Genomic DNA, 57,671 nt, shown 5'->3' on the forward strand with positions numbered 1-57,671 from the left:
TTCTCTAGATCTTTGCTCTTTGTCGATCCAACAACTATTGGCACAACAAAGAATATCTTCTGTTAAGTAAATATGATCTATTCGCCAACCCTTGTCTCTTTCCCAGGCTGAATGGCGATAATCCCACCAAGACCAATTTTTATCACCTGGTTCAAAAATTCTAAAAACATCTTCTAATTTCTCTCCTAAAGCATCTCTAAGTAATTTTCTTTCTTTTGAAGAAGCCATAATTGATTCTTTATAGTTGTTTGGTGTATGTATATCTCTATCTTCAGGGGCAATATTAAAGTCTCCTAATAAACATATAGGTGGATGATTTGAATTGATTTCTCTTAGATAAAACTGTAGACATTCTAGCCATTTTTCTTTATAAAAAAACTTATCTGAATTTATAGATGATCCATTTGGAACATAAACATTTATAATTCTAATGTCATTAATTTCAGCACTTATAATTCTTTTTTGCTCATTTAATATAGCTAAATCTTTATGGTCCTTGATTACTTCATTAAAACCAATCTTGATATTATTAATTGGGAATCGACTTATTATTGCTACTCCATTGTAAGACTTTTGCCCAGAGATTGAAACCTCATAACCAAGGTTTGAAAAAATTTCAATTGGAAAAAACTTATCTTCTGTTTTTGTCTCTTGTAAGCAAAGAATGTCAATCTTGTTAGTGACGAGCCATTCTTTGACATGATCTATTCTTGAACGAATAGAATTGACATTCCAGGTTGCAACAAGCAAGACTTAAAAATTTATTACTTAAGTTATTATTATGTAAATTCAGACGAAAGTTTAGTTTTGAGCCAAACTGCACGTTTTATTAATGGTCAATTACTGTTGGCTTTCACTTGTTTAGCACCAATTTTAGTTACGGCAGGGCAAGTTTTTTCTTCTACTTCAAGAACAATAAGAATTTCAGAACTAAAAAATTATTCAATTGATGAGAAAAAAGACATTTACAGTACTTTTGATACAGAAGATCAAATTGATCAAGGTTTACCAATAGATCCATTCGATTTGATGAACCGTCTTAAGCAAGCAGGAGCGATGGATAATGCTACAACACCATCAGATGCACTCGATGAAGCTATCAATGCATTGGATCAGTCAGAGTTTGAAAATGTCCCAAATGAATAAATCACAATACTATTTTAAGATTTTGGTAAATTTAAGATTGGTCACTCATGGCCTATTTATTAAATAGATGCAGAACCATCCAATCCCCTCGGTAACTGATCCATTGCAATACCGGGCAATTGGATTAGTTAGAGGCATTTACAAACCCCAAGATGATGACATCTTTACTCGTGGAGCTCTAATTGATTCTAAAGGTAATGAAATAGATTCAGTTGTGCTTGGTAGAGTCATAACTTTGATTCGTAACTACGTTTCTCTAGAAAAACCTCACCTCTGGGTCGTATATCCAAGATGTAGGAATAATCAAAATCTTCATTTACAAATCACAGGGATTTGGGAACCTAGTACCTTGAAAAAAGATGATGTGGAGAGCAAAGGATTGAATGAAGCTTCAAGTCTCAATGTTGATTCTGATGATCTATTGGAAGGTGATGATTATTTTTCAATAAGAGGAGAATTGATTTTTACTAAGCCAGAAGAAAAGGAGGTAGTGATAAAAATTCGTCAAAAGCCAAGAAATCAGCAAAAGAAAGCTTTACCTTTTAAAGTAAATCTTAAAGGTGAAGTTCCTATTAATTACTTAAAACATTTTATTAGTCTTGATGTTCGTCGTGTTGACTATCAACTTTTGGTTGAGGATTTTAAAATAATAGGCCCTCTTTCTCAACAACAAATAAAAAATAAAAGTAGAAAAATCTTAAGAAATAAAAATTAGCCTTATTAAAAAAAACTTATATCAATGTATTCTAGTTATAAAACTGATTGTAAATTTACTTATAAATGAAATCTATTTTTATTGATTGTAGCCTTGGTATATCTGGAGATATGCTCGCATCAGCATTATTTGATTTAGGTGTTCCAAAATATATTTTCTTGGATAATTTAGTAAGTTTAAATATAGATAAAAATTATAACTTCAAATTCAATGTGGGAGATAGTGAAGGTATCAAAGGAATTGTCTGTACAAAAACTGAAATTCAATTTAAGGAATTATATAAAAGTCTTAATGATATAAAAAACTTGCTTCTCGGCTCAAACCTTAATGATTATGTGAAGAAAAAGTCTATTAGGGTTTTTGAAATTCTTGCAGAAGCAGAAGCAATTGTTCATGGGAATCAAATTTCAGACGTTCATTTTCATGAAGTAGGTTCAATTGATTCCATACTTGATGTTGTTAATGTTTGCTCTGCTATAGATTTTTTAAAGCCACACAAGATTTATTTTTCAAATCCACCTTCCGGGAAAGGAATCGTATCGACTTCACATGGCCCTCTGCCTGTCCCAGTACCTACAGTTCTAGAGATAGCAAGGCAAAAAAAAATCCCATTAACGTTGCTTGATGATATATATTTTGGTGAAATAACGACCCCAACTGGAATCGCATTGATAGCAACTTTTATAGATAATTTTGATAAACCGGATAAAATAAAAATTGAAAAAATTGGTGTAGGATTAGGAACTAAAAATATTTGTCGACCTAATTTTTTACGAGTTCTGCTAATAGATGATTATTATATTGAAAATAAAAAACCTTCATATGAAACTATAATTTCTCAGGAGGCCTGGATTGATGATTCCACACCTGAAGATGTTGCGGTTTTAATCGAAAGGTTAAGGTCTGCAGGTGCTATAGATGTTATTTGTTATTCGGTCGACATGAAAAAAAATAGAAAAGGTATATGTATACAAGCTATTGTCTACCCTAAGTATAAAAATTTACTTAGGGAAGTTTGGTTTAATTATAGTACTACAATTGGAATAAGAGAAAATAACATTAGCCGCTGGATACTTCCAAGAAGAACAGTGAGTCATGAAACTACTTTTGGGACAGTTAATATTAAACAAGTGATAAGACCGAATGGACAGATTTCAATAAAAATAGAACATAAAGACTTGACTCGAATAACATTAAATACAGGAATTCCAATAGAAGAGATACGTCAGAAATTAATCATAGAATTATCAGGATTTTATGAATTAGATGAGTGGTCTTTTTGACACTTAATGTTAATATGATTCAAATTATAAGAAATAATATTGTTTTAGTAATGATCTCTAAAATCAATATTAAACTTTTGATAACATTAATTTGTTTTGCATTTCTTGGTACTTCAATATATGGAAATCTTGAGTCTTTATCTAATCAGACAATTGGTAGGCAACAGATCTTATGGTTATTAGGAGCTGTTTTAATTAGTTTTTTAAGTATAATTATTAACGCATATGCATGGAAACTTCTAATAAATAACATTGGTTGTAATACTAATAAGTTGAATATAATAAAAATATTTTTGGCTTCAAATATATATAAATATTTACCTGGAGGGATATGGCATTTTGTATCTAGATTTAATACTTTGCGATTGGAATTATCAACTGAAAAATCAATAGAATCTATTTTATTGGAACCATTGTTAATGCTGGTTGCAGGTCTAATTTTTATACCTTTTGCGAGTTATAATATATTAATCTTTATATTTTGCTGGTCATCTACTTTATTCTTTTTGCCAGTATTTAGACAATTTTTAATTAAAAAATTGTCTGCAATGAAGGCAAATTTTTTAATTAAGATTGATCAACCTAAAGATAGAGAATTAGCTAAAAATAATCAGAATATTTCAATAAGGATGTTTTATCCCTATAAACCATTATTTGTAGAAATTATATTTGTTTTATCTCGCTTTCTGGGTTTTTTATGTTGTATGAATGCATTTTCTATTGGGTCATTAATTTCTCAGGGTCAATTAATATCTACCTTTTCTTTAGCATGGATAATTGGCCTTATAGTACCTGCAGCACCAGGGGGTTTAGGTGTCTTTGAATCTGTGATTCTATATAGCCTTGGTTCCCATTTACCAGAAGCACCTCTCTTGGCTTCATTGCTTTTCTATCGTCTTGTTTCAACAATCTCTGATATCTTAGCAGCTTTAATTTATCCAGTAAAAAAATTATTTAAAGTTTAAATTCTATGTTAATTACTTCTGTTATTTAAGCTTGGTATTAAGGCCATAGAGGCTATTAACCCCAGACAAATTATTATCAATGAAGGTAAGATAGATTCTGCTACTCTTTCATCTCCTGCATATTGGAATATTCGTACTGAAAGTGTATCAAAATCAAATGGTCTTAATATAAAAGTTAGTGGTAATTCCTTTATTGTGTCAACAAAAACCAGAAGTGCACCTACCAACATAGGCCCTCTAAGAAGTGGTAGATGTATTTTGAAAAGGACCTCTGACCAGCTCTTCCCAAGATTTATGGCTGCATTATCTATATTTGGTGAAACCCTCTCAAGGCCAGCATCAAGTGCACCTTTTGAAACAGCTAGGAATCGAATGGTATACCCCCAGATTAGTAAGCTTAATATGTTTATTTGCCAGATACTTCCTTTAAAGGAAAGAAGAGCAAGGGCTAAAACAGATCCAGGAATTGCATAGCCAATACTGGATAAGAAGGTAAATATATTGAGCCATTGATGATTTTGCCATCTCTTGGAAATTGATAAAACCAATGATATAAATATCGTTATTAATGAAACAACTAAAGCTAAGCCAAAGCTTCTAATAGTTAATCCAATTAAATCTGTATTGAAGCCTTGATTCATCTGATCAATATTTATTATTGCCCAAGTAATTGGAATACCCAATGTAAGAATTGGAGGAGTAATGGTTATAACTTGAGCAAAGAATAGATTAATACCTTTTAACTCCCATTTTGGTGAGCCTCCACTACTTATCCCGTCTGTCCATCGTTTACTTCTTTCTCTTGATTTGCGTTCAATTGCAACTAATAAAAAAACTAAAATCAGAGCAAATAAGGCAAGAGCAATGGCACCTGAAGGCTCCCCCTCCTCTACCCAACTCTCAAGTATTCCAGCAGAAATACTTGGAATATTTAAAAGTTGAACGGCACCTAATTCATTTATGATTTCCATTGCCATTAAAGCTAACCCAGCAGTAATTGAGGGAATTGCTATTGGCAGAGAAATTCTAAAAAAACTTTTCCAAGGACCTATCCCAAGAGTTCTGCATGCCTCAATTTGCTTTCTACCACCTTTCTCAAAACTTTCTGAACTTAGTAGAAATACATATGGATAGGTTGTGAATGCCATTATTACTACACCCCACAACATACCGGTTATTCTGATGGAATTTATGCTACCGAGGTCAATGAATGTAGCTGCTAAAAGATACGCTGGAGTTGCGAAAGGAATTAGTTGGCAAACCCTAAGAACTTTTCTCCCTTTGAAATGGCAATTGGCTAAAATCCAACCATTAGCTACTCCTAAAAATCCTCCTAAAGTTAGAGAAAGAATTAATAATAATACTGTTCCTTTTATTTCATTAATATTGTTTATCGTCAAATAGATAGACCCTTTTTGAATACCGTATAAACCCTCTCTTACGAGTGTAAATAACGGCCATAAAATAAAAAATGTTAATAAAATTACTAAGAACTTTAATATGTGCCGACTATTATTCAATCTGATTAGATGATAGGAAAATTTAATATTTTTCTCTTCTTTGTAGGCTTTTTTAGTGGGTTTGATGTTCTTCAATTTATTCTTAAAAGTTTGTATTTTATGATTATTTGTCAATACATTCATTTAATTGAGAGAGTATTTTCTCTTTATCTAATTCTTTCCCAATAAAGACAAGTTGATTATTTTTAACTTCTCCCCATTCACTATCTTCAATAGAAATTCTTTTACCAGCAAGGTGAAAGACATGTCTTCTTTCACTTTCCTTGAACCAAAGGATACCCTTTGCTCTGAAAACATTACTTTTTAATTGATTATCTAAAAAATGTTGGAATTTCCTAAGAGAGAAAGCTTCTTTAGTATGAAAAGAAACAGAAAGAAAATCTTCAATTTTATTATCTTCTTCTGAGTGAATATGTTCATGTTCATGTTCATGTTCATTTTTATGTTCATTAGAGTGATAATGAGCTGATTCTTTTTGATTTATCAGATCAATTTCAAATAGACCTACGCTTAATAATAAATTAAGAGGAATATTCCCTTTAATACTTTTTAAAACTCTCACATCATTTTTTATTTCTTTTAACTTTTCTATGGTTTCTTCTATGTTTTTATTAGTAACTAAATCACATTTATTTAGAAGTATTATATCACTATAGATTACTTGAGCCCTTCCTATTGAACTTTCTAAGGCAACATCATTAAAATTCTCAGCATCAATTAAAGTTATAATAGAGTCTAATCTTATTTGATCTCTTAACTCACTTCCAAGTAATGTCATTACGACTGGAAGAGGATCAGCTAATCCTGTAGTTTCAATAATAATATAGTCTAACTTCTTGTTGACAGTAATTAATTTTTCTATTGCTTCTACTAACTCACCATTTATAGAACAACAAATACATCCATTACTTAGCTCTATCATTTCTTCTTTAGTCTTAATTATTAACTCATTATCAATTCCTATTTCACCAAATTCGTTAACCAATACAGCTGTCTTTATACCTTTCTGATTAGTAAGGATATGATTTAATAAAGTTGTTTTTCCTGATCCTAAAAATCCTGATATAATTGTAATAGGAATATTAGTTTTGGAAACTATATTTTCTTTAATATTAGATTCATTTGTGTTCATTTTAATGGAAGTAAGTAATGATACATTAGGTATTGATTAATTTATCAATAGACTCAGCAAGCTTGATGTCGTTAGTAGTAATTCCACCTTTGTCATGAGTAGTTAGATTGATCTTAACTTTATTATATGTATTCTGCCAATCAGGATGATGACCCATTTTTTCTGATAAAAGAGCAACCTTACTCATAAAGCCAAAAGCATCAATGAAATTATCAAATTTAAATTCTCTCTTTATCGTTTTATTATCTATTAACCAAGAAGGATTCTTTTCTATAAAATAATCTAGTTGATGTTGTTCTAATAAGGAAGTCATGAGTTTTTTATATTTAATTTTAATTTAAATCAAAATCACCAATTGCATGCAATTGTAATGACCTTGATTTATTTGACGTCCTATGTTCCCATATGTAAATTCCTTGCCATAAGCCTATTTTTAATGCACCATCAGAAACACTGAAGCTTAAATTATTTGAAGTAAGCATTGTTCTTATATGAGCAGGCATATCGTCTAAACCTTCTTGTGAATGAAGATATTCTATTTTTCCACTACTTCTGTCAATAGGATATAATCCCTTCTCTGGGACAATAGCTTTCATGTATGCTGATAGGTCTTTTAGAACATTAATATCCGCATTTTCATTTATAATTAAACTACAGCTTGTATGCTTTAGAAAAATAAGAAGTATTCCTTTTTGAAACTTTTTATATTGGATCCAATCATTAATGTCTTTTGTAATATCAGTAAAACCTTCACCCCTCGTCTCAAAATTTAAAGTAGATAAAATCTGTTCCATTGCTAATAAACTGTTTGACCTGACTACACTAAATACTAACAGGCTTGTTCCTTTTCTATTAAGTTAAACTATTTTGAATCCGATCATATAAAAAAAGATATAATTTTTTTTTTTTTTAAATAATGAATAATTTAATTAAGAACTTATAATTTAAATTATTTTAAATTGATCAAATATGAATCTATTTTCATCAATTTGATATTAGAATTAAACAAATATCAAATGGAATACGTTGTCAAAGTCTGCTTGGCAGCTTTTGGGTGATTACCTAAAAGATACGCAGTTGTTGGGATCTATACAAAGCACTCTCTACTGGGATCAAAATACATCTATGCCTATTGCTGGTTCTACTTGGAGAGGTGAGCAATTAAGTCTTTTAGCTAAGCAACTTCATGCAAGACAAAGTTCTGAACAGTTCGAAATTTTAATAAAAGAAGCAAAATCTGAACTTCAAAATTTAAAAGAGAAAGACGATTTTGGATCAGAACTTATGACAGATAGGTTTAAGAATATTGAGTTGCTTGAGCAAGATTTCAATAGACAAAAAAGATTGGATCCTAAATTGGTTGTTGAGCTTGCAACAGCAAAGTCTGAAGGTTATATGTGTTGGCAGGAAGCTAGGAAAAATAATGACTTCAAAAGTTTTACTCCAGCTCTCAAGAAATTAATTTCACTACGAACAGAACAATCCAATCAGCTCTGTGAACAAAGAAGTTGCTGGGAGACACTTGCTCAGCCTTTTGAACCGAACTTAACGATTAATCGTGTAAGCGAACTATTTGAACCTTTAAAAAAAAGATTGCCAGAATTGATTCGGAAGGCTGCGACAATAACTAATAAAAAGAGTAAAAAATGGGATTTAGCAAATAACGATCAAGAAAAGCTCTGTCAAATACTTTTAAATGATTGGTCTAGGGATCCTTCTAATACAGCTATAGCTAAGTCCCCTCATCCATTTTCAATAACTTTAGGTCCGGATGATTATCGAATTACGACTCGAATAGTTAAAGGTCAGCCACTTTCTTGCTTATTAGCTACTGCCCATGAGTGGGGACATTCTCTGTATGAACAAGGCTTGCCTTCTGAAAGTCACCAATGGTTTGCATGGCCATTAGGTCAAGCAACTTCTATGGCTGTTCATGAGAGTCAATCTCTATTTTGGGAAAATAGAATTGCTAGGAGCTTTTCATTTGCAAAGTCTTTTTGGCATCATTTTGAGAATGCAGGTGCTCCAATTCATTCTGGAAATGATTTATGGATCAATCTAAATCCATTTACTCCCGGGTTGAATCGAGTAGAGGCTGATGAACTTAGTTATGGCTTGCACATAATGATTAGGACTGACTTGGAAATTGATCTTCTAGAGAGAGGGCTTTCTGTAGAAGATCTGCCTAATGAATGGAATAAAAGGTATTTGGACCTTCTAGGTGTTTCGCCAGAAAATGATACTGAAGGATGTTTGCAAGATGTTCACTGGAGTGAGGGGATGTTTGGTTATTTCCCTTCTTATTTGCTTGGTCATCTTATTAGCGCTCAGTTAACAAAAACTCTTGAAGAAGATTTAGGAAAAATTGAAAATATTATTGAAGCGAATGAAATCAGTAAAATATTGGGGTGGCTTCGCAAAAATGTTCATCATCATGGGAGAAGTTTGGATTCAGAGGAACTTGTAAAGAAGGTCTCTGGAGCAACATTATCACCAAATTATTTTCTTGAATACTTAGACAATAAACTTGAAAAGCTTTCTCGAATCTCTAATTAAAATATACATTTATTAGGATAAAAACTACGTAAAGCATATTTTTTGTTGAAATTTTTCTAAATTATTTACAAGAACTTCATTTGCATTTACTGCGTTGATTTACCATGTAAGAACATAAAAAAATACTATGGCTAACCTTGATCAAGCACCTAGCAGAACAATGCCTAATCTGCTTCATGTCTTACCTGCGTTTGCCAATGAATCTGAACATAGAGTCAACACAATCGTTGAGTTGAATTCAAACACAATAAATAAATACGAGCTTATTACTGAAACAGGGCATCTAAAGCTTGATCGAGTTGGATATTCGTCCCTCGCCTACCCTTTCGCTTATGGATGTCTTCCACGTACATGGGATGAAGACGGCGATCCGTTAGATATCGAAATTGTGAATGTTACAGAGCCGTTAGTACCCGGTTCAATTATTGAAGCAAGGATTATAGGAATAATGACCTTTGATGATGGAGGTGAAGTTGACGACAAAGTTATTGGCGTAATAGCCGATGATAAGAGGATGGATCACATAAAAAGCTTTGAACAATTAGGAAAGCATTGGATTAAGGAAACAACTTATTATTGGGAGCATTATAAAGATCTTAAAAAACCAGGAACTTGTACTGTAAATGGCTTCTTTGGTGTTGAAAAAGCAGTTGAGATTATCAAATCCTGCGAGAAGCGTTACTTATCTGAAATAGATCCTAATTTAATTAATTAAACTGTTTGAATGATTTAGGCCCTCGCAGACTTGAAAATCTCTTCTAATATTTCTCCTGCACCACGGCCTTTTAATTCATTGGCTAAGTCTATTCCTATTTCCTCTGCAGAGCTTACCGATCCTTTTTTTGTATCTCTAATTAATCTTTTACCATCTAAACTTGCGACCATTCCTTCAAGAATTAATTCATCGTTGTTAATTTCAGTTCTAACGCCTATTGGAACTTGACATCCTCCTTCAAGCTCTCTGAGGAAAGACCTTTCTGCTAAACATCTTTTAGATGTTGACTCGTGTTCAAGTGTTTTTAAAATATCTAGTACCTCTTGTTGACCACTTACACATTCAATACCAAGAGCTCCCTGTCCCACAGCATGGAGTGAAATATCTGTTGGAATCAACTGATGTATTCGATTAGCAAAACCAAGCCTTTGCAATCCAGCAGCAGCCAAGATAAGACAGTCATATTCTCCTGAGTCAAGCTTTTCTAATCGTGTAATCACATTTCCTCGTACATCTTTGAAAACAAGATGTGGATAATGGTATCGCAATTGAGCAAGCCTTCTTAAGGAACTAGTCCCCACTACAGAACCTTCTGGCAGAGTCTCTAGTTTGTGAATTTGATTTTTCTCATTAACGACTAACGCGTCTGAAGGATCCTCTCTTTCTGTTATGCAGCCAAGAATTAATCCCTCTGGAAGATTAGTAGGTAAATCTTTTAGTGAGTGGACCGCAATTTCGGCATGACCAACAAGCATTTGAGCTTCAAGTTCTTTAGTGAAAAGACCTTTATCTCCTATTTTTGCTAATGCCACATCAAGTATTTTGTCACCCTGAGTAGCCATTGCTTCGATAGTGATAGCAAGATCAGGATGGGCTTTTTGTAGTTCATCTCGTACCCAGTTCGTTTGAACCATGGCCAGCTGGCTTCGGCGAGAGGCGATGCGCAGTTGGTCTAGTGTCATTAGCAAATATTTTCTATTTCTTTACCTTAAGCAGTCAACCTTACCAAATTAAAATTCTTGGAAAATAATTTAATAAGGTTGATGTGAAATGAAATCTATGATCTAAACAATTATTTGTATTTGTTGCTTGAAAAAATAAAGGTAATGGTTTAATTTTTTTAATTTAACTTGATATATTCTTTAAGAACCCCGTTTCTATTTGGATGACGGAGTTTTCTGAGAGCCTTGGCCTCTATTTGTCTAATCCTCTCTCTAGTTACATCAAAAATCTGTCCAATTTCTTCAAGGGTTTTCATCCTTCCATCGTCTAAGCCATAACGAAGTCTTAGAACATCCCTTTCTCTGGGACTTAATGTAGCAAGAACACCCTCCAAATCCTCTCTTAAAAGGGTTTTTGCTACATCTTGTTCAGGATTTTCTATATCTGCTTCAATAAAGTCACCAAGTCTAGAATCTTCTTCTTTACCAATAGGAGTCTCAAGAGAAATGGGGAGCTGAGCGCTTTTGGCGATGAATCTGAGTTTCTCAATCGTCATTTCCATGCTTTCGGCGATTTCTTCCTCTGTTGGTTTCCTTCCAAATTCTTGACTTAACACTTTAGTGGTTTTCTTGATCCGTGAAATTGTTTCGTACAAATGTACAGGCAAACGAATTGTTCTGCTTTGATCTGCAATTGCTCTAGTAATAGCCTGCCTGATCCACCAGGTAGCATAAGTTGAGAATTTATAGCCTTTCTCATGATCAAATTTTTCAGCTGCACGAATGAGACCAAGACTTCCTTCTTGAATAAGATCTTGAAAAGACAAACCTCTATTCATATATTTCTTGGCTATTGAAACTACTAATCTTAGATTCGATTGCACCATTTTTTCTTTCGCTCGTCTACCAAGCATCAATCGCCTGCGAAAGCGAGTTAATGGCATCTCTGCAAGAACTGCCCATTCTTTCACTGATGGGAAATGGCCATTCTCACTTTCAAATTGGGCAGCTTCCTCCTCTAATTGAAGAAGATCAGCTATCTTTCTGGCCAATTCAATTTCTTCGTCTGGCCTGAGAAGTCTTATTCGACCAATTTCTTGTAGATACACTCTGATCGAGTCTTCTGTGTAAACACCTTTTGGTCCTATTTTTATACTTGCTAAAGCTTTAGCTGCTGCTTCTTGAGCACTCGATAACACTGAAGCATTATCGTCATCATCATCTAATTCGATATCTGCATCAGTTACTTTAGTTGCTTCAGCAATTAATCTATCCGCCTCCAGATCTAAATCAATTTTCAGATCATTTGAAGATTCTTGAGGAAGAGTTAGGGTTTCTTTAGTCACGTTTACTTTGGCGGCTGTTTTTTTAATTTTTTTGGAATTGTTTTTATTTTCTTGATTAAGAGAAATATTTTTAGATGTCATTTTTTCCTTTAACATGATTTTCTCGATGGTTTTGTGGTCTTTTGCAGAGCTCAGGTTATTACCCGAAAAAAAAATGGTCGGAATCTCCTAGAGATGATATTTCAGGAAAAACTATTTAATTTGTAAAATTCAACAAAAACACTCTAATTTGAGAATGTCCTTAATCGTGATAAATCTTGCGAAAAATCACATGACATCAATACGGACTTGAAATTATGATGAATGTTTTGTTGAGTAATGGAGATTTGTAAGCAAGGATGTCAGGGGATTTCTCAGACCGGCTTATTTCAGAATCGGATTTTTCCTGTTCTTGATAAAGCTTCTAGTCTTCCCTCTGGGTGGAATTTTGCAATTTCCACAACAGCTTTAAAGCTGTTCACAATCCAATGGTAGAAAAAATTTCTTAAGTCGGCAAGTATTAAAAATGATATGAATCTCTTTGTCTTTGATATTTGGTTACATGTTGGTCGTGAAGGACGATGTTTTTCTTATAAAGATGGAAAAAATTTAGATATTGATTTAGGCGATGTGGTGACAGTGCGTTTAAAAGGTCAACTTATGCAGGGCTTGGTCGTTAAGAAGATGAAAAAAGACATTACTTGTTTAAAGGGAAATTTAAATAATATTTCATTTAATGATGTAGAAACATTGGTTCAAAAAGCAGCTATAAAAAAAGAATGGAGAGAGTGGTTAGAAGAAATCGCCCATGAATTATATGTAAGTGATTTTCAGATGCTTAAGACCGCTTTACCTTCTAGTTGGTTGGGAAGGTCGAAGCTTTCGAATAGGTCAAAAAAACTTTGGTGGGTAAAATTATCCAGTAATAATCATGAGGAAAAGATATCAAATCGACAGATTGAGTTGAAGAAAAATCTTCTCTTAAATGGAGGGGGAAAATGGCAAAAAGATTTGGAAGCTGAAGGATTTTCTTCGGGATTGATTAGAAACTTTGTCTTATCTGGTTGGGGAGAAAGAGAAAAACGTTTTTTTCTTTCTAAAACTCTTGGTGATGAAGAACCTAATAAGAAAAAATTTTTAAAAATTGAGGATCCTCAATCTTTAACGTTAGAGCAAAAATTAGCAAAAGAAAAATATGATTCTCTTTCAAACGGGTCAGCTCTCTTACTTTGGGGTGTTACTGGATCGGGTAAGACTGAGGTATACCTTCAAATAGCAGCACTCGAGTTATCGTCAGGTAGACATTGCCTTATACTTACTCCCGAAATTGGATTGGTACCACAATTAGTTGATCGCTTTCGAAAGAGATTTGGATTAAATGTTTTTGAATATCATAGTAATTGTTCTAATAAAGAAAAAATTGAGACATGGAAGAGATCTTTAGAAACTACAATACCTAGCGTTTTCATTGGGACTCGCTCAGCTATTTTTCTACCATTATCCAACTTAGGATTGATAGTTCTTGATGAAGAACATGATAGCTCTTATAAACAAGAATCCCCAATGCCTTGCTATCATGCAAGAGATTTGGCAATTCATAGAGCAAAAAAAATCGGAGCTAAAGTAATACTTGGAACAGCAACTCCATCTTTAACTATTTGGAAAAATATAAAACCCAATGGCAACATAGCTGTTGCGAAATTAAATCAACGCATTTTGAATCGTAAATCACCAACGGTTAATGTTGTAGACATGCGTGAAGAATTAGCTATTGGAAATCGCAGCTTAATTAGTAGATATCTAAAAAAACAACTTTTGAATATAAAAGAGAGCGGAAATCAAACGATCATTTTAGTCCCTAGACGTGGGTATAGTAGTTTTCTAAGTTGCCGTAGTTGTGGAGAGGTCGTTCAGTGCCCACATTGTGACGTTGCACTTACTGTACATCGTTCCAAAGAGGGGAATCAATGGCTACGTTGTCATTGGTGTGACTTTCGTTCGAGAATTAGTGATAAATGTGGAGAATGTGGTTCAAATGCTTTTAAACCTTTCGGGACTGGAACACAAAGAGTTATGGATCATTTAGAAAGAGAACTTGAGGGTATAAGTTTATTAAGGTTTGATAGAGATACAACTAGAGGTCGTGATGGCCATAGATTGTTGCTTAAAAGATTTGCTGATGGTGATGCCGATATTTTAGTAGGTACTCAGATGCTCTCTAAGGGTATGGACTTACCAAAAGTAACTCTTGCTGTCGTCCTAGCAGCAGATGGTTTATTGCATCGTCCTGATTTAATGGCTACTGAAGAAACTCTTCAACTTTTTATGCAATTGGCTGGTCGTGCTGGACGTGGTGAGCAACCTGGGAAGGTTGTAGTGCAAACTTATTGTCCTGATCATCCTGTTATTCTTCATTTAATTGACGGGAGGTACGAAGAGTTTTTGAAAAAAGAGGAAAAGACCAGAAAAGAAGCTTCGATGGTTCCGTATAGTCGAGCATGCTTATTAAGGTTCTCAGGAGAATCTTCAGAGAGTACATCAAAAGCAGCATTTCATGTCTCATCAAAAATCAGGAATATTTGCAGTGCAAAAGATTGGAAATTGGTTGGTCCAGCACCTTCATTAGTTGAGAGGGTGGCAGGTAAAAGCCGTTGGCAACTTCTTGTATATGGACCCGAGTTAAGCCAAATTCCAATTCCTTATGGACCTGAATTATGGAAAGAATTACCAAAAGGAGTAAGCCTTTCTATTGATCCTGACCCTCTACAACTATGAGTAGCTTTACCCTCATTAAGGTGGTAACTCAGGGAAACCGAATCCCATTTGGAGGCGAAATCTTTGAAGGGATAAGCTCAGCAAAGTTAAAGCTATTATCAAGATAATCCCAACTGAAATTTGGTTCCATTTCCAATTCGAAATTTCCAGTTGGTTAATCTGTCCTATTTTAAGAGGGAAATAAGTTAAACCTTTTTTAAAACTAGGTTCGAGAGGTTTAGCTTTGAAATTATTTTTATTGCCAACTTCATGAATGACTATGTTGATTTTTAATCCAGGAATTTTTGGAATTCCTTTCAAATCAAAATAAATTTTAAAATTTTGACTTGTACCAATTATCCAGTTTTTGTTGTTTGTAATTATTTCAGGTTTATTTATAGTGAAACCACTTGTCTTTGAAGCTACTGAAGCTATTTGCTGAAGTAATTTATTTGCTTCTTCAAAACGAATAGTTGGTGATTCAAAATGCTGCTTATCCTCATAAGTTTGGGGTCTTAAGATGCTATTCTCTTTACTAAGGTTATCTTCAAATTCCCTTTGCCATGGTATTGATTCACCAGAATTACTCTCTATATCAAGTGAAATCTTTAGTCGATCTGGACCTGTAAGACTCAAGTTTGTTGATATATCAACGCAACCACTCAAGAGGAAGGTTAATAAGAAAATAATTAATAAAGTTATTATTGAAAATCCAAAGTCTAGATTTTTTGTTGGACCTGTTGGAGGATGATTAATTCTCTCCTCCTCCTTCTTCTTCGTTTTTCTAAATGATGATTTTAGAGATGGCTCCATTTCTATCTTTGGGATCTCAACAGACCAGCTTGACGGTCTTGGTAAATGTGGGGAATCAAGTATTGATAAGAGCTGTTTGGCTTGTTGACGGACGCTCTCTTTTTTATTATGTATTAATGCTTGACAAATATTGATCGCTTGTTGCTCATCACCTTTCCCTATGTAGGCAGTAACTATAAGTAGTCTAAGTTGTCCTCCTGTTTCTGTCTCTGATTGGAAAGCTGTAAGTAAAGGATCAACTATTTTTATGCAAAAATTGTAATCACCTTTATTAAGGGCCGCTTCAGCCGCTTTTATAGCTGAAGCTACATTTGACATTTAACCTCTACCAATAACCATTGTTCCAATCCCTGCATCAGTGAAAACTTCTAATAGAAGGGCGTGAGGAGTCCTTCCATCAATGATGTGGGCAGCCTTTACACCCTGAGCAAGCGAACGAATACAACATTCAACTTTTGGTCTCATACCTGCTTTAACTATACCTTTATCAATTAATTCTCTGGCTTCCGATAAACCAATCTTTTCTATTAAGGAAGAAGGATCACCCTCATTTCTTAAAATACCAGGAGTATCTGTCAAAAGAATTAATTTTTCGGCACTTAGTGCTGCCGCCAGTTCCCCAGCAACAGTATCAGCATTGATATTGTGTGATCTGCCATCAGAGGAGTTGGCTACACTGGAAATGACTGGGATGTAACCGTCCTCGAGAAGAGGGCTTAATATCTTTGTATTTACTTTTGCAACTTCTCCCACAAGACCATGACTTCCATCTCCAAGCGTTCTTGCCTCAATCAGTCCGCCATCTATTCCACATAGTCCAACAGCTAAGCTTCCATGATTGTTGATTCCACTTACTATCTGTTTATTTACTCTTCCAGTAAGGACCATCTCTACGACATCCATGGTATTGGTATCGGTAATACGTAAACCATCTAGGAAAACTGGTTTTATTCCTAATTTTTCCAACCATTGGTTTATTTCCGGCCCCCCACCATGAACGACTACTATTTGTACGCCAACAGAGGAAAGAAGAGCTAGATCTCTTAATACTGCATTCTGAAGTGTTTTGTCGACCATGGCTGAGCCACCATATTTGATTACGATCCTTTTATTTGCAAAACGCTGAATGTAAGGAAGTGCCTCACTTAAGACAGAAACTCTTATTGAATCTTTGTTCGTAAAGGGTTGATTAGAATTCTTACTGGAGTCAGCTTGTTGGTCTTCTTTATTCATTTTCTTTTGAATTTTCTTCTTGTTTTTGCGGAAGTAGGATTAAATCTAATTCACCAGATGTGGGACAAAATAATTCAGCACATAAACCTTTAGCAAAGAATCTTCCTAAACGTTCTTTTTGTGCATTCCATCTTTCTAAAGATACAGCAGCCATTTCAAATCTCATTCGTATTCCATAATTACCACTTTTAACCAATTCTTCTACTTCTATAAGTTGGGGAGGACTATCTATGTCCCATAGCTTTAATACTCTTAGAGATGATTCAAGCTGGCAAGATTGACCATAGCGCCATCTCGTTACATCTTTAACTAGATTGCCTAGTTCTTCAGGAGCTTTAGCTCTCTCTGAGGCAAACTTATTTGCAGGCACTACTCTTAGGGCAGGCGGAACTTCAGTGGTTTTTAGTGATATACCTATCAGGAAAATAGGTACTCCATAGAAGAAAGTTGGAACACTGAGGTTTGTTGCATCAGTGAAATAAGCTGTTAGTCCTATCAGAGAAAGGGATGCTCCTCCGATGGTGATCAGGCTTGCAGGGGATAGAAGTTTATTCATGAATGTAATTTTGGCTAAAATCTTGGGTAGATGGGTTTTTAGGAGACAGTCTCATGGCCTCGCACCAAAAACAATTTTCTGAGTTAAGTGAACTTGTTGAAAAATTAAACAAGGATAGATCTTGGATTCTTGAACAATTAGATAGAGGTTGCTGGCCTGAATTTAGACCTGACTTGGCTGCATTGGAGAGAGAATTAGGTCAACTTTTAACTAGGGCTACAGAATACATTGAAGAAAATCATTGATTTTTTAGAATGGAATGTCATCTGTATCAGGTACTAATGGAGAGCTGTCCCATTTGACACTTTCGTTATTTAATGAGTTTGCGGAATCGCTTTTTAGATTTGATTGAGTTTTAGAAGGTATTGATGAAACAGCTGTGTTAGAAGATAAGGGGTGAATTCTCGAAAGAGTAAATTCAGCTTTCTTTTCTTTAGTGCCATCCTGACGAGGAACAGTATTCATTCTCAACCGACCTTCTATTACTAATTTAGAGTTGACTTGAACTGTGTTTTGAAGCTCTTCTGCTAATTTTCCCCAACCAACCACCTTGATTGCGCAGGGAGGGTCATCAGCACGGAGACTGTCAAATTCAACTTCTATTTCAGCTAGTGGAGTTTTGTTGTCTTGGGTAAAACGAACTGTTGGGGCTTTCTTTACCAAAACCTCAAGCATGCAATGGTTCATTTTTTTCTTTAGTTATTGTGGTTTATCTTGATTGATATAATGGAAAAATGCCAGCCACATCTTTGGTTGTTAACAGGAACAGGCGAAGGGCATGTTTTTGCTAGGTCTCTATTGAAGGAAGGCTGGAAAATTACTGTTAGTGTTGTTTCGGATAGAGCCTCAATTCCATATGAAAAATTAAATTTAGAGAAAATATTAATTGGTGCCTTGATTACTGAGGAAGATATTAGGGCTATAATTTTAAATGCAAGAATTCAGCAAAATGGATTTCATTGTGTTGTTGATCTGACTCATCCATTCGCTACAAAAATTACACGGTCAATCTCAAAAGTTTGCAATGAACTAGGTCAACAATTCATCAGGTATGAAAGACCTATAGATAATATATCAAATGCATTTTTAATAGAAAAATTTAGTGACTTAGGAAATTATGATCTAAAAAATAAATCTATTTTGCTAGCTGTAGGAGTAAGACATCTCCAGAAAGCCTTAACTTTTTTGAGGAATTCAGGAGCAAATGTTTATGCAAGAGTTTTAGCTAACCCTGAAAGTTTAAGAGAAACTTTGTCAACGTCAATAAAAAAAACAAATTTTGCAGTTTTAAACCCTTCAGCCTCCTATAGTGGACTAATTGAGGAAGCACTTGTTAGAAAATGGAATATTACTGGTGTCATTTGTAGGCAATCAGGAGGAAGAAATGAAAATATGTGGCATAAGATTTGTTTAAGTATGGGAATTAATCTTTGGTTGATAGAAAGACCTTCTGAATTAAAACACATTAATTCAGTAGATAGTTATGAAAAATTAATTAAAAAATTAAAATCTATTAGTATGCGATAAATATTATTTAAAGACCATGGCTTTATCTGATTTTAATCAAGAAATTTATTTAGTTATAACTACTGAATCTGATAAAAAAAATGCATCTAAATTAGCTAATTTACTCTTGAAAGAGAAATTAATACCATGTGTAACTCTTCAAGATATCGAGTCAAATTTTTGGTGGGAAGGAAATATAAATCAATCGAAAGAAGTACAATTAATGATCAAGTGTAAGAAGGAAAATGTAAATAAGGTTTGTAATAAGATTAGTGATTGGCATAGCTACGAAGTACCAGAAATAATTTATTTTCGTGTTTCAGCCAATAAAAATTACCATCATTGGGTAAATTCTATTTGAGTTTTCAATGTTTAGGGTTTTAAATTTGAATTGATCAAATTTAAAAGGTCAGTATTGGATCGAGATCCTAATTGTGTAACGATCTGTCCTGCACAAATAGATCCAATTTTTGCGGATAATTCTGGCGTTAGACCATCTGCAAGTCCTTTCAAAAAACCTCCAGCATAAAGATCTCCTGCGCCTGTGGTATCAATAGCCTTACCAAGCATGAAAGGATCTATTTTAATTTCTTTGCCGTTTGAAATTAGAATTGAGCCTTTTTCCCCTATCGTGATTGCCGCAAGATCACATTTCTTTTTTAATTTTTTAAGTGCAGTATTAAGAGAAGAGGTTTTATATAAAGTTGTTATTTCATCTTCATTGGCAAATAATATATCTATATGTTCTTCAACTAGTTTTATAAAACTTTGGCGATGTCTACTTACACAAAATGAGTCAGAAAGGGATAAAGCAACTTTTCGCCCTGCATTTTTAGCTATTTCTGCCGCTTTAAGAAATGCATTTTTAGCAGCTGGGTTGTCCCATAAGTATCCCTCTAAATAAAGTATTTTTGCTTCCCTGACCGCTGAGAGATCGATATCCTTAGGTTCTAAGAGAACTGAAGCGCCCAGATAAGTGCACATAGTTCTTTGCGCATCTGGGGTGACAAAAATTAGACATCTGGCAGTCGATGGACCATCGGATGATGGTGGGGTCTTAAAAATAGTCCCAGTATTTGAGATTTCTTCTGTAAAGATTTCACCTAACTTGTCATTTTTTACCCTTCCAATAAATGCTGCCTTCCCTCCTAACTGGGCTACACACGCTAATGAATTTGCAACTGAACCTCCTGACCTCTGAATTCTGTTAGTAGTCATTTCATAAAGATCTTTAGCTTTTTTTTCATCAATCAAGGTCATTGAACCTTTGTTGAAAGATAGTCTTTCTAGGAGAGAATCATCTGTTGTTGTTAGTACGTCTACAATTGCATTTCCAATGCCTACTATATCTAGGGAAGGGTCGGTTGTTTTGTTAGTCATTAATTTAATTTAGAAATTATAAAAGCATAATTATTTACTTTCTAGAAATTCAGGAGGGCTCTTTTCGGCCCATGAATAGGATCCTCAATAACAATTGTTTGATCTCGATTGGCTCCTAAGGAAACTATTGCTATGGGAACTTCCATAAGTTCAGCTAGGAATCTCAAGTAACTCATGGCTGCAGGTGGAAGATCTTCTAGTCGACGACAATTTTCTGTAGAGCATTTCCAGCCAGGGAGCTTTTTGAAAATTGGTGTACATTTTTCAAAATCTTCAACGCTACTTGGGAAATAATCAATTCTTTTGCCATTTAATTCATAAGCTACACATATATCAATTTCTTCAAGTTCATCTAAAACGTCTAATTTAGTAATAGCAAGGCAATCCAATCCATTTACCTCAACTGCGTATTTTCCAATCACTCCATCAAACCAACCACATCTCCTCCTTCGTCCAGTAGTTGTTCCAAATTCACCCCCTCTATCACAAAGTTGATCATTAATACTCCCTTGCAACTCAGTCGGGAAGGGGCCTTCTCCAACTCTAGTCGTATAGGCTTTTGCAACCCCGATAACTCTGTCAATGAGGGTGGGACCTACTCCTGCTCCAATGCATGCCCCGCCTGATACTGGATTAGAGGAGGTTACATAAGGGTAGGTGCCGTGATCAAGATCTAACAGGGTTCCTTGAGCACCCTCGAACAAGATATTCTTCTTCTTTTTTGCTGCTTGATGAACAGTTCTATTGCAGTCAACAATGTGTTTTTTAAGCTGGTTTCCGTAATCAAGATATTCTTCAATTATTTCATCAATAATTAAAGGTTCAATACCATATATTTTTTGTAGGAGTCCGTTCTTTTCTGCTAATGGAACCTTTAGTCTCTCTTCAAGCTTTTCTCTGCTCAATAGATCAATAATTCTAATTCCATTCCTTTGAGATTTGTCAGCATAAGTTGGACCTATGCCCCTACCAGTAGTACCAATCTTTTGGAGCCCTCTTTTTTGCTCCATCGCCATATCTAGAAGCCGATGATAAGGCATAGTTACATGAGCAGTTGAAGCTAGTTTTAGGCCTGCGATATCTATATCGTTGTCTTTGAGCATTTTTATTTCTTTAATCATCACTTTTGGATCAACAACTGTTCCTGATCCAATAAGACAAATCGTATCTGGATACAAAATCCCAGAGGGAATTAAATGCAATTTGAGAACTTTGTCCTCGACAACAATTGTATGACCAGCATTTACACCACCTTGGTAGCGAACAACTACATCAGCGGAGCGACTGAGCAAATCGGTGATTTTGCCCTTTCCTTCATCACCCCACTGTGCCCCTATAACTACGACGTTTGCCAAGGAAGAAAATTCGGCTCGAAACCGATTTACTTTAGAAGAAACAAGATTTGCAGATAGTGATACCCTGAGTCAAAGAAATGAATTAAAGATTATCTTTAATTGTCTCTAACTGCCAATTTCTCTGCCTTAGATAGTTCTTTGTTTAATCTCTCCTTAAGCTTTTCAGGAACAGGTCTGTTTGCAAAAGTTTTATAATGACCTGATAAAGCATTTAATGCAGTTTGCATTGTAGTAAAGGTAGTAGAAGTATTTACTTGAGATCGATTTCTATATCTTGAGATGTAATCGCTTATGAGAAAAACAGCTTCTTTTTCTGCATCTGATAGCCCTTTATCTTCTTTGGGTAAAGTTATGGTTTCTTTCAAAGTTGAAGAGACCGAAATAGTGTCTTTTGCAAAATCCCCAGTCATTAATGTTTTAGCTGCATTCGCTTCTGAAGCAAATTGAAAGAATGTGAGGCAGAAGCCAAGGCATATCGCCAAAGCTGCCCTCACCAACCTAATGGAGAGGTGATGAAAGGCAGAAATCATTTTTTTTTTTTGCAATTACATCAGACTCTAGAGTCCTTTGGGCTCGATTTATAGTTTTTCAGTATTAAATTCTTCTGAAAGTTTTTTAAAAACTGATGCGAGGTCTAATGACTCTGTAGCTTTTGTCTTTCTATTATGTAATTCAACCAGTCCAGAATTGGCTTCTCTACCAGCAACAATTCTCCAGGGAATGCCAATAAGGTCCGCATCTTTAAACTTTATTCCAGCTCTCTCATCCCTATCGTCAAGAAGTGCATCAATTCCATTTTCTATTAACTTTTGATAGATTTCTTCCGCTAAGTTTCTTTGCTCAGTATTTTTTATATTGGCAATAATAATTATTACTTCAAATGGGGCAATTGATGCTGGCCAAATAATACCTAAATCATCGTGATTTTGTTCTACTGCCGCTTGAGCCAACCTGGAAATACCAATTCCATAACATCCCATCCAGAAGGGATCTTCTAATCCTTTTTCGTTAGTGAAAGTAGCATTTAATGAATTTGAATACTTTGTTCCTAATTGGAATATATGCCCTATTTCTATACCTCTGCATTCTTTAAGCTTTTGTTTCCTATCGTGGATACATCTATCTCCAGGCTTGGCTTTTCTAATGTCACATATAAGTTGATCAGTATTAAGTAATTTCCAATTGTAAGACACTTTATGTTCATCCTTGATATTATTTCCACAAATAAAACCTTTAAGATCTTTTACAGAATTGTCAGAAATTCTTATAAATTTCTTTTCCCATGTGTTTGCTTTCGAGAGTAAATTATCGCCAAGGTCAGGACCTATAAAACCAAATGGTATATCAGCAATACCTTGCTTCTTTATATCTTCATTAGAAATCGCTCTAATATCTAATACATTTTGTTTTAATCTATGAGATATTGTATTTGAAAGCTTAATCTCATTTACCTCTTGATCCCCCCTAATACTAATTAAAATTGGGTATTTTTTATTATCATCACACGTTGCTAGATAAGCTAAAACTTTTATGATTTGGGTCGAATGGAAATTATTATGTTTGCATAATTCCTCTATGGTTTTTTGATTATAGGTTTTGATTATCGAAGGTTTATCGTTCTTTAATAACTTTCCATCTTCAATAATTGAAACTGCTTTTTCTTGATTAGCACCATATTTACCATCAGAACTTATTAGTATTAGGTCTTCTCCAGATTCTGCAGTAACCATAAATTCTTGAGATGCTGCACCTCCAATTGCTCCACTATCTGCATCGACACAAACGAAATCTAGGCCGCACTTGTTAAATATATTTTGATAAGCATCTCTCATTTCTGAATAAGTTGATTTAAGGTCACTTTCATTTGCATGAAATGAGTAACCATCCTTCATAATGAATTCTCTGCTTCTCATCAATCCAAATCTTGGTCTGATTTCATCTCTGAATTTTGTTTGAATTTGGAATATATTTATTGGTAATTGTTTGTAAGAGTGAACTGTTTGCGAAATTATTTGAGTAATCACTTCTTCATGAGTTGGACCTAGCCCTAGCTCTTTACCTTGTCTATCTTTTAGACTAAACATAATACCTTCTCCTTCTGTGTAAGATTTCCATCTTCCACTTTTTTCCCATATTTCTGAAGGTTGCAGTTGAGGGAGAAGTGTTTGAAGACAACCTTTATTTGTTAACTCTTTTTCAACAATTAGGGTTATTTTTTTTAAAACTTTCCAAAGCAATGGCATGTAAGCATAAATACCTCCAGTTAGGCGTCTAATAAAACCTCCTCTTAAAAGTAACTGATGTGAAATTATATCTGCTTCCGCGGGAACGTCTCTTAGAGTGACCAGCATTAGGCGGGAGACGCGCATGATCCTAAGATTTAAACCTCTCTGACATTAGTACTTTTAGTGTTGGCCCAAAAAAGATCTACAAGGAATGTGCGGGAATCATGTTGTTTTTTTAAAGTGTTCATTTGTACATGGTGTTAATTTGATAGATCTGCTAATTTCTGTCACATGTTTTTTAAAAGCTTTCTTTAGCAATGTTAAACGGGTCAGTAAATTCAGGAACAAATGAAAAATCAGAGGTGACTATTGAGAAAGTATTGAATTCAGCTTCCAACTTAAGTGATGCATTATTAACTATTGATGACGTACAGAAAACTTTGAATAGATCTAGAGCTTCTGTTTATAGATATACAAATACTGATACTAGGAATCTTAATCCACCATTTAATCCTAGAAAATTAAATACTGAATTTAGAAGTGATCAGAAAGATCAATTGCTTTTTCATCCCAATGAAGTCGCAAGATTTGCAAAAGATATTCTTAGAATCAAGGAAGTCACAGTTGAAATACTTAATTCTCCATCATCAGAAACTCAAAATATTCTTACCGCAATACTTGAGGAGTTGAGAATTATTAGAAATAAACTTGATGGTAAATCTGATTCGAATCAGAATAGTATTTCTAATCATTTGCAAGACACTGATAGAAAGGCTGCTTAATTATTCTTTAATATAGGATAATATCTATATAGTTTTAATTGAATTAAGTTTTTTAATTGATTTACACAAATTCAATTCACGGTTTATCTATTCCAGAATTTAAATGAATATAGAATCTAAATTAATTAAGAAGCAATCTTCTGAGATTGATCCTGCTTTTTTTAACAAAGAAACTGATCAACAATCTTCTGATGATGAAGATCCTTACAGTTTTAATAGTACTTCCACTTCTTTAATTGGTTTAGCAATAGTATTTGTAATGCTTGGTATACCTTTATTAGCTGTCATTAGTGAAAAGCCAGAAACAACAAAAAGCTTCATACCGACTTCAATAAATCAAAATGGACCTGAGTGATCTCCCTCCTTCACCATCGCCTGGATTAGTAAATCTAGTTGTAGAGATTCCAGCTGGAAGTAGAAATAAATACGAATATTTTAGCTCTGCAGGCATTATGGCTCTTGATAGGGTTTTGCATTCTTCAGTCAGATATCCATTTGATTATGGATTTATTCCAAACACTCTGGCTGAGGATGGAGCGCCGCTTGATGCAATGGTTGTTATGGAAGAACCTACTTTTGCAGGTTGCTTGATTCAGGCAAGACCTATTGGAGTGCTTGATATGCATGACTCAGGTGCATACGATGGCAAACTTTTATGTATACCTACCGCTGATCCAAGACAAAGAGAAATTAATACTATTAAGCAAATAGCACAGAATCAACTGGAGGATGTAGCTGAGTTTTTTAGAACTTACAAGAGCTTGGAGGGGAGGGTGATCGTAATAGATGGATGGAGAGACTATGATGCTGTTGATGAATTATTGAATAGCTGCATAGATGCTTATCAATCTGATATGAGAGGGAAATAATTAATTTAGTTGGATTCCTTTAGGTAAAATGATTGCTGCTAATCTTTAAAAACGTGAAATTATTTAGTTATTCTTCATGTTCAACTTGTCGCAGAGCGATTAAGTGGCTTAAAAACAATGATATTACCTTTGAATTAATTGATATTTTAAATTCCCCTCCGTCTAAGGAAATGCTTATCTCAGCTAGTGAGTTATATGGTGATAGAAAATATCTTTTAAATACCAGTGGAGTCGTATATCGTTCTATCGGTTCAAATGTTGTAAAAGAAATGACTGATAGTGAGTTATTTGAGAAACTTGTTCGGGAACCCAGATTAATAAAGAGACCTTTTCTATATAAGCCGAATAAATTCTTTTTAATTGGGTTTAAAGAGGAAAAGTGGGCAGAAAAATTACTTTGAAATTCACATGAGGACTAATATCGACATAAAATAAGTAGTCCATACAAATAAAGTAAACTATATATTTATTATCAAGAAAACAGTGAAGAGAAATTTTCTAGATTCGATCAAACAACTTAAAAATTATTGGTGGTACTCTTTTTTTGATACGTGGGGACCTATTTCTCTAACTGTTTTGCTGTATTTAGGTGTACGTCATTTTATAGCAGAAGCTAGATATATCCCTTCTGGTTCGATGCTACCAGGATTGAAAGTTAATGATCGACTGATTGTTGAAAAACTTTCTTTGCGCAAAAGAGCTCCTTTTCGTGGGGAAATTGTAGTTTTCAATTCACCATATTCATTTGATAGGAAATTGATCGCTAATAGGCAAAAAAAACTTCCGTCTAATTTTCAATGTTCATTAATAACTTTTCCATTAATTTCTTGGATCCCTACTTTGTCTGATAGGGCTTGTGATGCTTATATCAAACGTGTAATAGCTGTAGGAGGCGATCGTCTCTTGGTTAATGCTAATGGAGCGATTAATTTAAATGGCAAATCGATAAACGAACCATATGTTCAATACTTTTGCCCCAATAAACCAGAATTTAATCTATGCCGACCGATTTCTAGAACTGTTCCTAAAGGGTATGTATTCGTTTTGGGTGATAACCGAGCTAACAGCTGGGATAGTCGTTTTTGGCCAGAAGGAGGGCTCTTACCCGAGAAAGAAATAATTGGCAAAGCAACCTGGCGATTTTGGCCTATTAGTCGTTTTGGTAAGCCTGACTGATAAGTCCACAATCTATCACTTTTCCATAAATTTTATTGTCTTTGATTGGTTGATTAGTTGAGGTAGTAAAATTATTTTCTTCATTAGATTGGACCCATTCTTTTTCAGGATCAAACAGTAACCATCGGTTACTGTTTAAACTTAATTTCTCTTCAGCTTGGTTTAATAGTTTAGATGGACCAAAACTAATTTTTTCCCACAATTTCTCTACTCCCCATCCTGATCTTCTCACTAATTGATCCCAGAGCAAAGGTAAAACTAGGCTATAACAACTAATTCCTTTTTTCCTTTTATTAGCAGGTAGTTTGGTCTCTGAGTCATCTAAAGGACTGGAGTGAACAGATATTGCTGTTAAAACATCTTCCTCTAACCCTTTTATAAGAGAGGCTCTATCTCTCGGGGATCCTAATGAGGGTGTTACGCTCCATCCAATATCAAAAGGAGTAAGACTTGAGTTGTCATTTACTAAATGCCACCATAAAACAGTTGCCATTGGCTGAGAGTATGCATTCTTTAGTATTTCAACACCCTCAGATGTTGAAATATTCATCAACCTTAGAGCTACTTCAGGGTACTGCTTTTGAAGCTCAAGTAATTGGATGAGAGGAAGGATTTCACTTTCAATAGGATCAGGAGGCCAGCCTGCTCTAAGAGTCTCTACACTTTGTCTAGACATCCCATCTGCTTGAAGTATTTTATCTCTTGGTGCGATTAATATAGGGGAATTTTTCATCTCTCCAAGTGAAAAACCTTGCTTTAGAAGCTCTAGAGGTGGTATAAAATCGTCATCACATAAGCCAATAGCTCCATTTTGTAGTAGATGGGCATGCCTTGAAAGGGAAGCTCCCTTCCCGCTCAAACTGAAACCTCCCCATAAATGTATTAAAACCTCACTCTTGATAGTCTTTATAGAAATAATAGGCTCAATTTGATCTCTCCATAATTCACCTCTTGGCAGTATGCCTACTTGGCCATATCCAGCAAATGTTGCTTTTTTAATAAGTGTATAAATATTCTCTTCTTTACAACTAAAGGGAGATTCCAAAAAAGAATGAGGATCAACAAGACACGGTGCTAAAAGCATATTTTTAGCATTTTGGGACTTAATTCTTAAAAGTTCTGCATTTTGAATTGCCTTTTTACCAAATGCTTTTATTACACCATCTTTGATTAAAACAGTCTTTTTCTTTAAGGTAGATCCAGCGCCTTCAAGGATTTGAATATTCTCAAACAAATAACTACTAGTCATTAAATTAAAGAGCTCCAGTAGCTGTAGAGTCGATGATTCCTCCCAAATGAGAGGTGATATTTAGACAAGTTATTTGATCTGGTTGCTCATCGTTTTCTGAGAGATCAATAACTGTAATTCCACCATTCCCTTGCTTTATCATCCAAATTTTTGATGGCATTAACCCTAAAAGATGACAAAGAATTGTTTTGTTAACTGCGTCATGAGCAACAACCAATGCAGTTTCATTGTTTTTAAGATCTTTACAAATCTCTTTCCAACCGGTAATAGATCTGGTGGAGACTTCGTTTATATTTTCTCCCTCTGGCATTTGAACTTTTTCAGGGAAAATCTTCCATGTTTTAAGAAGATCTGGCCAGTCGGCCTCAATTTCAGACTCCAGCTTTCCTTCCCATTTACCGTGACCAATCTCTTTAAGGTTATCTTTTAGAGTAATTTCTATTCCGGAATGTTCGTGTAGAATTATCTGAGCTGTTTCTTTTGGTCTTGAGAGAGAACTGCTAAAAGCTTTTTGTATAAAAACATTTTTTAAAAATTCACTTGCAGCTTTGGCTTGGGCTTTACCATTTTCATTAAGGGGAATATCAATTTGCCCTTGGAACCTCCCCTGCTTATTCCAATTTGTTTCACCATGCCTGACTAAAATAAGTCTTTTTTTACTACTTTTTTTTGGAAGACCATGTTCTAAATGAGAGATATTATTAAGACATTGGATTTGAACTTGTCTATCTTCCCAATTATTAAAAACAATATTTAAAATTGAGATTGAAGTATTGTCTAGCCTAAATCTCCTAAAGCCTTTTGATGGCTCATTAATTAATTTTAATATTAAGCATCTAAGAATTGCATTATGAGCAACTATTAAAATAGTTTTATTAGAATCTGAATTGGCCTTGAACAAAGATTTTAAAAAATTTTCAGCTTGGAATAAGAGTTCTTTAATTGGTTGAAATTTAGTACCGTCTTCTTTTTTGAAGGATAGTTCTTTTGGATCCTTTTCCCAAATAGCAAGGTCATCTGGATAAAGACTTTTTATCTCATTTTTTGTTAAACCACTCCAAGGCCCGAGGTCAACTTCAAGGAGCTCATTCGTGTAGGTTGCTTGAAGTATACTTTTATGTTGATTGATTATAATTTTTGTCGTTTCTGAGGCTCTTTGCAAAGGGGAGCTATAAATTTCATCTATTGGAACAGTAGAGAGTATTTCTCCTGCAGCTTCAGCTTGGGATTGCCCTTCTGTAGTTAATATTGAAAGGTCGTTTCTTCCCTGAATACGACCCTCCTTATTAAAACTACTCAATCCATGACGGACAAAAATTAGACGCAATGTCATTAAATAAAATGTCTTCTAGATAATTATGGTATTAGCCATGGGGGCAATCTAATGTTCTTTAAGTAAAGATAGAAGTCTTTCTCCATGTCAGTCTTCACAAGTTGATTTTATGAGACAAGCCAAAACCGGATGGAAATGGGCTGTGGCTCTATTTTCATTGATTGTAACTTTTTTAATTTGGCGACAAGGTTTGCAAGAAAGCTTTGATCGCCCCTCAGTTGCTCCAAAAATTTCATTGATGCAAACTGAGATGGCAGTGTCAGCTTCATCATCCTTACCTGAAAGAATACAAGATGTGTTTTTAGGTTCAGAACCTCAAAAAAAGCTTTATCAAACTCTTAATAAGATTTCTTTAGAAGAAATTGAGGATAGAGAAAGACTATTATTAGCGGTTCTTGAAGAGTCTGAGAATGAACAGAAGATAATATTGAAGAAAGATTTTCAGGATAAAAACTTTGAAAAGATTAGAAGCTATATATTAGATAGACAAAAAGGTAAGAAATTAAATAAATTTCCTGAATTTAATGAGATTAAATTAGACCCTTTACTTTATCAAGTTTCATGCTCTAGGCTTGGATTTAATGATCAAAAGTGTATTGATCAAAAATATAATTCAATTGTAGCTGCAAGACTTTTAACTTCTCAATTATTACCATTTTTTGCTTCATTGATAGGTTGTATATTGTTGATTAAGTATGCTTTGATTTTTTTAAGAAAGAAATATAATAAATGGCCAGAAATTATTGCTCCTCCTTTATCAATAATAGATATGATTCTTCTGGTTTCGGGTGGTTTTGTTATTATTGGTGAAGTTGTTTTTCCTGCTCTAATAATACCAATAACTGATTTATTATTTGATAATTTATCCTCTCCACTAAAAGAGTCTTTAAGAGTGTTTATCGGCTACTGCTCAATGACCATAGGACCTCTATTGATTGTTCGATATCAATTAAGTGGTCTTGTCCCTTTAGAGGTTGAGGGAGGATGGTTGCAATGGAAAATCAAACCAATTAAAGAAGGAATTTTCAAATCAATAAGTGGTTGGTTAATGATTATGCCTTTAGTGTTGCTTGTTGGGTGGCTAATGAATGAGATTATCGGCGATCAAGGTGGTAGTAATCCTTTGTTGGAACTTGTTTTAAGTAGCGATGAATTTATTCCATTGTTTTTGCTTTTGATTACAACTGTTTTTTTGGCTCCAGTTTTTGAGGAGTTGGTTTTCAGAGGCATTCTTCTGCCTGTATTGGTATCCAAAGTTGGCAGAATCTCTGGAGTCTTATTAAGTGCTTTGATCTTTGCTTTAGCTCATTTAAGTGTAGGAGAATTACCTCCCTTATTCGTTTTAGGTATCGGTCTTGGTTTAATGAGATTGAGTTCAGGCAGGTTATTCCCTTGTGCTTTAATGCATTCTCTTTGGAACGGTGTCACTTTTATTAGCTTATTATTAGTAGCTTGATATTAAATAAATAAAATATCAGCATTCCATCTCTTGCAGTTGCTTGATCAAGGTGTTTGACTGGAATTGCTTTCAGATTTTGATTTGGTTAGTCGTACTCTATATAAAAAAAAAGTAGGACAATTTCAAAAAAAGAAGTTGTCAAATGGGGTACTAAATACTGTTTTTTCATCTAAACAGTTTCAAAGAAAATTTCCAATTCAGGCGGCTCTTCATATCATTTTAAATGGTGCATTATTAGGCATACTCACAACAGTGGCGATAATGTCATCTGTAGCTCTACACTCACAATATTTATGGACTAAGTCTTTTACTAAACTGGAGACAACGAGAGACTTAAATAGAAGGATATTGGAATCAACTTCAATACTTGAAAGTTATCTCTTGAAAAATCAAAAGTTGTATAAAGAATTTGTTCCGACAAAAGCGGAAGATCTGGTATATGTGGACAGACCAAACCAAGAAGAAAATAGTCGGTTAGTTAATAAGACACTTAAACGTAAATTCTTGGAAAGAATATCTTCTTTTCCCATTAAGTCAGGTTATTAATATTTTTTATGAGAAGTATTAATTCTAGAAAGACGAGAAAGTCATTTAAGTTGAAAACTCTTTCGCCTTTAGCGCAGTCAAGATTTAGAATTGTTTTCCTTCTATTATGCTTTGGACTTGGAGGCCTTTTTTTTAGAATAGGTTGGTTGCAATTATTTCAGGCTAATCAATTAAGATCTCTAGCTCGTCAAGTTCAAACAGAACAAAAGACCCCTCTTGGAACACGTAGATCTATCTTGGATAGAAATGGAAAGCTTGTCGCAATAGATGAGAAACGTTTTAAGGTTTGGGCACATCCCAGATATTTTAATTTCCCTGGTGATTCATTGGGGACAGTGCGTAAACCAGTCGAGGTAGCAAAACTTCTTTCCAAACCATTATCTAAAAGTGTTGACGAAATTTTAGACACATTAGGAAATTTTTCTTCAGGGGTAAAACTGGCAGAGGGATTAAGACCTGAGAAGGCTAATAAAATTAAGCAACTTGGAATAAGTGGTATTGATTTGGAGGTGTATCCTCAAAGGCTTTATCCTTATGGATCCCTTTTCGCTAATGTAGTTGGTTTTTTGGATCTGGATAGAAGGCCTCAGGCTGGATTAGAATTAAGTTTAGATAGAGATCTCAAACGTCTTGAGAAAGCCAGCTTAATCAGAAGAGGAGCAGATGGAACACCTTTACCTGTAGGTGTTCAACGTGGTGTCTTTGATGAAGATCAACTAAGTCTTCAACTAACTTTAGATGTAAGGCTTCAAGAAGTAGCCGTTAAAGAAATAAGTAACCAAGTAAAGAAGTGGAATGCAAAAAAAGGTGTGGTAATCGTAATGGATATAGATACAGGAGAACTTCTGGCATTGGCTTCTACACCAACTTATGACCCTAATAAATATTGGGATTATTCTCCATCTCTCTTTAAAGAGTGGTCAGTGCAAGAATTATTTGAACCTGGTTCTACCTTTAAGCCAATTAACTTGGCATTGGCATTGGAGGAAGGGGTTATAACCCCTAATGGAGAAGTGAATGATGATGGTTTAGTGACAGTAGGAGGATGGCCTCTCTCGAATTGGGATCGAAAGCCTAACGGGATATTGACTTTCCCTGAGGTATTACAAGTCTCAAGCAATGTAGGAATGGTTAAAATTATGAATAAATTGAATGCGAGTAATTATTGGCAATGGTTAAGGCGCTTAGGCATAGATGAAATCCCAGAAACTGATCTGCCAGGAGCAGTTTCTGGGCAAATAAAATCAAAGCAGACTTTTGTAAATCAACCGATAGAACCTGCGGTAGCCTCTTTTGGTCAAGGCTTTTCTATTACTCCGCTTAAACTAGCTCAATTGCATGCTTTGATTGCAAATGGTGGCAGACTTGTGACCCCTCACATCACAAAAGGCCTGAAAGGTGATTATGAGTCGTATTTCAATACTCCTTCAGAATCTAAGCAAGTTTTATCTCCTGAGGTTACAAATACTGTTCTTGGATGGATGGAAACAGTTGTGTCCTTTTACGATGAAAGTGGTATTGAGGTAAATGTTCCTGGCTATCGAATTGGCGGGAAAACAGGGACGGCACAAAAATCGCAAGATGGCTTTAACTATAATTCTAAAATTTGCAGTTTTGTTGCAAGTCTTCCTATCGATGATCCCCGCTATGTCGTTTTAGCAGTTATTGATGAGCCTCAAAGACCAAATGCCTATGGATCAACTGTAGCTCTCCCTGTGGCAAAAAAAATTATTGAGACTTTGCTTGTGATAGAAAAAATCCCTCCAAGTATTTCTAAAAAAGAACATTTAGCTATCAAAAGCTAAGAGATGGCTAAATTTTCCCGAAAGTACTGATGAAAGGGTGAAATATATAAAAAATATAGCTAGTCTATTACATATGAAAGAAGTTTTTAATTATGGAATCCCTTCTTAATCAGTTATCTACAATGACTGTGGTAGTTGCTGATACTGGTGATCTTGAAGCGATCAAAAAATTTCATCCCAGAGACGCTACAACAAATCCTTCTTTAATTCTGGCGGCCGCACAAATACCTGCTTATCAAAGTTTGATTGACCAAGCACTTACTACTTCAAGAGAAATGTTAGGAGCCAGTGCCTCCAATACTAATGTTGTAAAGGAAGCTATGGATGAACTTTGTGTTGTCTTCGGTAAAGAGATTTTGAAATTAATTCCAGGCCGTGTTTCAACAGAGGTTGACGCAAGACTAAGTTTTGATACTGATGCCACTGTTGCAAAAGCAAGGAAAATAATTGCTAAATATAATCAGGATGGAATTTCTAATGATCGGGTTTTAATAAAAATCGCTTCTACTTGGGAGGGGATAAAAGCCGCTGAGGTATTAGAAAAAGAGAATATTCATTGCAACCTAACTTTATTGTTTAATTTTTATCAAGCAGTTGCTTGTGCTGAGGCAGGTGTAACGCTTATTTCACCTTTTGTTGGAAGGATTTTAGATTGGTATAAATCTGCTACAGGAAGAGATTCTTATCCAGCGACTGAAGATCCTGGGGTCGTTTCTGTTACTAAAATATTTAATTACTTCAAGTCAAATGGTTATAAAACAGAGGTCATGGGAGCAAGTTTTAGAAATATAGATGAAATAACCGAGCTTGCAGGATGTGATTTATTAACGATTTCTCCTAAATTACTTCAGCAACTTAATGAAACATATTCGGACTTGCCAATAAAGTTAAATGCACAAAAACCTTTAGTTATTGAAGAGACAATTCATTTAGATCAGACATCTTTTGAACTAATGATGGCTGGAGATAAAATGGCTACGGAAAAACTTGATGAAGGAATTAGCGGTTTTAGTAAAGCAATTGATAAATTAGAAAATCAACTGAACGAAAGACTAGAGTTGATTGAAGGAGGTCTTGCCCTAACTCTTTGAGCTTGAATTTTGAAAGAGTAATCTCTTGATTACTCTTTTTGCGATGTCTTCATAACTCATCTCACCTGAGAGGATTTGTGCAATTCTTTTCGGGGCAGTAGGTCTTTTTACGCCTAATTGGTATCCAACTTTAGGGAAACGATAAAAAACTTGAGAAATTCTTTTACCCCAAGCCATCGAATTCCCCCAATTTCTTTGTATTGTTTTTGTATATGCATCTAAACAATTGACTTCTCCATCCAGCCAATAACTAAGGTTTTTTGCAGCTTCAAATCCACTCATTAAAGCGGGCCTTAATCCTTCTGCTAAAAAGGGATCAGATAATGAGGCGGCATCTCCAACTAAAAGAATTCCTTCTCTGTTTAATTTACAGTGGCCATTCCATACTTTTAATTTTTTTTCATGACCAATTACTTCAGAAGGATCAAAACCTAAATCAGGAAGAAAGGATTTAAGTATTTCATTAACTGGCATTGAATTTTTATTATCTAGAAAAGTTCCTATCCCAATATTTACTTCATTGTTTAATGGAAAGGCCCATGCAAAACCATTCTTTACCAAGCCAAATTCGAATCTAGCCGTTTCACTCCTTAAACTTCCCTTCCTTTTAATTCTTCCTGAGAAAGTCGATGCAAATTTTTGTTGATTTGGTCCTAAACCAAAAAATTTAGGCCATGGTGATTGAGATCCATCAGCAATAACAACTGCTTTTGCTTCTACTTGTCTCCCATCAAGAGCGGTAATTTGCCATATATTAGATCTTTTTTTTACATCGACTACATTAAAAGTAGTCAATAAATTACAACCAGAATTTAGTGCTTGATCTAATAGGAATGAATCAAGCTTTTCACGTTTGACTATCCAAAAAGGAGAAGACCCAGAAAGCTCAGCGACCACTTTGTCGGTATTGCACCAACTAAACTCTACAGATGTTATTACTTCATCAACTATTGGTAGAAGTTCAAAAGGAAACCAATTTTGCACTGCAGCAGACATCCCACCACCGCAGATTCTTTCTTGAGAGGGAATGTTTTTTTCAAGAATACATACATTTTTACTTTTACTAGCCAGATGAAATGCGGTAGTAGTTCCTGATGCTCCTCCTCCAATTATGGCAACATCTAAAATGGTCAAACTTTTAAAATTTCAGCTTCTTTTTCTGATAGTTTTTTTTCAATATCTTTAATAAAATTATCCGTCTCTTTCTGAATTGTTTCCTGTTCATCTCTGCTTTGATCTTCGGAGAGATCACCATCCTTTTCGGATTTTTTGACTCTCTCTATTGCATCACGGCGTATATTTCTTAGGGCAACTTTTCCTTCTTCTGCATATTTAGATGCAAGTTTGCAAAATTCTTTTCTACGCTCTTCAGTTAAAGGTGGAACATTGATACGAATTATTTTGCCATCATTGTTTGGAGTAAAACCTAGATCACTTGTTGCAATCGCTTTTTCGATGGAAGCTAATGAGCTCAGGTCAAAGGGTTGAATTGCTATCGTTTGAGAGTCAGGAGTTGTGATGGTTGCAAGTGACTTTAGTGGAGTTTCAGACCCGTAGTATTCAACTGATATTCTGTCTAATAAAGAGGTGTTTGCTCTTCCGGTCCTGATGGTATTGAAATTCCTTTGAGCTGCTTCTACAGATTTGCTCATTGTGGTTTTTAGTTCTTGATTTGACATTTAGATAGAGTTATTACGAATTGATTTTTTAAAAGGTTCAAAAAATTTAGTGTTAACTAGAATTAGATATTCTAGATCCAATTGGTTCTCCAGAAATAGCCTTTGATATATTCCCAGGCTGGAAAATATTGAAAACTACTATTGGTATTTTATTATCTTTGCAAAGAGCAATAGCAGTGCTATCCATTACTCCAATTTCGTTGGCTAATACATCTTGAAAGGTAAGATTTTCATATTTGACAGCATTAGAGAATTTTTTTGGATCTCGATCATAAACTCCATCAACTTTTGTAGCTTTGAAAACAACTTCTGCGTTAATTTCAGCGGCCCTAAGAGCCGCAGTGGTATCAGTTGTAAAAAATGGATTGCCGCATCCACCTCCAAAAACTACTACCCTCCCTTTCTCAAGATGTCTTATTGCTCTTCTTCTTATGTATGGTTCTGCAATCTGTTGCATATCAATGGCAGATTGAACTCTTGTGGGTACTCCAGCTCTTTCTAATCCATCTTGAAGTGTGATTGCATTCATTACGGTTGCAAGCATTCCGACATAGTCAGCTGTAGCTCTATCCATTCCAGCGGCGGATCCTTTTAGACCTCTAAAAATATTTCCACCGCCAACAACAATTGCTATTTGCGTGCCATTTTCAACCACTTTTGAAACATCATTGGCAATAGATTGGACAATTTCAGGATCAATTCCATAAGGTTTTTCTCCCATAAGAGCTTCACCACTGAGTTTTATAAGTGCTCTAGAGTATTTCATTAAAAATTCATAACAAATTGACAGTAGCAAGTCCTGGGAGAACGTCTTTATATCTGTATTGGATCCCTTGAGATGGAAATATTTTCAAGGTTATAGATTAATATTCAATCCCTTCTTGTGCTTTTACTCCCTGCTCTCTAAAGGGATGGTGGATTAATTTCATTTCTGTCACAAGATCAGCTGAATCGATTAATTTTTCTGAAGCTCCTCTTCCGGTCAAGACTACATGTGTAAGCTCTGGGCGCAAATTTATGCCCTTTATAATTTCATCTTCATCTATATATCCAAGTTTTATTGCAACAATGATCTCGTCTAAAATTATAAGTTTATAATTTGGGTCTTTAATATAAGAGACCGCCTTTTTCCAGCTTGACTTAACTAAATTTATATCTTTATTTCTATCTTGTGTTTCCCATGTAAACCCTTCACCACATGCATGAAACTCCAATTTTTCCCCAAATATTTTCAAAGCTAATGACTCACCTGGTTCCCAACCACCTTTTATAAATTGTATTATTGCAACTTTGTGGTTATGACCAATAGTTCTTAATCCCATCCCAAGAGCTGCTGTGGTTTTACCTTTGCCTTGTCCAGTATTAATTATTATAAGACCTTTTTCTTTATTTCTTTCTTTTAATCTTTGTGTTTGAACTTCTTTCCTTTTTTTCATCCTTTCTCGATATTTTTCTTCGTTAATATTTGATATTAAATTACCACCCATTCCTATTTGCTCTGCACTCTTATCTAGTTTATTAAGTCTTGAATCTTCTTTAGAGATTTTATCTTTCATTTCCTTATCTTAAATTATATAAGTTTATAAAAGAAAAATTTATAGAAATGATATAGCTATAAATATTAATTATTCTTCTTGCTAATAGTTGACTCTAGATAGAGCACTATCAACAGCAATTTGCTGATCTCTTCTTGTTATCCAATGATGATAGGTTTTTGTATGTATTGACACTGAGTGTCCCATCATTTTTGCAGCTACAGTATTTGGTAGGCCTATTAAGATTGTCCTGACTGCCCATGCATGTCTTAAATCATAGGGGGTAAAAGATATTTTATATCTTCTAAATTGTTCAGATACTCTTCTTCCTATATGTTGAAGAGTTGTCTCTTTTAGATCTGTTTTGATATCTGGGAGTAAATCAGAAGTATCAGTTATGTTGTCTAGGGCAAATAAACCAACCCATTCAGGATGAAAGGGCCAAACTTGATGTTCTCCTGTTTTTGTATTTGGGAAAACTCGTAGTATTTTATCCCCACCTTTTTTTAAACAAGATAAGTCACAAAAAAAGACTTCATGATTTCTAAGACCATAGGTTGCCATTAACCCAAAAACAAATCTCCATTTTGGATTTGGTATTAATTTAAAGCTATTAATAATTTTTTCATCACTAGGTAATTCTCTGAAATTTGATTCGTGTATTCCATAACCACTTTGAAGTTGTTTCCAGCTCTCAGGAAGCTCCAATTTAAGGTGTTTAGCTAAAGAACTTAAAGCAATTCCACATTGTTGTCTGCTCCTTGAATTTTCTTTGTAACTTAAAAGGATTTTTACTAAAAGCTCCTCGTTTAATTTAAGAGTAGATTTATGACTTATTTTTATTAATCTGTTCAAATATGGTTTGTAAGCAGATTGCCAAGTGCTAATCCTTCCAGCTGGTGATTTGCTCCTTGATGTATCAGAAAAAAATTGTCTTTTAAAACTTTCTATTTCATTGCTTATTACTGTTTTATTGGTATTTGTTGATGAGATGGCTTTCCCTTTAATCCAATTAGACCACCGGAATTGATTTTTTTTAAGTTGAAAATCAATTAATTCTATAGCTTTTCTTGCCTCTTCTAGACCTTCAATATTGTGTGGAAGTTTAAGACTTATTCTTTGAATTTTAGAAAGATTATGAGATTTCTTATCTGGCAAAGAACCGCGAATATTTAGAACTTTACCCCTTTTCTCAATTCTTAGATTGATTCCCTTTGATTCAAGGTCTTGGTTGATATCTAGTAACTTTTGATTCTCGTCCATGATCCTGTAAATTTAGCTAGCTTTACTTTGAGAAAGGTTTGTATAACCTTTTATAAGGAGTTTTTTCTAAAATGGCTCGGGTTGGTGTCCTCTTATTAAATCTCGGAGGTCCTGAGAGGATTAAGGACGTGGGACCATTTTTGTATAATTTATTTTCTGATCCAGAGATAATTCGTTTACCAGTGCGTGCTTTTCAAAAACCACTGGCTTGGCTTATAAGCTTATTGAGAAGTAATAAATCACAAGAGGCTTATAGATCGATTGGAGGCGGATCACCTTTACGCCGTATTACCGAGCAACAGGCAAGAGAACTCCAGAGTTATCTGAGAAATATAGGAATAGACGCTACAACATATGTTGCAATGAGGTATTGGCATCCATTCACTGAGTCAGCCGTAGCGGATATGAAGGCTGACGGTGTTAGCGAAGTTGTTGTTTTACCGCTTTATCCCCATTTTTCAATAAGTACAAGTGGATCCAGTTTTAGAGAATTGAAAAGGTTAAAAGATGGTGACTCTGAGTTTGCAGAATTATCAATTCGTTGTATTCGTAGTTGGTTTGATCATCCAGCCTATGTTTCTTCAATAGCTGAATTAATAAAGAAACAAATCATAGCTTGTGATTTACCCCAAGAGGCTCACGTTTTTTTTACTGCACATGGTGTTCCTAAAAGCTATGTAGAAGAAGCCGGTGATCCTTATCAAGATCAAATAGAGAACTGTTCGCTTTTGATTATTGACCAGCTTGAAAATTCTCTTGGTTTTAGCAATTCATTTTCACTTGCTTATCAAAGCAGAGTGGGGCCAGAAGAGTGGTTAAAACCATATACCGAAGAAGTATTAGAAAAACTAGGAAAATCCGGCGTTAAGGAACTTGTCGTGGTCCCAATAAGTTTTGTGAGTGAGCATATTGAAACTCTCCAAGAGATTGATATTGAGTACAAAGAAATTGCTCAGAAAAATGGAATTGTTAATTTTAAAAGAGTTCCAGCTCTTGATACCTATCCGTTGTTTATTGAAGGATTGGCCGATCTAGTTTCTTCTTGCTTGAACGGCGAGGGGGTTAGTTTGGAGGAAGCATCAAAATTGCCAGAAAGAGTAAAACTTTATCCTCAAGAGAAATGGCAATGGGGTTGGAATAACAGCTCTGAAGTCTGGAATGGAAGAGTTGCAATGATTGTTTTTCTTTGTTTTTTTATGGAATTAATAATTGGGGGTGGACCTTTACACAAAATAGGTTTGCTGTAAATAATTATTAGTGTTGGTTAATTTGATATTCAGCCTGCTACTAAAACTTAGAGGATTTAATTAAATCTTTGATTAATTTAGTTTAATTGAAATTATGCATACTAAGATTTATTGTTAGTTAAGAATTTCTTCTGCCGTGACCCTGACTTCTTCGCCTAATCAAATAGGAGATTCAGGAACACAAACTAAAAATGAGATATCAGGAGCTGATGCCTTGATGGATTCTCTTCGTAGGCATGGCGTAGATACTATTTTTGGTTATCCAGGAGGAGCAATTCTCCCAATATATGATGCGGTTTTTAAAGCAGAGCAAGAGGGGTGGTTAAAACATATTCTTGTTCGACATGAGCAAGGTGGAACTCATGCCGCAGATGGTTTTGCTAGAGCGACTGGAAAAGTAGGTGTTTGTTTTGGTACATCAGGACCTGGAGCTACAAATCTAGTCACAGGAATAGCCACTGCTCAGATGGATTCTGTACCTCTTGTCGTCATAACTGGACAAGTCCCTAGACCAGCTATTGGTACTGATGCTTTTCAAGAAACAGATATTTTTGGGATAACACTTCCAATTGTTAAACATTCATGGGTCGTAAGAGATCCATCTGAAATTGCCAAAGTTGTAGCTCAAGCTTTTCTTATTGCCTCATCGGGTAGACCTGGACCTGTTTTGATTGACATACCAAAAGATGTTGGACAAGAGATGTTTCAATATCTTCCTGTCGAGCCTGGTTCAATAAAGCCACCAGGTTTTGAACTACCATTTGCGCCAGAACATAAAGCCATAAGTGCAGCCTTAGATTTAATTGAAAATGCTGAGAAACCACTACTTTACGTTGGCGGGGGTGTTATTTCTTCTGGGGCACATGAGACTCTGGCGGCGATTGCTAATAGATATCAAATACCCGTAACAACAACTTTGATGGGAAAAGGCGCGTTTGATGAACGTGAGCCTTTATCAGTTGGGATGCTTGGTATGCATGGAACAGCTTATGCCAACTTTGCTGTGACTGAATGTGATTTGTTGATTGCAATTGGAGCAAGATTTGATGACAGAGTTACAGGTAAATTAGATACTTTCGCTCCTAAAGCAAAAGTAATTCATTTTGAGATTGATCCTGCTGAAATAAATAAAAATAGATTAGTTGAAGTTTCCGTATTAGGTGATGTTGGGATTAGCCTTGTTAAGTTATTAGATCTCAGTAATCAACGGAAAACAAATCCAAGAACTTCTAACTGGCTTAACAAAATTAAAAAGTGGAAAAGTGATTTTCCATTGATAATTCCTCCTAAAGAAGGAGAAATTTATCCACAGGAAGTATTAATTGCGTTAAGAGATTTGGCCGAAGATGCTTACATTACAACTGATGTTGGACAACATCAGATGTGGGCAGCTCAATATTTGTTGAATGGACCAAGACAATGGATTAGCAGTGCTGGACTTGGAACAATGGGTTTTGGAATGCCCGCTGCAATGGGAGTTAAAGTTGCTTTACCTAAGGAGCAAGTAATTTGTATCGCCGGTGATGCAAGTATCCTCATGAACATTCAGGAGCTTGGAACTATTGCTCAATACAAGTTGAATTTAAAAGTAATAATCATCAACAATCATTGGCAAGGGATGGTTAGGCAATGGCAAGAAAGTTTTTATGATGAACGATATTCGGCATCTAACATGTCTGTTGGGGAACCTGACTTTATTTCTCTATCTAAGGCTTTTGGGATTGAGGGCATTGTAATTTCAGAAAGAGACAATCTAATCCCTGAACTTCAGAAAGCATTGTCGAATGAAGGACCAGTTCTTGTTAATGTAAATGTAAGAAAAGGTGAAAATTGTTACCCCATGGTGCCACCAGGGAAAAGTAATGCTCAAATGGTTGGTATACCTGAGCTTAAGAAATAATTTTAAAAACTTTTTATGAATAAATATCTTACAAATATTTTAATATTAATAATTTCTTTTTGTTGTTTTTATTCGGAAGTTGATGCAGCTCAAATTTTGCAAGTGACTAGTTCGTCTGTTTTATTGATTGGAGATCATAATCGTACCTATACTGTGAAATTAGCATGTACAGAAATCAGTACTGATTTAGAAGTGAAAGCTGTTAAGTGGCTCAAAGAGCAACTGCCAAGACATACAAAAGTAAATTTAAAACCTAAAGGGTCTGTCAATGGTGTCCTTGTCGCTAAAGTTATTCCTTTTGATAGTAATATTGACATAAGTGAGCAATATATAAATGAAGGCTTAGCAACAAATAAATGCTAAATTAATTAGCAAATACTATTTGGCTAAAATTATGAATAAATTCAACTCCATTGTATTAAATTAGTTTTGTGTCTACTTTAAGAATTCAATAGTTTTGGATTTGAATATGTGCAAATTCTATTTAGATTATTTTTTGTTAGAGAAAATTGTTAAATCTCTCCAACATCCTTAAGCATCCAAAACCCATCTAAAGAATTTTCTTCAGGACTTTTTTGAACTGAAATAAATTGAAGTCCATCTGCATCTATTTTTGTATTTAGAAAATTATTTTCAATAGCTTTTTTTGCTTCTTCATCGACATCAGTTACCAACCATCTATCAGATTGCCCTGCTTCTAAAATTATTTGGGTTCCTTCTATTAAAAGTTTTGCTGGTTCAAGTCCCCCGAGCCAGGCCGCAAGTGCTAAGGATCTTTTTGGACTAAAAAGCCTAATACCTGGAATAGAAATATCTTGATTAATTGAATCTTTTATGGGAATTAAATTGGAAAATTCTATTTCCCATTCATCAGCTTCTCTAAGTGTATTTAGAGATAGGGAAGCAAAGCTCCAGGAGTCACCTCTTACTTCCTCTGGTAGGGGGATGGCTTGATTTGTGATTGGGTTTGAAGGAGGAGCAAGATTGACGCCGGTATATCCTTTTTGCTGCGGATAAAAACACCTTTCTCTATCAATGATCCATTCCAGTAATGAATATGTCCTTCTACTAGAAATAAGTTCAATTCCTATTTGTTCTGCTGCACGTTTTATCATTGTTTTCATAGAGGATCGCCAGCAACGAATGACGGAAGGTTTATCCCAACCTTGTGAATAAGCTTCATCAATAGCTTCGTCTAATGCATCTTTTAGCCAAATAGAATTAACATTTGATGCTGGACATATTTTTTCCCATTTAAATGTTTTTGTATCTTTAAAATTATTTGTAGATGTAATTAATAATTCCCATCTTTTTTTTCCATTTTCATCAATTATAGGGCGGGAATAAAAGTCTATTTCCCAGTCTGTTTTTTTTAAATCAGATTTTTTTGAAGCAATCACAATTTTTTTTCTTCAATGTAAAGTTATGAGGATAAGTTGATGTTTTTATCTTCCTTTGGAGGATCAACTTTTTCTTTATTCAAACTATTTCGCGCTTTAATTGCTCGTTCATCAGCCTCTTCCATAACTTTTGCTTTATCAGTAATAAGTTCTCCTGGAGGACCTTCTAGAAGAGCTGTATTTAATCCAATTCGTCCTCGGGAAGGATCTAAATCGGTTATTAAAGCCTTGATGGGTTCGCCTGGTTGAAAAACTTCTCTAAGGCTTCTCATGCTTCCGTTGGTTACCATTGAATGATGCAACAAGCCACTGACACCCTTTAAATCAACAAAAAAACCATAAGGTTTTATTGTTAAGATCTCACCCTCGATTAATTGTCCAATTTCTAATTCTGAAAATCTTGAAGCAATTGCAGCTTTCTTTTCGGAGAGAACTAGTTTTCGTCTCTCTGGATTTACCTCTAAAAAAGCGGTATTAATTGTCTTTGAAACAAGAGATTGGTGATTTTCTCCATCTTCAAGTTGAGATCTAGGAATAAAACCTCTTAAACCTTCGAAGTCGCAAGTAACACCCCCACGGTTAAAACCATTTATTTTAACTCGAATAACTTTTCCTTCTTTTGCAAGATTTTGAACTTTGTCCCAGCTTTTTCTCAGTTCTAACGCCCTACAACTTATTGTTACCATCCCATCTGCATTTTGTTCTCTAGTAACAAGAACTTCGACTTGTAATCCTTTTGGGAAACGCTCTTTTAAACTTGTAATTACTCCTAGACCACATTCATTTTTCGGCATGAACCCTGGAGCTTTCCCACCTATATCTACGTAAATACCATCACTTTCAACTGCAATAACTGAACCTTTTGCAATTTCACCAGTTGTACCGATTGGTTGATTTTCTTCTAAGGCCGCTAAGAATTCGTCTTCATCAAAATCAAATTCATCAACTGTTCTGCTTTTTTGTTCAAAAATATTTTCATCATCAAAAGCTTCAATATTTTTTTTATGGTCAGAATTATTTTCAGATCTCAGAAGATCTTCCATTGTAGGCGTCTTTAAACTATTGCTAGAGTTATCCTGGGTCGATCTTTGCTGTTCAGGTGCTTTCTTTAATTTAGAAATTCCTTTTTCAGCTAGAACTTTTTCATCTAATCTTTTATCTTTAGCTTGATCAGAGAATTCTTTCTCAGATGATACTTCCTTGATTATTTCTTCCTCAGTTTTTCGACTGATATGCATAACCTGCAATGGCTTGCGTGGTGCATTTAGTGCCGGCTTTGGGGGAGTTGCTTTTTTAGGCTGAGGATCTGACCCGGCCATAATACCCTTGGTAATAAGTGAAACATTCTTACAGTCAAGGGTAAGTTGTTTTTTAATTATTAGGAGATTTCTATCATTTTTCAAACTCGTCAATTTGAGCATTTGACCTGGCCTGAGGCCTCTAAAGCCGCTTCAGAGAAAGGATCTACATTGGTTTGGCCTTTTGGTGCATGTGAACAGCATGGACCGCATTTACCTTTAATTACTGATACTTTTTTTGCTAAAAATATTTTAATTAAGACTCTTGAAAGGTTGCCAGAAAATATGCCGATATGGATGATGCCATCTCAATCAATTGGTTTTTCTCCTGAACATCAGGCTTTTCCAGGAACTTTGTCCTTATCAGCTGATGTTTTGCTCTCAATGGTCACTGATGTTGGCCAGCAAATAGCCTCTATGGGATTTAATAGATTAGTTTTTTTTAACGCTCATGGTGGGCAAATTGGTCTGCTTCAAGCGGTTTCAAGGCAACTGAGAATACAATGTCCCTCACTAGCTGTTTTACCTTGTTTTCTATGGAGTGGTGTCCAAGGATTAGATCAACTTTTACCTGAAAAGGAGGTAGAGGAAGGACTTCATGCGGCATTAGCGGAAACAAGTCTTATGTTGCATATGGCTCAAGATTTGGTTCGAAACGATTCTTATTTAGATAAAGATATCTCTAGTGAAGGCATTATTCCTACTCCAAAAGGATGGAGCCTTGAAGGAGCCTCTCCATGTGCATGGCTTACAAAAGATTTAAGCTCTTCTGGAATTATTGGTGATGCAAGCGCTTCAAATCCTAAACTAGGTGCCGCTTTGGAAAATGCACTAATAGATCATTGGAAGTCAATGTTTGCAAGCCTTTTGGACAGTGATTGGCCGCCAACCATGTCAGTAAAATCTGTTTCTAGCAGTTAAGAAGTGGTAACTGAACTACCGTTTTGCATTTAATTCTGTAAGATCACTCAGATTGACAAATTTCTAATAGATCTATGCAAGCTCTTGCATCCACAAATTTAGCTTTAGAAAAAGAAGAGTTAATTACTGACTCTCTTCCAGACTTCACCTCAGAGTCTTATAAAGATGCTTACAGCAGAATCAATGCAGTTGTGATTGAGGGTGAGCAAGAGGCTTATTCAAATTTTCTTGATCTAGCTAAGTTGATTCCTGAGCATGCAGATGAGCTTGTGAGGCTAGGGAAGATGGAGAAAAAGCATATGAATGGCTTTTGTGCTTGTGGGAGAAATCTTGCCGTAAAGCCAGATATGCCCTTCGCGAAGACCTTTTTCTCAAAACTCCATAATAATTTTTTAGAGGCTTTTAAAGTTGGAGATACAACTACCTGTCTACTAATTCAATGCATTTTGATTGAATCTTTTGCAATATCTGCTTATCATGTTTACATACGTGTTGCTGATCCATTCGCAAAAAGAATTACAGAGGGTGTTGTTCAAGATGAATACTTGCACTTGAATTATGGCCAAGAATGGCTTAAGGCCAATCTTGAGACAGTTAAGAAAAATCTTATGAAGGCTAATAAAGAAAATTTACCTCTTATAAAATCTATGCTTGATGAAGTTTCAAATGACGCTGAAGTTCTTCATATGGATAAGGAAGAATTAATGGAGGAATTTATGATTGCTTATCAAGATTCCCTTATGGAAATAGGTCTGGATAATAGAGAAATTGCAAGAATGGCTCTTGCAGCAGTGATCTAAGGAGTTTAAATTTACATCTTTTTTATCATTAGCTATTCCTCAAGAACTTAAAGTTCTTGAGGAATTCTCTTTTTTGTGACCGTGGTGGTCTAACCTTCAAACTTGGATAAATATTTAGTTTCAATTTTGATCTTGCTTGGTGCCAAATGTTTGGGCTAATTGGACATTCAACAAGTTTTGAAGATGCCAAACGAAAGGCATTAGGTCTTGGCTATGACCATATTGCTGAAGGGGATTTAGACGTATGGTGTACTGCACCCCCTCAATTGGTTGAGCACGTAAAGGTTGTAAGTGCAATAGGAAAGACTATCGAGGGAGCTTATATAGACTCATGCTTTGTTCCTGAGATGCTAAGTCGCTTCAAAACTGCGAGAAGAAAAGTTTTGAATGCAATGGAGTTAGCTCAGAAAAAAGGTATCAGCATCACCGCTCTAGGTGGATTTACATCAATAATTTTTGAGAATTTTAATTTGCTTCAAAATCAACAAGTTAGAAATACCACTCTTGATTGGCAAAGATTTACCACTGGTAATACTCATACAGCTTGGGTTATTTGTAGGCAGTTAGAGCAAAATGCTCCTCGAATAGGAATTGATTTGAACAAATCAAAAGTAGCTGTCGTTGGGGCTACGGGTGACATTGGCAGCGCTGTTTGTAGGTGGCTTACTAATCGAACTGGTGTTTCTGAGCTTCTATTAGTAGCTAGACAGCAAAAGCCTTTATCTGAACTCCAGTCTCAACTTGGAGGAGGGAGGATTCTTAGTCTTGATGAGGCTTTACCTGAAGCAGATATTGTGATTTGGGTTGCAAGCATGCCTAAAACCTTAGAAATTGATCCATCTAAAATTAAAAGGCCCTGTTTAATGATTGATGGTGGATATCCTAAGAATTTAGGTGAGAAGTTTTCAGGACCTGGTATACATGTCTTAAAAGGCGGAATAGTTCAATTTTTCAAAGATATTGGTTGGAGCATGATGGAATTAGCTGAGATGGAAAATCCTAAAAGAGAGATGTTTGCCTGTTTTGCTGAGGCAATGCTTCTTGAATTCGAGAATTGTCATACAAATTTCAGTTGGGGGAGGAATAACATTACGTTGGAAAAGATGGATTTTATTGGCAAGGCTTCTGAAAGGCATGGTTTTTCTGCTGTTGGTTTGAAATCAAATATTCAGACATTAACCGTCTGAACATTTGGTTACTTTTTTTTATGGCTAGACGTTTTCTCCTCGAGTTTGAAAAACCTCTTGTTGAATTAGAGAATCAGATTGATCAAATCAGAGAATTAGCAAGAGATTCAGAGGTTGATGTAAGTCAGCAACTTCTGCAATTAGAGACACTTGCAGCAAGAAGGCGAGAAGAAATATTTAATGCACTTACACCTGCTCAAAAGATTCAAGTAGCTAGACACCCTCAAAGGCCAAGCACGCTTGATTACATTCAGATGTTTTGTGATGATTGGGTCGAATTACACGGAGACAGGAACGGAACTGATGATCAAGCTCTTATAGGAGGTTTAGCTCGAATAGGTGAAAAATCTGTCCTTCTAATTGGACAACAAAAAGGTAGAGACACAAAAGAGAATGTTGCAAGAAACTTTGGCATGGCAAAGCCAGGAGGATATAGAAAGGCTTTGAGGCTAATGGATCATGCTGATCGATTTGGTTTGCCAATAATTTCTTTTATAGATACTCCTGGAGCTTATGCAGGGCTCATAGCAGAAGAGCAAGGCCAGGGGGAAGCCATCGCAGTGAATTTACGTGAAATGTTTAGACTGAAAGTCCCCATAATTGCGACTGTAATTGGAGAAGGAGGCTCTGGTGGTGCGCTGGGTATAGGTGTCGCAGACAGGCTGCTCATGTTTGAGCATAGTGTCTATACAGTTGCAAGCCCCGAAGCGTGTGCTTCGATTTTATGGAGAGATGCTGGGAAGGCTCCGGAAGCAGCATCATCATTAAAAATTACTGGACCTGATCTTATGAAGTTAGGAATTGTTGACGAGGTACTAAAAGAGCCTTCTGGTGGGAATAATTGGGCGCCGCTTCAGGCTGGGGATACTTTGAAAAATGCCCTTGAGAAGCATCTATCCGAATTATTGGCTTTATCGCGTGATGAATTGAGAGACAACAGATATTCCAAATTTAGAAAAATGGGAAAATATTTGGAATCTCAGTCTATCGAAAGTGAAATTTCAGTTTAAAGTTTTAATGTTTGCTTCTAACTTTCTTGTCAACAGTATTAATTACGGGCGCTTCTAGAGGAATTGGGAGAGCAACTGCTAAAGCTTTTGCCAATTCTGGATGGGATTTATTGCTTCTAGCCAGGTCTGAAGATCAACTAGAAAGACTTGTAGAAGAAATAGATAATAAAAAAGTTAAGGTCTTCTACAAATCTATTGATCTTAGTCATCCCAAAAATATATCCAAGGGAGTAGTTGAATTAATGAATAATGGTTTAATTCCCTCAGTGCTAATAAATAATGCTGGAGTTGCTTGGACTGGAGATCTTTTATCCATGCCACTTGAAAAATGGGAATGGATCATGCAAATGAATCTCACCAGTATCTTTCAGGTCTGCTCTGATGTGGTGCCGTTAATGAGAAAAAAAGGAGGATTAGTTATCAACGTTAGTAGTCATGCTTCTCGCAATGTTTTTCCACAATGGGGAGCCTATTGTGTTTCCAAAGCAGCTTTGGCAAGTTTTACCAAATGCTTAGCAGAAGAAGAACGTAAGAATTTCATACGAGCATGCACACTTACTCTTGGATCAGTAAATTCAACTCTTTGGGATTCCGATTCCGTTGGTATGCAATTTGATAGAGATTCGATGCTTTCAGTTGATCAAGTTGCATTTGAACTTTTACATCTTGCTAGTCAACCAATTAATCAAATCATCGAGGATGTAACTCTTATGCCTTCTGCAGGAGCATTTTAATCTTAGAGATATTAAATTAACATCCTTGATTAATCTTGTTCTCTTATTTCCCGAATAAGAGATTCAACTTTCTTAATATCTTTAATGCCTGGGGATATCTCTAGTCGACTAGAGGCATCAATCCCATCAGGTCTGATTTCGGAAAAAATTTCAGGAATTATTTCTGCAGATATACCACCAGCTAAGATCCAAGGAACTTTGAAGGTTTTATTAATTAATAGTTCTATTGGGACTCTATTACCAGTGCCTCCAAGTGACTTATCATCCCAGGCATCTAAAAGAATAGCATCGATATTCTTCTCGTATTGACTTATATTTTCTAAATCATTAATAGATTTTAACCTGAAGGCTTTCCATAATTTCATTATTGGAAATTCCTTCTTTAATTTTCGACAATAATTAACTGATTCATTCCCATGTAATTGGATTACTGATGGTGGGGTTGATCTGTTGTTTATACATTTGACCTCGTCTAATGTTTCATTCGCGATTACTAATACTTTCTCAATATTTGAAGAAACTTTTTCTACTTCATTAAAAATTTTTATACATTCTTCTTCTGGTACAAAACGAGGTGAATTTTTAACGCCAATCACTCCAATAGCATTTATTTTGAATTCCGCTATGGATCTTGCTTGCGAAGTCATTGTTAGTCCACAAATTTTTATTGCTGTTGCCCTTTTAGAAGTAGATTTTCTGATCATTGCCAAAACTTTTATTAGGATTGATTGAAATAGATTTTATTGAGAGTTTGGAGGAATTTAAGTTTGGGTAGTTGGGAAGTTATGAAAATCAGAGGTATCCCTTTGAGGATCCATCCAAGTTGGTTTTTGGTTTTCTTATATTTTACTTTGTCAGCCAAAGATCAGTTCGAGACGCTTTTGGATGGTCAAGCATCCATATGGAATGGATGGGTGATTGGTGCTTTTACATCTTCTCTTCTGTTTTTATCTGTTTTATTGCATGAATTGGCTCATTCTTTTGTAGCAATTGGAGAAGGTCTAAAAGTTAGAAACATAACACTTTTTTTTCTTGGAGGTATGGCAAATCTTGAAAAGGAATGTCCGACTTCAAAAGGAAGTTTAAAAATTGCAATCTCAGGTCCTTTTGTTAGTCTTTTATTAGCTTTTTTAATGGTTTTATTAAGTAATAATCTATCAGCATCAAATTTTATACTGTCTAATTTATTTAAACAGGTTGGTAGTCTCAATCTTTTGATAGGGGCATTTAATTTGCTTCCGATAATTCCTCTTGATGGTGGGGTAATATTAAAATCTTTAATTTGGTACTTTACAGGGAGTAAAAGAGCAGGGATTAAAGTTGCTATAGCCTCTGCAAGATTAATTTCTTTTCTTGCTATTTTTATTGGCATTTTAAGTTTACTTAGAGGTAACATTTATATCGCAATTTGCTTTTCTATTATTGGCCTATTTATTTTTTCTTCATCTAAATCACAGAGCCAAATTATTCAAATACAAAAGATATTGTCTGAATTATATGTTAATCAGGTTTGTAGTCGTTCATATAGAGTCCTAGAGGATGATTTGCCTGTGAAAGTTTTATCTAAATATAATTCATTCAATAATGATAATGTTTTTAATGAAGAATGGATTCTTCTATGCAGAGAAGGAAGATGGGTCGGTTATGTTAATGAAAAAATCTTGAAGAATATTTCTGTACAAAACTGGGATAAAAAGTTTCTTTATGAGTTTTCATTTCCAATAAATGAATTGCCATCAATTAGTGAAAAAGAATCATTATGGAAAGCAATAATAAAAATTGAAAAAACAAAAGATGGAAGGCTTCTTGTATTATCAGTTTCTGGTCTTCCTCTTGGAACACTAGATAGAGTAGATATAGGGAAAGCAGTATTAAAAAAAATAGGATTAAATCTTCCAGATCAATTAATTAAAATTGCGAGAAAAGAGAATATTTACCCAATAGGATTGAATCTATTTAATATTGCAAAATCAATGGTTTCGAGTGATTTAGAAGAGTATCATTAATTATTTTTTATTTTTCTGAATTCATCTATTTCTAAACGTTTTATTATCTCTTTATCTTTTTTATTTAATGTATAATTAGCTAACTTCAGATTGGGCCATGTTTTCCCTAATGATTCTTTTAGGAAATTTATAATTTTATCTTTTTCTTTGATTTCATTTTTTATCTTTGGTGGATCTGCATTGAAAATTTTTTTCCATAATTTTTTTGACGGTTCCATTAAGATCTCTCCATGCTGAAGCAGGTGTCCCTTTTTCCAGTACTGAGCACTTCCAATATGCTTGTTTTTATCTTTATCAACTAAGTCAGCCAATGTTGAAGTTGAAAAACAATTAGTATTAGATATATTCACGGGTTCAGTCCCGAAAAACAGATCCACTCCAGCTTTTTTTAAACCATCTTTTAGCCATTGAGTTGTCTTTAAATATGATTCTTTTTTATTCCTGGGTGGATATTTCCAGATAAGAGCATAAGTTAGTCCTCCGCTATGAAGAACAGCTTTTCCTCCGCTAGGTCTTCTTACAATTTTTAACTGTTCATTTTTTAAAAGTTCAATCCATGGTTTTGGTAGTTCTTTTTGATTTTTTCCAATTGATAACCAGTCTCCATCCCACGTATAAAAACGTATTGCCATGTTAAAATTATGCTCGGCAAATGACTTCTCTAATAGGAAGAGATCAATTGCCATTTGCTCTGGCCCACTTAATTTAAGAGGATTTATATAAAGGACTTCTTCTAGCTTGTTCATTTTATTTTTAGTTATTAGTCATAAAAGCATTAGTTTATAGATATTCTCCTTTATTTATTTTTTTGAATTTATAAATGCATTGGGAGAAGTCAAACAATTGATTCCATTAATAATTTAGTTACTATGAAAAAAAATCGAGACATTTTTATTTAATTTGGGACAAACTCAACGAATTGAAGAGCCATTCAGAAGGAAGCGTTCAAAAAAAATTTGCAAGAGCATTCCTTCTGTAAATAAAAAAATCGATGCGATTACTCAAGTTTCTGAATTTCAGAAAAAAGAAATTAGGCGTGAGCTTTTATATAGTTATGTGGGATTAATTTTGAAGTTTGGTTTATTCATTGTATTTGCAACCAGCCTCGTGAACTTAGGATTTGCTTCTCATCAACGTGTGAATAGAAATCTAGAGTTGTCATATTTATTGGAAAAAGAATCAAAAAAACTTCACAAGTTAAGACTACGTTTTGATGAAATGTTTATTAATGGTGGAGAGCAAAGTTTTTTCAAGGAGCAAGATCAGTGGATTACTCCAAATAGTGTCAGAGTTATTTGGCAATGATTTACTTTGCTTCTCTTAGGTTTAGATTCGTGTTTGAAAATTGATTTAAATAGTTTTTTTAAAGAATATGGCTCTAGTACAAGCGGCACCAGGAACTGTCTTAATTACTGGAACAACATCTGGAGTTGGGTTATATGCAACAAAGTCTTTGGTGGAGAGGGGGTGGAGAGTTATCACTGCAAATAGATGTTCTGCGAGAGCTGAGGCTTCCGCATCAGCAGTTGGATTACCTATTAATAGTCCAAGACAACTTAAACATATACAAATTGATCTTGGCGACTTAGATAGCGTACGCAATGGGGCTAAAAGTCTTCTAGAGGAATTGGAACAACCATTAGATGCTTTAGTTTGTAATGCTGCTGTTTATCTCCCACGTTTAAAAAAACCTTTGAGATCTCCTCAGGGATATGAAATATCAATGGCAACTAATCATTTTGGACATTTTTTACTAATTCAGTTGCTATTAGAAAATCTTAGTAAGTCATCAAGACCAGTCTGGAAGGGAAGGTCTTGGGGGGTTGAATCATCTAGGGTAGTTATTTTAGGAACTGTAACTGCTAACAATAAAGAACTTGGCGGGAAAATCCCAATCCCAGCTCCAGCTGATCTTGGAAATCTATCTGGTTTTGAAGAAGGTTTCTGCGACCCCATATCAATGGCTAGTGGTAAACGCTTTAAACCAGGCAAAGCCTATAAAGACAGTAAGTTATGCAACATGATTACAACCCAAGAATTACATAGGCGATTTAATTCATCTCCAATTCTTTTTAGTTCTCTATATCCAGGATGTGTAGCTAAAACCAAATTATTTAGAAACACTCCTAAACTGTTTCAGTGGTTGTTTCCATGGTTTCAGAAATTAATAACTGGAGGTTTTGTAAGTGAAGCGCTGGCTGGAGACAGGGTGGCCCAAGTCGTTTCAGATCCTCAATTTGCTATTTCTGGTGTTCATTGGAGCTGGGGGAATAGACAACGCAAGAATAGACAACAATTTTCACAAGAATTGTCCGATCGAGTGACAGATCCAGTTACCTCTAGAAAAGTTTGGGATTTGTCTATGCAATTAGTCGGGATGAAATAATCCTTGAACTAGTTCTTTAATCAAATCCAAGTAGATCAAATATTTCACGGTCTTTTAAAGGTTCTGCTTGAAGAGGCTCAACCTTGTCGATCATCTTTTGTGCTAGTGAAAGATATTCATTTTGACATTCAAGTACACCATCTTCTGAGGAGTCCATCTCGAAAATTGTGCATTTCTTCAGTCTTGATCTACGTATTGCATCAACGTTTTGGAAATGAGCCATAGTTTTCAGCCCTGTTTCTTTGTTGAATTTTTCTATTTGATCCAATTCTGCAGAACGATTAGCAATCACTCCGCCAAGGCGAACTTTGTAGTTCTTCGCTTTAGCGTTAATTGCAGCAACTATTCGATTCATCGCAAAAATAGAATCGAAATCATTAGCAGTAACGATTAAGCAATAGTTGGCGTGCTGTAGTGGGGCTGCAAAGCCTCCACAAACAACGTCTCCAAGCACATCAAAAATAACAACATCCGTATCTTCTAAAAGATGATGCTCTTTAAGAAGTTTGACTGTTTGACCTGTTACATAACCTCCGCATCCTGTCCCCGCTGGTGGTCCACCACTCTCAACACACATCACACCATTGAATCCTTCAAACATGAAGTCTTCAGGTCTTAGTTCTTCGCTGTGGAAATCTACTTCTTCAAGAATATCGATAACAGTGGGCACCATCTTATGTGTGAGGGTGAAAGTGCTGTCATGCTTAGGGTCACAACCAATTTGAAGAACTTTCTTGCCAAGCTTTGAAAAAGCAGCTGACAAATTTGACGAAGTAGTTGATTTCCCAATGCCTCCCTTGCCATATACAGCAATTACTAGAGCACCTTCTTGTATTTGAACTTTTGCATCCTGTTGAACTTGAACACTACCTTCCCCATCAGGTTTACGAGCTACAGTCGATGTCATTAATCTTTTTCTTTCGAAAGTCCTTGCTTTATATTCTTGCAGGCAAATATCTCTTTAGGAAATGTTTAGAGAATTCGAAACATTTGACATTAAATATATATCTTGAAACGAGAATATTCACACATTAACAGTGCTAGATGCGTACTTTTACTCATGTCATGTGCTTTTTTTGTAGATAAGGAATTAGCTTTTAGATCTATTGCAATCCCTAAAGGCTATTAACTGTCAGAAAAGCAAAAGTTACCGTAGTAAGACATTAGGTAACGAAAAAGTAACTAAATGCGAAAGAGATTAAGTGTTTGTTGACGGTTTACCCATTTTGGATGCAGTTTGAATATATACATGTATTAAATTTCTATGAGCGGTGCAACGCTCCTTAAAGAATCTGGTCCAAAAGAAGTCTTTTGCGGGTTAACTTCTATTGTTTGGCTCCATAGAAGAATGCCTGATGCTTTCTTCCTTGTGGTGGGTTCTAGAACCTGTGCGCATTTAATTCAAAGTGCAGCAGGTGTGATGATTTTTGCTGAGCCGCGTTTTGGTACAGCTATTTTAGAAGAACGAGATTTAGCTGGATTAGCTGATGCTCATGATGAGTTAAACCGAGTAGTAAAAAATCTTTTAGCTAGACGTCCAGAAATTAAAACTCTTTTTCTTGTTGGTTCTTGCCCAAGCGAAGTTATAAAAATAGATCTTTCAAGGGTTGCAGAAAACCTGAATATCGAACTTAAAGGTCAAGTAACTGTATTGAATTATTCTGGAAGTGGAATAGAAACAACTTTCACGCAAGGCGAAGACGGAGCATTAAAGGCTCTGATTCCATTGATGCCGAAGAGCGATCAAAAGAAATTACTTTTAGTTGGAACTCTTGCAAATGCGGTGGAGGACCGTTTAATAAGTATTTTTAATCGGCTTGGAATAGATAATGTTGAAAGTTTTCCACCTAGGCAGTCAACAGAATTACCTTCTATTGGTCCTGAGACCAAAGTCCTTCTTACTCAGCCCTATTTAACTGATACGGCAAGAGAGCTTAAAAATAAAGGTGCTGAAATAATTGAAGCTCCCTTCCCTCTAGGTGTTACGGGTAGCACATTGTGGATTCAGGCCGCTGCAAATTCATTTGGCATCGATAAATCCATTATTGATTCAATATTAAATCCACTGATATCGAGAGCAAAGAAAGCTTTGGAGCCTCATGTTGAGAAACTTTCTGGTAAGAAACTGTTCCTTTTGCCAGAATCACAATTAGAAATACCGCTCGCAAGATTTCTAAGTAATGAGTGTGGAATGGAGATAGTTGAAATAGGAACGCCTTATCTAAATAGAGATTTAATGAAAGCAGAAATAGACTTGCTACCTCCTGATTGTCGTATTGTCGAAGGACAACATGTAGAGAAACAATTAGACAGAGTAAGAGATAGTTCTCCAGATCTTGTTGTTTGTGGAATGGGACTTGCTAATCCACTTGAAGCAGAGGGGATATCAACCAAATGGTCAATTGAAATGGTTTTCAGCCCAATTCACGGGATTGATCAAGCTTCAGATCTAGCAGAATTATTCTCAAGGCCACTTCGCAGGCATGACATTTTAAATCCTACTAAAACTCTTACATCAAACTAATTTCATGGAATTAACTCTCTGGACATACGAAGGACCTCCTCATATTGGGGCGATGAGAATCGCTACGTCTATGAAAAAATTGCATTATGTATTGCATGCACCTCAAGGAGATACCTACGCTGATCTTCTTTTTACGATGATTGAACGCCGTGGGAGTAGACCACCTGTAACGTATACAACTTTTCAAGCTAGAGATTTAGGAGGTGATACCGCTGAACTTGTAAAAGGACATATAAAAGAAGCTGTAGATAGATTTAATCCAGAAGCTCTTTTGGTTGGCGAAAGTTGTACAGCCGAATTAATTCAAGATCAGCCTGGTTCGCTAGCGAAAGGTATGGGGTTTGATATCCCAATTGTCAGCCTTGAATTACCTGCCTATAGCAAAAAGGAAAATTGGGGTGGGTCTGAGACTTTTTATCAAATCGTAAGAACTTTACTTAAAGATCACTCGAAAGAATTGAAACAAACGTGGCAAGAAGAAAAAAGAAGACCAAGAGTAAATCTTCTTGGCCCAACTTTGCTTGGTTTTAGATGTCGTGATGATGTTTTGGAAATACAAAAACTACTTGGTCAGTACGGGATAGACGTCAATGTTGTGGCGCCATTAGGAGCATCACCTGCAGATATATTGCGAATCCCCAATGCTGATGTAAATGTTTGCCTTTATCCAGAAATAGCGGAATCAACTTGTATTTGGCTTGAAAGAAATTTAAATATTCCTTTTACAACAACAGTTCCGCTTGGTGTTGGGGCTACTCAGGATTTTCTTAAAGAATTACACAAAGTGTTAGAGATGGAAATCCCTCAATCAGTAAACGAATCTAATAATTCGAAATTAACCTGGTACTCGAATTCAGTGGATTCGAATTACCTAACAGGTAAAAGAGTCTTTATTTTTGGAGACGGAACACACGCTCTTGCTGCAGCAAGAATTGCTAATGAGGAGCTTGGTTTTAAAGTTGTAGGTCTAGGAACTTATAGTCGTGAAATGGCTAGGAAAGTTCGTCCAGCCGCTAAGGCACTTGGTTTAGAGGCATTGATAACCAATGACTACTTAGAAGTAGAAGATGCGATAAAAGAAACATCTCCAGAACTAGTCCTTGGTACACAAATGGAGCGACATAGTGCAAAAAGACTTGGTATCCCATGCGCTGTGATCAGTACACCAATGCATGTGCAGGATGTACCTGCTCGATATAGCCCTCAAATGGGATGGGAGGGGGCAAATGTCATTTTTGATGACTGGGTTCATCCATTAATGATGGGACTTGAGGAACATTTAATTGGAATGTTTAAACATGACTTCGAATTTGTTGATGGCCACCAAAGTCATCTAGGACATTTAGGTGGG

The 57,671-nt window shown here is 35.2% G+C and carries 59 protein-coding genes (2 of these 59 only partly in view); 32 read left to right on the top strand and 27 right to left on the bottom strand.

Going from position 1 to position 57,671, the window contains the following annotated elements; genetic code table 11:
- A protein-coding gene (gene xth, locus O5633_RS11255) for an exodeoxyribonuclease III (protein WP_269609829.1) crosses the window boundary here: on the bottom strand, positions 1-750 show its 5' portion. 78 nt of this gene lie to the left of the window's left edge; 750 of the gene's 828 nt are visible here — the first part of the coding sequence; it begins with the start codon at positions 748-750; its stop codon lies off the left edge, out of view.
- A gap of 57 nt (positions 751-807) precedes the next feature.
- On the opposite strand from xth, the gene O5633_RS11260 reads away from it, so the two are divergent.
- The 4 genes from O5633_RS11260 to O5633_RS11275 all read left to right on the top strand — a co-directional run bounded on the left by O5633_RS11260 (position 808) and on the right by O5633_RS11275 (position 4,109).
- Positions 808-1,146, top strand: coding sequence for a hypothetical protein (locus O5633_RS11260; protein WP_269609831.1), 339 nt, complete (start codon positions 808-810; stop codon positions 1,144-1,146).
- Positions 1,147-1,213: 67 nt separating this feature from the next.
- A complete protein-coding gene (locus O5633_RS11265) occupies positions 1,214-1,861 on the top strand; it encodes a hypothetical protein (RefSeq protein WP_269609833.1) in 648 nt (215 codons plus the stop codon).
- Positions 1,862-1,926: 65 nt separating this feature from the next.
- The gene (larC, locus tag O5633_RS11270; RefSeq protein ID WP_269609834.1) at positions 1,927-3,144 is read left to right on the top strand and encodes a nickel pincer cofactor biosynthesis protein LarC; all 1,218 of its coding nucleotides are present in this window, start codon (positions 1,927-1,929) and stop codon (positions 3,142-3,144) included.
- A 50-nt stretch (positions 3,145-3,194) separates the two neighbouring features.
- On the top strand, positions 3,195-4,109 hold the full coding sequence (locus O5633_RS11275; RefSeq protein WP_269609836.1) for a lysylphosphatidylglycerol synthase transmembrane domain-containing protein: 915 nt from the start codon (positions 3,195-3,197) through the stop codon (positions 4,107-4,109).
- A gap of 8 nt (positions 4,110-4,117) precedes the next feature.
- Here the strand turns inward: O5633_RS11275 and O5633_RS11280 are convergent, their stop codons facing one another.
- The 4 genes from O5633_RS11280 to O5633_RS11295 are packed head-to-tail and all read right to left on the bottom strand — an operon-like array spanning position 4,118 to position 7,555.
- The gene (locus tag O5633_RS11280; RefSeq protein ID WP_420063617.1) at positions 4,118-5,752 is read right to left on the bottom strand and encodes an ABC transporter permease; all 1,635 of its coding nucleotides are present in this window, start codon (positions 5,750-5,752) and stop codon (positions 4,118-4,120) included.
- A complete protein-coding gene (locus tag O5633_RS11285) occupies positions 5,733-6,761 on the bottom strand; it encodes a CobW family GTP-binding protein (protein WP_269609840.1) in 1,029 nt (342 codons plus the stop codon). The genes O5633_RS11280 and O5633_RS11285 overlap by 20 nt, the downstream gene beginning before the upstream one ends.
- A gap of 25 nt (positions 6,762-6,786) precedes the next feature.
- Positions 6,787-7,074, bottom strand: a complete 288-nt coding sequence (locus O5633_RS11290) for a 4a-hydroxytetrahydrobiopterin dehydratase (protein WP_269609842.1) — start codon at positions 7,072-7,074, stop codon at positions 6,787-6,789.
- Between the two features lie 19 nt (positions 7,075-7,093).
- A complete protein-coding gene (locus tag O5633_RS11295; RefSeq protein ID WP_269609843.1) occupies positions 7,094-7,555 on the bottom strand; it encodes a secondary thiamine-phosphate synthase enzyme YjbQ in 462 nt (153 codons plus the stop codon).
- 232 nt (positions 7,556-7,787) lie between these two features.
- Here O5633_RS11295 and O5633_RS11300 point away from each other — a divergent pair, with 232 nt between their 5' ends.
- Entirely contained in the window at positions 7,788-9,317 is a 1,530-nt protein-coding gene (locus O5633_RS11300) for a carboxypeptidase M32 (RefSeq protein ID WP_269609846.1), read from the top strand.
- Positions 9,318-9,444: 127 nt separating this feature from the next.
- Complete coding sequence (locus tag O5633_RS11305) at positions 9,445-10,032, top strand: inorganic diphosphatase (protein ID WP_269609847.1); 588 nt, start codon at positions 9,445-9,447, stop codon at positions 10,030-10,032.
- A 14-nt stretch (positions 10,033-10,046) separates the two neighbouring features.
- Here O5633_RS11305 and hemC read toward each other — a convergent pair whose 3' ends face one another.
- Entirely contained in the window at positions 10,047-10,994 is a 948-nt protein-coding gene (hemC, locus tag O5633_RS11310; RefSeq protein WP_269609848.1) for a hydroxymethylbilane synthase, read from the bottom strand.
- Positions 10,995-11,152: 158 nt separating this feature from the next.
- Positions 11,153-12,415: an RNA polymerase sigma factor RpoD gene (rpoD, locus tag O5633_RS11315; protein ID WP_269609849.1), complete on the bottom strand. Its 1,263-nt coding sequence runs from the start codon at positions 12,413-12,415 to the stop codon at positions 11,153-11,155.
- Positions 12,416-12,829: 414 nt separating this feature from the next.
- On the opposite strand from rpoD, the gene priA reads away from it, so the two are divergent.
- Positions 12,830-15,073: a replication restart helicase PriA gene (priA, locus tag O5633_RS11320; protein ID WP_269609851.1), complete on the top strand. Its 2,244-nt coding sequence runs from the start codon at positions 12,830-12,832 to the stop codon at positions 15,071-15,073.
- 15 nt (positions 15,074-15,088) lie between these two features.
- Here the strand turns inward: priA and O5633_RS11325 are convergent, their stop codons facing one another.
- The 3 genes from O5633_RS11325 to O5633_RS11335 are packed head-to-tail and all read right to left on the bottom strand — an operon-like array spanning position 15,089 to position 17,654.
- Positions 15,089-16,183: a DUF3153 domain-containing protein gene (locus O5633_RS11325; RefSeq protein ID WP_269609853.1), complete on the bottom strand. Its 1,095-nt coding sequence runs from the start codon at positions 16,181-16,183 to the stop codon at positions 15,089-15,091.
- Entirely contained in the window at positions 16,184-17,098 is a 915-nt protein-coding gene (gene argB / locus O5633_RS11330; protein ID WP_269609856.1) for an acetylglutamate kinase, read from the bottom strand.
- Positions 17,091-17,654 carry a DUF2854 domain-containing protein gene (locus O5633_RS11335; protein ID WP_269609858.1) on the bottom strand — a complete coding sequence of 188 codons (564 nt, stop codon included), beginning with the start codon at positions 17,652-17,654 and terminating at the stop codon, positions 17,091-17,093. Before O5633_RS11335 ends, argB begins: the two co-directional genes overlap by 8 nt.
- 53 nt (positions 17,655-17,707) lie before the next feature.
- On the opposite strand from O5633_RS11335, the gene O5633_RS11340 reads away from it, so the two are divergent.
- Positions 17,708-17,899 (top strand): hypothetical protein, encoded by a 192-nt coding sequence (locus O5633_RS11340; RefSeq protein ID WP_269609861.1) that lies wholly within the window; start codon positions 17,708-17,710, stop codon positions 17,897-17,899.
- Positions 17,900-17,903: 4 nt separating this feature from the next.
- On the opposite strand, the gene O5633_RS11345 is transcribed toward O5633_RS11340, so the two are convergent.
- A complete protein-coding gene (locus O5633_RS11345) occupies positions 17,904-18,341 on the bottom strand; it encodes a single-stranded DNA-binding protein (protein WP_269609863.1) in 438 nt (145 codons plus the stop codon).
- A gap of 39 nt (positions 18,342-18,380) precedes the next feature.
- On the opposite strand from O5633_RS11345, the gene O5633_RS11350 reads away from it, so the two are divergent.
- Positions 18,381-19,181, top strand: a complete 801-nt coding sequence (locus O5633_RS11350; protein WP_269609864.1) for a precorrin-6A/cobalt-precorrin-6A reductase — start codon at positions 18,381-18,383, stop codon at positions 19,179-19,181.
- 16 nt (positions 19,182-19,197) lie between these two features.
- Positions 19,198-19,521, top strand: coding sequence for a divalent-cation tolerance protein CutA (gene cutA / locus O5633_RS11355; RefSeq protein ID WP_269609867.1), 324 nt, complete (start codon positions 19,198-19,200; stop codon positions 19,519-19,521).
- Positions 19,522-19,532: 11 nt separating this feature from the next.
- On the opposite strand, the gene O5633_RS11360 is transcribed toward cutA, so the two are convergent.
- From O5633_RS11360 to O5633_RS11375, 4 genes are all read right to left on the bottom strand, one after another.
- Positions 19,533-20,540, bottom strand: coding sequence for an adenosine kinase (locus O5633_RS11360; RefSeq protein ID WP_269609868.1), 1,008 nt, complete (start codon positions 20,538-20,540; stop codon positions 19,533-19,535).
- A 41-nt stretch (positions 20,541-20,581) separates the two neighbouring features.
- Entirely contained in the window at positions 20,582-21,895 is a 1,314-nt protein-coding gene (locus tag O5633_RS11365; RefSeq protein WP_269609869.1) for an adenylosuccinate synthase, read from the bottom strand.
- Between the two features lie 95 nt (positions 21,896-21,990).
- Positions 21,991-22,425, bottom strand: a complete 435-nt coding sequence (gene psb27, locus O5633_RS11370) for a photosystem II protein Psb27 (protein ID WP_269609871.1) — start codon at positions 22,423-22,425, stop codon at positions 21,991-21,993.
- A gap of 48 nt (positions 22,426-22,473) precedes the next feature.
- Complete coding sequence (locus O5633_RS11375) at positions 22,474-24,264, bottom strand: proline--tRNA ligase (protein WP_269609873.1); 1,791 nt, start codon at positions 24,262-24,264, stop codon at positions 22,474-22,476.
- Positions 24,265-24,437: 173 nt separating this feature from the next.
- Here O5633_RS11375 and O5633_RS11380 point away from each other — a divergent pair, with 173 nt between their 5' ends.
- From O5633_RS11380 to lepB, 5 genes are all read left to right on the top strand, one after another.
- Entirely contained in the window at positions 24,438-24,902 is a 465-nt protein-coding gene (locus O5633_RS11380; RefSeq protein WP_269609875.1) for a resolvase, read from the top strand.
- A 103-nt stretch (positions 24,903-25,005) separates the two neighbouring features.
- A complete protein-coding gene (locus O5633_RS11385) occupies positions 25,006-25,257 on the top strand; it encodes a hypothetical protein (RefSeq protein WP_269609877.1) in 252 nt (83 codons plus the stop codon).
- On the top strand, positions 25,244-25,771 hold the full coding sequence (locus O5633_RS11390) for an inorganic diphosphatase (RefSeq protein ID WP_269609878.1): 528 nt from the start codon (positions 25,244-25,246) through the stop codon (positions 25,769-25,771). The genes O5633_RS11385 and O5633_RS11390 overlap by 14 nt, the downstream gene beginning before the upstream one ends.
- A gap of 53 nt (positions 25,772-25,824) precedes the next feature.
- Positions 25,825-26,172 (top strand): Spx/MgsR family RNA polymerase-binding regulatory protein, encoded by a 348-nt coding sequence (locus tag O5633_RS11395; protein WP_269609879.1) that lies wholly within the window; start codon positions 25,825-25,827, stop codon positions 26,170-26,172.
- Positions 26,173-26,254: 82 nt separating this feature from the next.
- Positions 26,255-26,947, top strand: a complete 693-nt coding sequence (gene lepB, locus O5633_RS11400) for a signal peptidase I (RefSeq protein ID WP_269609881.1) — start codon at positions 26,255-26,257, stop codon at positions 26,945-26,947.
- Here lepB and O5633_RS11405 read toward each other — a convergent pair.
- Positions 26,922-28,196, bottom strand: a complete 1,275-nt coding sequence (locus O5633_RS11405; protein ID WP_269609883.1) for a dihydroorotase — start codon at positions 28,194-28,196, stop codon at positions 26,922-26,924. The two genes, lepB and O5633_RS11405, sit on opposite strands and share 26 nt — an antisense overlap.
- A 4-nt stretch (positions 28,197-28,200) precedes the next feature.
- Entirely contained in the window at positions 28,201-29,529 is a 1,329-nt protein-coding gene (locus tag O5633_RS11410; protein ID WP_269609885.1) for a histidine phosphatase family protein, read from the bottom strand.
- 109 nt (positions 29,530-29,638) lie between these two features.
- Between O5633_RS11410 and O5633_RS11415 the strand changes: the two genes are divergently transcribed.
- The 4 genes from O5633_RS11415 (at position 29,639) to O5633_RS11430 (ending at position 34,430) form a co-directional block, all read left to right on the top strand.
- Positions 29,639-30,985: a CPBP family intramembrane glutamic endopeptidase gene (locus O5633_RS11415; RefSeq protein ID WP_269609886.1), complete on the top strand. Its 1,347-nt coding sequence runs from the start codon at positions 29,639-29,641 to the stop codon at positions 30,983-30,985.
- 138 nt (positions 30,986-31,123) lie between these two features.
- The gene (locus O5633_RS11420) at positions 31,124-31,534 is read left to right on the top strand and encodes a hypothetical protein (protein ID WP_269609888.1); all 411 of its coding nucleotides are present in this window, start codon (positions 31,124-31,126) and stop codon (positions 31,532-31,534) included.
- 8 nt (positions 31,535-31,542) lie between these two features.
- Positions 31,543-33,339, top strand: coding sequence for a peptidoglycan D,D-transpeptidase FtsI family protein (locus tag O5633_RS11425; RefSeq protein WP_269609890.1), 1,797 nt, complete (start codon positions 31,543-31,545; stop codon positions 33,337-33,339).
- 92 nt (positions 33,340-33,431) lie between these two features.
- Entirely contained in the window at positions 33,432-34,430 is a 999-nt protein-coding gene (locus O5633_RS11430; RefSeq protein WP_269609891.1) for a transaldolase, read from the top strand.
- Here O5633_RS11430 and O5633_RS11435 read toward each other — a convergent pair.
- From O5633_RS11435 to O5633_RS11455, 5 genes are all read right to left on the bottom strand, one after another.
- Complete coding sequence (locus O5633_RS11435; protein WP_269609892.1) at positions 34,419-35,564, bottom strand: NAD(P)/FAD-dependent oxidoreductase; 1,146 nt, start codon at positions 35,562-35,564, stop codon at positions 34,419-34,421. The genes O5633_RS11430 and O5633_RS11435 overlap by 12 nt on opposite strands.
- On the bottom strand, positions 35,561-36,109 hold the full coding sequence (frr, locus tag O5633_RS11440) for a ribosome recycling factor (RefSeq protein ID WP_269609894.1): 549 nt from the start codon (positions 36,107-36,109) through the stop codon (positions 35,561-35,563). The genes O5633_RS11435 and frr overlap by 4 nt, the downstream gene beginning before the upstream one ends.
- 52 nt (positions 36,110-36,161) lie before the next feature.
- Positions 36,162-36,875: a UMP kinase gene (pyrH, locus tag O5633_RS11445; RefSeq protein WP_269609896.1), complete on the bottom strand. Its 714-nt coding sequence runs from the start codon at positions 36,873-36,875 to the stop codon at positions 36,162-36,164.
- Between the two features lie 97 nt (positions 36,876-36,972).
- On the bottom strand, positions 36,973-37,665 hold the full coding sequence (gene cobO, locus O5633_RS11450; RefSeq protein ID WP_269609897.1) for a cob(I)yrinic acid a,c-diamide adenosyltransferase: 693 nt from the start codon (positions 37,663-37,665) through the stop codon (positions 36,973-36,975).
- 81 nt (positions 37,666-37,746) lie between these two features.
- Positions 37,747-38,907 (bottom strand): site-specific integrase, encoded by a 1,161-nt coding sequence (locus tag O5633_RS11455; protein ID WP_269609899.1) that lies wholly within the window; start codon positions 38,905-38,907, stop codon positions 37,747-37,749.
- Positions 38,908-38,978: 71 nt separating this feature from the next.
- Between O5633_RS11455 and hemH the strand changes: the two genes are divergently transcribed.
- From hemH to O5633_RS11470, 3 genes are all read left to right on the top strand, one after another.
- On the top strand, positions 38,979-40,154 hold the full coding sequence (gene hemH, locus O5633_RS11460; RefSeq protein WP_269609901.1) for a ferrochelatase: 1,176 nt from the start codon (positions 38,979-38,981) through the stop codon (positions 40,152-40,154).
- Positions 40,155-40,290: 136 nt separating this feature from the next.
- Positions 40,291-42,054 (top strand): biosynthetic-type acetolactate synthase large subunit, encoded by a 1,764-nt coding sequence (gene ilvB / locus O5633_RS11465; protein ID WP_269609903.1) that lies wholly within the window; start codon positions 40,291-40,293, stop codon positions 42,052-42,054.
- A 15-nt stretch (positions 42,055-42,069) separates the two neighbouring features.
- Positions 42,070-42,417 carry a nuclease gene (locus tag O5633_RS11470; RefSeq protein ID WP_269609904.1) on the top strand — a complete coding sequence of 116 codons (348 nt, stop codon included), beginning with the start codon at positions 42,070-42,072 and terminating at the stop codon, positions 42,415-42,417.
- Between the two features lie 149 nt (positions 42,418-42,566).
- Here O5633_RS11470 and O5633_RS11475 read toward each other — a convergent pair whose 3' ends face one another.
- Both O5633_RS11475 and O5633_RS11480 read right to left on the bottom strand, forming a co-directional pair.
- Positions 42,567-43,454: a Tab2/Atab2 family RNA-binding protein gene (locus O5633_RS11475; protein WP_269609907.1), complete on the bottom strand. Its 888-nt coding sequence runs from the start codon at positions 43,452-43,454 to the stop codon at positions 42,567-42,569.
- A 23-nt stretch (positions 43,455-43,477) separates the two neighbouring features.
- Positions 43,478-44,773, bottom strand: a complete 1,296-nt coding sequence (locus tag O5633_RS11480) for a S1 RNA-binding domain-containing protein (protein WP_269609908.1) — start codon at positions 44,771-44,773, stop codon at positions 43,478-43,480.
- A 102-nt stretch (positions 44,774-44,875) separates the two neighbouring features.
- Between O5633_RS11480 and O5633_RS11485 the strand changes: the two genes are divergently transcribed.
- The 5 genes from O5633_RS11485 to O5633_RS11505 all read left to right on the top strand — a co-directional run bounded on the left by O5633_RS11485 (position 44,876) and on the right by O5633_RS11505 (position 49,404).
- Positions 44,876-45,673, top strand: coding sequence for a creatininase family protein (locus tag O5633_RS11485; protein ID WP_269609910.1), 798 nt, complete (start codon positions 44,876-44,878; stop codon positions 45,671-45,673).
- A gap of 74 nt (positions 45,674-45,747) precedes the next feature.
- Complete coding sequence (locus tag O5633_RS11490) at positions 45,748-46,473, top strand: aldehyde oxygenase (deformylating) (protein ID WP_269609912.1); 726 nt, start codon at positions 45,748-45,750, stop codon at positions 46,471-46,473.
- A gap of 146 nt (positions 46,474-46,619) precedes the next feature.
- Positions 46,620-47,660, top strand: a complete 1,041-nt coding sequence (locus tag O5633_RS11495; protein ID WP_269609913.1) for a long-chain acyl-[acyl-carrier-protein] reductase — start codon at positions 46,620-46,622, stop codon at positions 47,658-47,660.
- 20 nt (positions 47,661-47,680) lie between these two features.
- The gene (locus O5633_RS11500; RefSeq protein WP_269609915.1) at positions 47,681-48,670 is read left to right on the top strand and encodes an acetyl-CoA carboxylase carboxyltransferase subunit alpha; all 990 of its coding nucleotides are present in this window, start codon (positions 47,681-47,683) and stop codon (positions 48,668-48,670) included.
- A 26-nt stretch (positions 48,671-48,696) separates the two neighbouring features.
- Positions 48,697-49,404: an SDR family oxidoreductase gene (locus O5633_RS11505; protein WP_269609916.1), complete on the top strand. Its 708-nt coding sequence runs from the start codon at positions 48,697-48,699 to the stop codon at positions 49,402-49,404.
- 29 nt (positions 49,405-49,433) lie between these two features.
- Here the strand turns inward: O5633_RS11505 and O5633_RS11510 are convergent, their stop codons facing one another.
- On the bottom strand, positions 49,434-50,108 hold the full coding sequence (locus O5633_RS11510) for a phosphoribosylanthranilate isomerase (protein ID WP_269609917.1): 675 nt from the start codon (positions 50,106-50,108) through the stop codon (positions 49,434-49,436).
- Between the two features lie 63 nt (positions 50,109-50,171).
- Here O5633_RS11510 and O5633_RS11515 point away from each other — a divergent pair, with 63 nt between their 5' ends.
- The gene (locus tag O5633_RS11515) at positions 50,172-51,410 is read left to right on the top strand and encodes a site-2 protease family protein (RefSeq protein WP_269609918.1); all 1,239 of its coding nucleotides are present in this window, start codon (positions 50,172-50,174) and stop codon (positions 51,408-51,410) included.
- Here the strand turns inward: O5633_RS11515 and O5633_RS11520 are convergent.
- Positions 51,407-52,156 carry a lipoate--protein ligase family protein gene (locus O5633_RS11520; RefSeq protein ID WP_269609919.1) on the bottom strand — a complete coding sequence of 250 codons (750 nt, stop codon included), beginning with the start codon at positions 52,154-52,156 and terminating at the stop codon, positions 51,407-51,409. The genes O5633_RS11515 and O5633_RS11520 overlap by 4 nt on opposite strands.
- 154 nt (positions 52,157-52,310) lie before the next feature.
- Between O5633_RS11520 and O5633_RS11525 the strand changes: the two genes are divergently transcribed.
- Both O5633_RS11525 and O5633_RS11530 read left to right on the top strand, forming a co-directional pair.
- On the top strand, positions 52,311-52,715 hold the full coding sequence (locus tag O5633_RS11525; RefSeq protein ID WP_269609920.1) for a hypothetical protein: 405 nt from the start codon (positions 52,311-52,313) through the stop codon (positions 52,713-52,715).
- Positions 52,716-52,782: 67 nt separating this feature from the next.
- Entirely contained in the window at positions 52,783-53,796 is a 1,014-nt protein-coding gene (locus tag O5633_RS11530; RefSeq protein WP_269609921.1) for a protochlorophyllide reductase, read from the top strand.
- A 16-nt stretch (positions 53,797-53,812) separates the two neighbouring features.
- On the opposite strand, the gene bchL is transcribed toward O5633_RS11530, so the two are convergent.
- Complete coding sequence (bchL, locus tag O5633_RS11535; protein ID WP_269609922.1) at positions 53,813-54,703, bottom strand: ferredoxin:protochlorophyllide reductase (ATP-dependent) iron-sulfur ATP-binding protein; 891 nt, start codon at positions 54,701-54,703, stop codon at positions 53,813-53,815.
- A 357-nt stretch (positions 54,704-55,060) separates the two neighbouring features.
- Between bchL and O5633_RS11540 the strand changes: the two genes are divergently transcribed.
- The gene (locus O5633_RS11540; RefSeq protein WP_269609923.1) at positions 55,061-56,320 is read left to right on the top strand and encodes a ferredoxin:protochlorophyllide reductase (ATP-dependent) subunit N; all 1,260 of its coding nucleotides are present in this window, start codon (positions 55,061-55,063) and stop codon (positions 56,318-56,320) included.
- A 4-nt stretch (positions 56,321-56,324) separates the two neighbouring features.
- A protein-coding gene (locus O5633_RS11545) for a ferredoxin:protochlorophyllide reductase (ATP-dependent) subunit B (RefSeq protein WP_269609925.1) crosses the window boundary here: on the top strand, positions 56,325-57,671 show its 5' portion. 231 nt of this gene lie beyond the right edge of the window; 1,347 of the gene's 1,578 nt are visible here — the first part of the coding sequence; it begins with the start codon at positions 56,325-56,327; the stop codon falls past the right edge of the window.

The organism is Prochlorococcus marinus str. MIT 1013 (assembly GCF_027359395.1).
GTDB lineage: Bacteria > Cyanobacteriota > Cyanobacteriia > PCC-6307 > Cyanobiaceae > Prochlorococcus_B > Prochlorococcus_B marinus_E.

What these genes read in the sequence shown, in the direction of transcription:
- O5633_RS11265 (WP_269609833.1), top strand. Translation starts at nt 1,214, where the DNA reads ATGCAGAACCATCCAATCCCCTCGGTAACTGATCCATTGCAATACCGG.
- larC (WP_269609834.1), top strand. Translation starts at nt 1,927, where the DNA reads ATGAAATCTATTTTTATTGATTGTAGCCTTGGTATATCTGGAGATATG.
- O5633_RS11275 (WP_269609836.1), top strand. Translation starts at nt 3,195, where the DNA reads ATGATCTCTAAAATCAATATTAAACTTTTGATAACATTAATTTGTTTT.
- O5633_RS11280 (WP_420063617.1), bottom strand. Translation starts at nt 5,752, where the DNA reads ATGAATGTATTGACAAATAATCATAAAATACAAACTTTTAAGAATAAA.
- O5633_RS11285 (WP_269609840.1), bottom strand. Translation starts at nt 6,761, where the DNA reads ATGAACACAAATGAATCTAATATTAAAGAAAATATAGTTTCCAAAACT.
- O5633_RS11290 (WP_269609842.1), bottom strand. Translation starts at nt 7,074, where the DNA reads ATGACTTCCTTATTAGAACAACATCAACTAGATTATTTTATAGAAAAG.
- O5633_RS11295 (WP_269609843.1), bottom strand. Translation starts at nt 7,555, where the DNA reads ATGGAACAGATTTTATCTACTTTAAATTTTGAGACGAGGGGTGAAGGT.
- O5633_RS11305 (WP_269609847.1), top strand. Translation starts at nt 9,445, where the DNA reads ATGGCTAACCTTGATCAAGCACCTAGCAGAACAATGCCTAATCTGCTT.
- hemC (WP_269609848.1), bottom strand. Translation starts at nt 10,994, where the DNA reads ATGACACTAGACCAACTGCGCATCGCCTCTCGCCGAAGCCAGCTGGCC.
- rpoD (WP_269609849.1), bottom strand. Translation starts at nt 12,415, where the DNA reads ATGTTAAAGGAAAAAATGACATCTAAAAATATTTCTCTTAATCAAGAA.
- priA (WP_269609851.1), top strand. Translation starts at nt 12,830, where the DNA reads ATGAATCTCTTTGTCTTTGATATTTGGTTACATGTTGGTCGTGAAGGA.
- O5633_RS11325 (WP_269609853.1), bottom strand. Translation starts at nt 16,183, where the DNA reads ATGTCAAATGTAGCTTCAGCTATAAAAGCGGCTGAAGCGGCCCTTAAT.
- argB (WP_269609856.1), bottom strand. Translation starts at nt 17,098, where the DNA reads ATGAATAAAGAAGACCAACAAGCTGACTCCAGTAAGAATTCTAATCAA.
- O5633_RS11335 (WP_269609858.1), bottom strand. Translation starts at nt 17,654, where the DNA reads ATGAATAAACTTCTATCCCCTGCAAGCCTGATCACCATCGGAGGAGCA.
- O5633_RS11340 (WP_269609861.1), top strand. Translation starts at nt 17,708, where the DNA reads ATGGCCTCGCACCAAAAACAATTTTCTGAGTTAAGTGAACTTGTTGAA.
- O5633_RS11345 (WP_269609863.1), bottom strand. Translation starts at nt 18,341, where the DNA reads ATGAACCATTGCATGCTTGAGGTTTTGGTAAAGAAAGCCCCAACAGTT.
- O5633_RS11350 (WP_269609864.1), top strand. Translation starts at nt 18,381, where the DNA reads ATGGAAAAATGCCAGCCACATCTTTGGTTGTTAACAGGAACAGGCGAA.
- cutA (WP_269609867.1), top strand. Translation starts at nt 19,198, where the DNA reads ATGGCTTTATCTGATTTTAATCAAGAAATTTATTTAGTTATAACTACT.
- O5633_RS11360 (WP_269609868.1), bottom strand. Translation starts at nt 20,540, where the DNA reads ATGACTAACAAAACAACCGACCCTTCCCTAGATATAGTAGGCATTGGA.
- psb27 (WP_269609871.1), bottom strand. Translation starts at nt 22,425, where the DNA reads ATGATTTCTGCCTTTCATCACCTCTCCATTAGGTTGGTGAGGGCAGCT.
- O5633_RS11375 (WP_269609873.1), bottom strand. Translation starts at nt 24,264, where the DNA reads ATGCGCGTCTCCCGCCTAATGCTGGTCACTCTAAGAGACGTTCCCGCG.
- O5633_RS11380 (WP_269609875.1), top strand. Translation starts at nt 24,438, where the DNA reads ATGTTAAACGGGTCAGTAAATTCAGGAACAAATGAAAAATCAGAGGTG.
- O5633_RS11385 (WP_269609877.1), top strand. Translation starts at nt 25,006, where the DNA reads ATGAATATAGAATCTAAATTAATTAAGAAGCAATCTTCTGAGATTGAT.
- O5633_RS11390 (WP_269609878.1), top strand. Translation starts at nt 25,244, where the DNA reads ATGGACCTGAGTGATCTCCCTCCTTCACCATCGCCTGGATTAGTAAAT.
- O5633_RS11405 (WP_269609883.1), bottom strand. Translation starts at nt 28,196, where the DNA reads ATGACTAGTAGTTATTTGTTTGAGAATATTCAAATCCTTGAAGGCGCT.
- O5633_RS11410 (WP_269609885.1), bottom strand. Translation starts at nt 29,529, where the DNA reads ATGACATTGCGTCTAATTTTTGTCCGTCATGGATTGAGTAGTTTTAAT.
- O5633_RS11415 (WP_269609886.1), top strand. Translation starts at nt 29,639, where the DNA reads ATGAGACAAGCCAAAACCGGATGGAAATGGGCTGTGGCTCTATTTTCA.
- O5633_RS11425 (WP_269609890.1), top strand. Translation starts at nt 31,543, where the DNA reads ATGAGAAGTATTAATTCTAGAAAGACGAGAAAGTCATTTAAGTTGAAA.
- O5633_RS11430 (WP_269609891.1), top strand. Translation starts at nt 33,432, where the DNA reads ATGGAATCCCTTCTTAATCAGTTATCTACAATGACTGTGGTAGTTGCT.
- frr (WP_269609894.1), bottom strand. Translation starts at nt 36,109, where the DNA reads ATGTCAAATCAAGAACTAAAAACCACAATGAGCAAATCTGTAGAAGCA.
- pyrH (WP_269609896.1), bottom strand. Translation starts at nt 36,875, where the DNA reads ATGAAATACTCTAGAGCACTTATAAAACTCAGTGGTGAAGCTCTTATG.
- cobO (WP_269609897.1), bottom strand. Translation starts at nt 37,665, where the DNA reads ATGAAAGATAAAATCTCTAAAGAAGATTCAAGACTTAATAAACTAGAT.
- O5633_RS11455 (WP_269609899.1), bottom strand. Translation starts at nt 38,907, where the DNA reads ATGGACGAGAATCAAAAGTTACTAGATATCAACCAAGACCTTGAATCA.
- hemH (WP_269609901.1), top strand. Translation starts at nt 38,979, where the DNA reads ATGGCTCGGGTTGGTGTCCTCTTATTAAATCTCGGAGGTCCTGAGAGG.
- O5633_RS11470 (WP_269609904.1), top strand. Translation starts at nt 42,070, where the DNA reads ATGAATAAATATCTTACAAATATTTTAATATTAATAATTTCTTTTTGT.
- O5633_RS11480 (WP_269609908.1), bottom strand. Translation starts at nt 44,773, where the DNA reads ATGGCCGGGTCAGATCCTCAGCCTAAAAAAGCAACTCCCCCAAAGCCG.
- O5633_RS11490 (WP_269609912.1), top strand. Translation starts at nt 45,748, where the DNA reads ATGCAAGCTCTTGCATCCACAAATTTAGCTTTAGAAAAAGAAGAGTTA.
- O5633_RS11495 (WP_269609913.1), top strand. Translation starts at nt 46,620, where the DNA reads ATGTTTGGGCTAATTGGACATTCAACAAGTTTTGAAGATGCCAAACGA.
- O5633_RS11500 (WP_269609915.1), top strand. Translation starts at nt 47,681, where the DNA reads ATGGCTAGACGTTTTCTCCTCGAGTTTGAAAAACCTCTTGTTGAATTA.
- O5633_RS11510 (WP_269609917.1), bottom strand. Translation starts at nt 50,108, where the DNA reads ATGATCAGAAAATCTACTTCTAAAAGGGCAACAGCAATAAAAATTTGT.
- O5633_RS11520 (WP_269609919.1), bottom strand. Translation starts at nt 52,156, where the DNA reads ATGAACAAGCTAGAAGAAGTCCTTTATATAAATCCTCTTAAATTAAGT.
- O5633_RS11530 (WP_269609921.1), top strand. Translation starts at nt 52,783, where the DNA reads ATGGCTCTAGTACAAGCGGCACCAGGAACTGTCTTAATTACTGGAACA.
- bchL (WP_269609922.1), bottom strand. Translation starts at nt 54,703, where the DNA reads ATGACATCGACTGTAGCTCGTAAACCTGATGGGGAAGGTAGTGTTCAA.
- O5633_RS11540 (WP_269609923.1), top strand. Translation starts at nt 55,061, where the DNA reads ATGAGCGGTGCAACGCTCCTTAAAGAATCTGGTCCAAAAGAAGTCTTT.